Annotated in this window: 45 protein-coding genes and 1 tRNA gene (2 of these 46 running past the window's edge); 29 read left to right on the top strand and 17 right to left on the bottom strand. The window is 37.8% G+C overall.

The genetic code is table 11. The features are described 5' to 3' along the window. From asnS to pyrH, 4 genes are all read right to left on the bottom strand, one after another. Positions 1 to 570, bottom strand: the beginning of a protein-coding gene (gene asnS, locus ACKWCD_RS10385) for an asparagine--tRNA ligase (RefSeq protein ID WP_413983878.1). Its footprint begins 864 nt before the window's first position; only the first 570 of its 1,434 coding nucleotides appear in the window; its start codon is at positions 568 to 570; its stop codon lies beyond the left edge, outside the window. Positions 571 to 643: 73 nt separating this feature from the next. Beyond that, a complete protein-coding gene (locus ACKWCD_RS10390) occupies positions 644 to 3,046 on the bottom strand; it encodes an efflux RND transporter permease subunit (protein ID WP_413983879.1) in 2,403 nt (800 codons plus the stop codon). Positions 3,047 to 3,194: 148 nt separating this feature from the next. Further along, positions 3,195 to 3,752 (bottom strand): ribosome recycling factor, encoded by a 558-nt coding sequence (gene frr, locus ACKWCD_RS10395; protein WP_413983880.1) that lies wholly within the window; start codon positions 3,750 to 3,752, stop codon positions 3,195 to 3,197. A gap of 44 nt (positions 3,753 to 3,796) precedes the next feature. Beyond that, complete coding sequence (pyrH, locus tag ACKWCD_RS10400) at positions 3,797 to 4,504, bottom strand: UMP kinase (protein WP_413983881.1); 708 nt, start codon at positions 4,502 to 4,504, stop codon at positions 3,797 to 3,799. A 175-nt stretch (positions 4,505 to 4,679) separates the two neighbouring features. Here pyrH and ACKWCD_RS10405 point away from each other — a divergent pair, with 175 nt between their 5' ends. The 5 genes from ACKWCD_RS10405 (at position 4,680) to ACKWCD_RS10425 (ending at position 9,770) form a co-directional block, all read left to right on the top strand. Continuing rightward, positions 4,680 to 6,554 (top strand): M61 family metallopeptidase, encoded by a 1,875-nt coding sequence (locus ACKWCD_RS10405; protein ID WP_413983882.1) that lies wholly within the window; start codon positions 4,680 to 4,682, stop codon positions 6,552 to 6,554. A 148-nt stretch (positions 6,555 to 6,702) separates the two neighbouring features. Next, entirely contained in the window at positions 6,703 to 7,257 is a 555-nt protein-coding gene (locus tag ACKWCD_RS10410) for an RNA polymerase sigma factor (protein ID WP_413983883.1), read from the top strand. Positions 7,258 to 7,259: 2 nt separating this feature from the next. Next, positions 7,260 to 8,066: a HEAT repeat domain-containing protein gene (locus ACKWCD_RS10415; protein WP_413983884.1), complete on the top strand. Its 807-nt coding sequence runs from the start codon at positions 7,260 to 7,262 to the stop codon at positions 8,064 to 8,066. 21 nt (positions 8,067 to 8,087) lie between these two features. Next, positions 8,088 to 8,954 carry a DUF4097 family beta strand repeat-containing protein gene (locus ACKWCD_RS10420; protein ID WP_413983885.1) on the top strand — a complete coding sequence of 289 codons (867 nt, stop codon included), beginning with the start codon at positions 8,088 to 8,090 and terminating at the stop codon, positions 8,952 to 8,954. Positions 8,955 to 8,957: 3 nt separating this feature from the next. Further along, positions 8,958 to 9,770, top strand: coding sequence for a DUF4097 family beta strand repeat-containing protein (locus ACKWCD_RS10425; RefSeq protein ID WP_413983886.1), 813 nt, complete (start codon positions 8,958 to 8,960; stop codon positions 9,768 to 9,770). Positions 9,771 to 9,849: 79 nt separating this feature from the next. Here the strand turns inward: ACKWCD_RS10425 and tsf are convergent, their stop codons facing one another. The 4 genes from tsf to rplM all read right to left on the bottom strand — a co-directional run bounded on the left by tsf (position 9,850) and on the right by rplM (position 13,118). Continuing rightward, positions 9,850 to 10,815: a translation elongation factor Ts gene (tsf, locus tag ACKWCD_RS10430; RefSeq protein WP_413983887.1), complete on the bottom strand. Its 966-nt coding sequence runs from the start codon at positions 10,813 to 10,815 to the stop codon at positions 9,850 to 9,852. Positions 10,816 to 10,889: 74 nt separating this feature from the next. Then, entirely contained in the window at positions 10,890 to 12,059 is a 1,170-nt protein-coding gene (gene rpsB, locus ACKWCD_RS10435; protein ID WP_413983888.1) for a 30S ribosomal protein S2, read from the bottom strand. Between the two features lie 217 nt (positions 12,060 to 12,276). Then, complete coding sequence (gene rpsI, locus ACKWCD_RS10440; RefSeq protein WP_413983889.1) at positions 12,277 to 12,663, bottom strand: 30S ribosomal protein S9; 387 nt, start codon at positions 12,661 to 12,663, stop codon at positions 12,277 to 12,279. Then, the gene (gene rplM / locus ACKWCD_RS10445; RefSeq protein WP_413983890.1) at positions 12,663 to 13,118 is read right to left on the bottom strand and encodes a 50S ribosomal protein L13; all 456 of its coding nucleotides are present in this window, start codon (positions 13,116 to 13,118) and stop codon (positions 12,663 to 12,665) included. Before rplM ends, rpsI begins: the two co-directional genes overlap by 1 nt. A 257-nt stretch (positions 13,119 to 13,375) precedes the next feature. Between rplM and ACKWCD_RS10450 the strand changes: the two genes are divergently transcribed. After that, complete coding sequence (locus ACKWCD_RS10450; protein WP_413983891.1) at positions 13,376 to 16,009, top strand: DUF5916 domain-containing protein; 2,634 nt, start codon at positions 13,376 to 13,378, stop codon at positions 16,007 to 16,009. A gap of 76 nt (positions 16,010 to 16,085) precedes the next feature. Next, positions 16,086 to 16,577: a lipocalin family protein gene (locus ACKWCD_RS10455; RefSeq protein WP_413983892.1), complete on the top strand. Its 492-nt coding sequence runs from the start codon at positions 16,086 to 16,088 to the stop codon at positions 16,575 to 16,577. A 77-nt stretch (positions 16,578 to 16,654) separates the two neighbouring features. Here ACKWCD_RS10455 and ACKWCD_RS10460 read toward each other — a convergent pair whose 3' ends face one another. From ACKWCD_RS10460 to ACKWCD_RS10470, 3 genes are all read right to left on the bottom strand, one after another. Beyond that, entirely contained in the window at positions 16,655 to 17,002 is a 348-nt protein-coding gene (locus tag ACKWCD_RS10460; RefSeq protein ID WP_413983893.1) for a T9SS type A sorting domain-containing protein, read from the bottom strand. Positions 17,003 to 17,078: 76 nt separating this feature from the next. Next, entirely contained in the window at positions 17,079 to 19,916 is a 2,838-nt protein-coding gene (gene polA, locus ACKWCD_RS10465; protein ID WP_413983894.1) for a DNA polymerase I, read from the bottom strand. Between the two features lie 52 nt (positions 19,917 to 19,968). Then, complete coding sequence (locus ACKWCD_RS10470) at positions 19,969 to 20,964, bottom strand: isoaspartyl peptidase/L-asparaginase (protein ID WP_413983895.1); 996 nt, start codon at positions 20,962 to 20,964, stop codon at positions 19,969 to 19,971. 41 nt (positions 20,965 to 21,005) lie between these two features. Here ACKWCD_RS10470 and ACKWCD_RS10475 point away from each other — a divergent pair, with 41 nt between their 5' ends. The 3 genes from ACKWCD_RS10475 (at position 21,006) to ACKWCD_RS10485 (ending at position 23,403) form a co-directional block, all read left to right on the top strand. Beyond that, complete coding sequence (locus ACKWCD_RS10475; RefSeq protein WP_413983896.1) at positions 21,006 to 21,728, top strand: copper homeostasis protein CutC; 723 nt, start codon at positions 21,006 to 21,008, stop codon at positions 21,726 to 21,728. Positions 21,729 to 21,785: 57 nt separating this feature from the next. Continuing rightward, on the top strand, positions 21,786 to 23,015 hold the full coding sequence (locus tag ACKWCD_RS10480) for a metallophosphoesterase (protein ID WP_413983897.1): 1,230 nt from the start codon (positions 21,786 to 21,788) through the stop codon (positions 23,013 to 23,015). 91 nt (positions 23,016 to 23,106) lie between these two features. Next, a complete protein-coding gene (locus ACKWCD_RS10485) occupies positions 23,107 to 23,403 on the top strand; it encodes a thioredoxin family protein (RefSeq protein ID WP_413983898.1) in 297 nt (98 codons plus the stop codon). A gap of 41 nt (positions 23,404 to 23,444) precedes the next feature. Here ACKWCD_RS10485 and ACKWCD_RS10490 read toward each other — a convergent pair whose 3' ends face one another. Beyond that, entirely contained in the window at positions 23,445 to 26,813 is a 3,369-nt protein-coding gene (locus ACKWCD_RS10490) for a glycosyltransferase family 117 protein (RefSeq protein WP_413983899.1), read from the bottom strand. Between the two features lie 343 nt (positions 26,814 to 27,156). Between ACKWCD_RS10490 and ACKWCD_RS10495 the strand changes: the two genes are divergently transcribed. Next, a tRNA-Gln gene (locus tag ACKWCD_RS10495) sits at positions 27,157 to 27,228 on the top strand. Between the two features lie 56 nt (positions 27,229 to 27,284). On the opposite strand, the gene ACKWCD_RS10500 is transcribed toward ACKWCD_RS10495, so the two are convergent. Then, positions 27,285 to 28,658 carry a cation:proton antiporter domain-containing protein gene (locus ACKWCD_RS10500; protein ID WP_413983900.1) on the bottom strand — a complete coding sequence of 458 codons (1,374 nt, stop codon included), beginning with the start codon at positions 28,656 to 28,658 and terminating at the stop codon, positions 27,285 to 27,287. 238 nt (positions 28,659 to 28,896) lie between these two features. On the opposite strand from ACKWCD_RS10500, the gene rimP reads away from it, so the two are divergent. The 3 genes from rimP to infB are packed head-to-tail and all read left to right on the top strand — an operon-like array spanning position 28,897 to position 33,374. Then, positions 28,897 to 29,358 (top strand): ribosome assembly cofactor RimP, encoded by a 462-nt coding sequence (gene rimP / locus ACKWCD_RS10505; RefSeq protein ID WP_413983901.1) that lies wholly within the window; start codon positions 28,897 to 28,899, stop codon positions 29,356 to 29,358. 13 nt (positions 29,359 to 29,371) lie between these two features. Beyond that, on the top strand, positions 29,372 to 30,604 hold the full coding sequence (gene nusA / locus ACKWCD_RS10510) for a transcription termination factor NusA (RefSeq protein ID WP_413983902.1): 1,233 nt from the start codon (positions 29,372 to 29,374) through the stop codon (positions 30,602 to 30,604). Between the two features lie 52 nt (positions 30,605 to 30,656). After that, complete coding sequence (gene infB / locus ACKWCD_RS10515) at positions 30,657 to 33,374, top strand: translation initiation factor IF-2 (RefSeq protein WP_413983903.1); 2,718 nt, start codon at positions 30,657 to 30,659, stop codon at positions 33,372 to 33,374. Between the two features lie 59 nt (positions 33,375 to 33,433). On the opposite strand, the gene ACKWCD_RS10520 is transcribed toward infB, so the two are convergent. Further along, on the bottom strand, positions 33,434 to 33,799 hold the full coding sequence (locus ACKWCD_RS10520; RefSeq protein WP_413983904.1) for an SPOR domain-containing protein: 366 nt from the start codon (positions 33,797 to 33,799) through the stop codon (positions 33,434 to 33,436). 235 nt (positions 33,800 to 34,034) lie between these two features. Between ACKWCD_RS10520 and ACKWCD_RS10525 the strand changes: the two genes are divergently transcribed. The 9 genes from ACKWCD_RS10525 (at position 34,035) to ACKWCD_RS10565 (ending at position 46,757) form a co-directional block, all read left to right on the top strand. Continuing rightward, entirely contained in the window at positions 34,035 to 35,402 is a 1,368-nt protein-coding gene (locus tag ACKWCD_RS10525) for a cytochrome c3 family protein (protein ID WP_413983905.1), read from the top strand. 34 nt (positions 35,403 to 35,436) lie between these two features. Then, positions 35,437 to 38,592, top strand: a complete 3,156-nt coding sequence (locus ACKWCD_RS10530) for a TAT-variant-translocated molybdopterin oxidoreductase (RefSeq protein WP_413983906.1) — start codon at positions 35,437 to 35,439, stop codon at positions 38,590 to 38,592. A gap of 36 nt (positions 38,593 to 38,628) precedes the next feature. Next, positions 38,629 to 40,389: an NrfD/PsrC family molybdoenzyme membrane anchor subunit gene (nrfD, locus tag ACKWCD_RS10535; protein ID WP_413983907.1), complete on the top strand. Its 1,761-nt coding sequence runs from the start codon at positions 38,629 to 38,631 to the stop codon at positions 40,387 to 40,389. 2 nt (positions 40,390 to 40,391) lie between these two features. Next, on the top strand, positions 40,392 to 40,922 hold the full coding sequence (locus tag ACKWCD_RS10540; RefSeq protein WP_413983908.1) for a DUF3341 domain-containing protein: 531 nt from the start codon (positions 40,392 to 40,394) through the stop codon (positions 40,920 to 40,922). 1 nt (position 40,923) lies between these two features. Continuing rightward, positions 40,924 to 41,484 (top strand): c-type cytochrome, encoded by a 561-nt coding sequence (locus ACKWCD_RS10545; protein WP_413983909.1) that lies wholly within the window; start codon positions 40,924 to 40,926, stop codon positions 41,482 to 41,484. Positions 41,485 to 41,500: 16 nt separating this feature from the next. Further along, a complete protein-coding gene (locus tag ACKWCD_RS10550) occupies positions 41,501 to 42,832 on the top strand; it encodes a quinol:cytochrome C oxidoreductase (RefSeq protein WP_413983910.1) in 1,332 nt (443 codons plus the stop codon). A 33-nt stretch (positions 42,833 to 42,865) separates the two neighbouring features. Continuing rightward, entirely contained in the window at positions 42,866 to 43,930 is a 1,065-nt protein-coding gene (locus ACKWCD_RS10555) for a cytochrome c oxidase subunit II (protein WP_413983911.1), read from the top strand. A 43-nt stretch (positions 43,931 to 43,973) separates the two neighbouring features. Further along, positions 43,974 to 45,803 (top strand): cytochrome c oxidase subunit I, encoded by a 1,830-nt coding sequence (locus ACKWCD_RS10560; RefSeq protein WP_413983912.1) that lies wholly within the window; start codon positions 43,974 to 43,976, stop codon positions 45,801 to 45,803. A gap of 132 nt (positions 45,804 to 45,935) precedes the next feature. Then, positions 45,936 to 46,757 (top strand): GIN domain-containing protein, encoded by an 822-nt coding sequence (locus ACKWCD_RS10565; protein ID WP_413983913.1) that lies wholly within the window; start codon positions 45,936 to 45,938, stop codon positions 46,755 to 46,757. Positions 46,758 to 46,833: 76 nt separating this feature from the next. On the opposite strand, the gene ACKWCD_RS10570 is transcribed toward ACKWCD_RS10565, so the two are convergent. Beyond that, positions 46,834 to 49,098 carry an acyl-CoA dehydrogenase family protein gene (locus tag ACKWCD_RS10570; protein WP_413983914.1) on the bottom strand — a complete coding sequence of 755 codons (2,265 nt, stop codon included), beginning with the start codon at positions 49,096 to 49,098 and terminating at the stop codon, positions 46,834 to 46,836. 97 nt (positions 49,099 to 49,195) lie between these two features. On the opposite strand from ACKWCD_RS10570, the gene ruvB reads away from it, so the two are divergent. Together ruvB and ACKWCD_RS10580 are read left to right on the top strand one after the other, a co-directional pair. Beyond that, positions 49,196 to 50,218: a Holliday junction branch migration DNA helicase RuvB gene (ruvB, locus tag ACKWCD_RS10575; protein WP_413983915.1), complete on the top strand. Its 1,023-nt coding sequence runs from the start codon at positions 49,196 to 49,198 to the stop codon at positions 50,216 to 50,218. Further along, positions 50,218 to 51,543: a cytochrome P450 gene (locus ACKWCD_RS10580; RefSeq protein WP_413983916.1), complete on the top strand. Its 1,326-nt coding sequence runs from the start codon at positions 50,218 to 50,220 to the stop codon at positions 51,541 to 51,543. The genes ruvB and ACKWCD_RS10580 overlap by 1 nt, the downstream gene beginning before the upstream one ends. A 53-nt stretch (positions 51,544 to 51,596) precedes the next feature. Here the strand turns inward: ACKWCD_RS10580 and ACKWCD_RS10585 are convergent, their stop codons facing one another. Together ACKWCD_RS10585 and ACKWCD_RS10590 are read right to left on the bottom strand one after the other, a co-directional pair. Then, positions 51,597 to 52,775, bottom strand: coding sequence for an ABC transporter permease (locus tag ACKWCD_RS10585; protein WP_413983917.1), 1,179 nt, complete (start codon positions 52,773 to 52,775; stop codon positions 51,597 to 51,599). Position 52,776: 1 nt separating this feature from the next. Continuing rightward, positions 52,777 to 53,532, bottom strand: a complete 756-nt coding sequence (locus ACKWCD_RS10590) for an ABC transporter ATP-binding protein (protein WP_413983918.1) — start codon at positions 53,530 to 53,532, stop codon at positions 52,777 to 52,779. 175 nt (positions 53,533 to 53,707) lie between these two features. On the opposite strand from ACKWCD_RS10590, the gene queG reads away from it, so the two are divergent. From queG to ACKWCD_RS10610, 4 genes are all read left to right on the top strand, one after another. Next, entirely contained in the window at positions 53,708 to 54,628 is a 921-nt protein-coding gene (gene queG, locus ACKWCD_RS10595) for a tRNA epoxyqueuosine(34) reductase QueG (protein ID WP_413983919.1), read from the top strand. 87 nt (positions 54,629 to 54,715) lie between these two features. Continuing rightward, the gene (gene gtfA, locus ACKWCD_RS10600; protein ID WP_413983920.1) at positions 54,716 to 56,176 is read left to right on the top strand and encodes a sucrose phosphorylase; all 1,461 of its coding nucleotides are present in this window, start codon (positions 54,716 to 54,718) and stop codon (positions 56,174 to 56,176) included. 120 nt (positions 56,177 to 56,296) lie between these two features. Next, positions 56,297 to 57,604 (top strand): MFS transporter, encoded by a 1,308-nt coding sequence (locus ACKWCD_RS10605; RefSeq protein WP_413983921.1) that lies wholly within the window; start codon positions 56,297 to 56,299, stop codon positions 57,602 to 57,604. Positions 57,605 to 57,606: 2 nt separating this feature from the next. Further along, positions 57,607 to 57,671: the 5' portion of an MFS transporter gene (locus tag ACKWCD_RS10610; RefSeq protein ID WP_413983922.1), read on the top strand. It continues 1,171 nt past the right edge of the window; only the first 65 of its 1,236 coding nucleotides appear in the window; the start codon lies at positions 57,607 to 57,609; its stop codon lies off the right edge, out of view.

The raw sequence follows: 57,671 nt of genomic DNA on the forward strand, positions 1-57,671 counted from the left end.
ATAATTTACTTCACCGTCGTCATTTAAAGGTGGTTTTTTTGCATTCAAAGTTGTTACTCGAAACATTTCACCCGCTCCCTCAGCATCAGAACCAGTCACAATAGGCGCATGGAAATAGTAAAATCCATTTTGTTGAAAATACTGATGAATCGCAAAAGATAAGGCAGAACGAACCCGCATAATTGCGGAAAAAGTATTCGTGCGAACACGCAAATGCGCTTGCTCGCGAAGAAACTCCATCGAGTGTTTCTTCGGCTGAATCGGATACACTTCTGGGTCAGCATCTCCGTGAACGAAAATTTCTTTTACTTGAATTTCAACACTTTGACCTCTACCTTGGCTTTCAACTAGAGTGCCGGTAACTTTTAAGGCGGAACCTGTATTTACTTGTTTTAGAAGTTGTTCATCGAAATTTTCAAAATTAACAACACATTGAATGTTATGAATAGTCGAGCCATCATTGAGAGCAATAAAACGATTGCTTCTAAATGTTTTTACCCATCCGTCTATAACAACTTCTTGCGAAGTAGGATTGGTAGAAAGGAGTTCTTTTACACTTGGTGCTAACATGCTAAAAATTTAAAAATCAAAGATAGCCTTTTGAGAAAAAAGAATGGTTCTAGAAAAGGTATAAAAATTGGGGTTACTCTTCACTTTTCGACGAATTCAACTCCTCTTTTGGAAGAATATCAATTTGCGGTTTTTTAAGTGTCTCTTTGTTCGCGATACTTTTTTCTAAGGATAAAAGGAGAGATGGTAATAGCACCAAATTCGCTAACATCGCAAAAAGTAAAGTTGCAGAAACTAATGCTCCTAAAGCAACCGTACCTCCAAAATTTGAAATTACAAATACTGAAAATCCGAAGAATAGAACAATGGAGGTATAAAACATACTTACCCCGGTTTCCTTCAAAGCAGCATAGACAGATGCTTTTATTTTCCATTTACTAGCCATTAGTTCCTGCCGATATTTTGCTAGAAAGTGAATCGTGTCATCTACTGAAATTCCAAAAGCAATACTAAAAACTAAGATGGTAGAGGGTTTAATAGGAACTCCCGCAAAGCCCATAACCCCCGCGGTAACGACCAAAGGCAGTAAATTGGGAATCAATGAAATTATAATCATTCGGAATGATCGGAAAAGATAGGCCATAAAAAGTGCAATCAATCCGATAGCCAAAGCTAAAGACAAAATTAGATTTTTAACCAAGTATTTTGTCCCTTTTAGAAAGAGCAGGGCACTACCTGTCATATAAACGTTGTAGCGTTCTTGAGGGAAAAGCTTATTAATATTCTCTTGAAGTTTTCCTTCAATTTCTTCCATGCGTTCGGTGGTCACATCTTTCATAAAAGTTGTGATTCGCGCGTTTTGACCTGTGCTATCGACAAAGCTTTTTAAGAGATCTCCGTTATCAGAAGATTTTCGGGCAACATCCATAATGAATGTATTTTCTTGAGAAGTTGGGAGTTGATAGTATTTCGGAATTCCGTTATAGAAAGCCTGTTTTGAATATTTAATTAAATTGACCACCGAAACGGGTCTTGAGAGTTCAGGAATTTCTTCGATAACTTCTCCAAGTTGATCCATTCGTTTTAACGTGGTGGGTTTTAAAACTCCCTTGGGCCTTTTTGTGTCGACAACAATTTCGACCGGCATAATTCCATCGAACTCCTCTTCGAAAAATCGAATGTCTTTGAAAAACTGCTCATTTTTTGGCATGTCCTCAATCGGACTTCCAGAGATGTCAATTTGATAAATCCCTATTATACTTGCAATGAGTAAAAGTATTGAAGTGATATAGATGGCTATTCTTTTTTCTTTAACCATACGCACGGTCCAGTTTACAAAACCATCTACCCATTTTTTATTTAGATGCTTTAAGTGTTTCGTTTTTGGAGGATGTAAAAAGCTATAAACGATTGGAATAATAAGAAGGGATAAAATGAAAATCCCTATTATATTAATAGAGGCCACAATACCAAATTCTTTGAGCAGCTTGCTATCTGTAACTATAAAAGTGGCAAAGCCAGAAGCTGTGGTAACATTGGTCATTAAGGTGGCGTTTCCAATTTTAGAAATTACCCGTTGTAGTGAAAGTGCTTGATTGCCATGTTTTTTTATTTCTTGTTGGTATTTATTGATTAAGAAAATACAGTTCGGAATGCCAATAACAATGATTAGTGGCGGAATCAGTGCGGTTAGAACTGTGATTTCATATTGCAGTAATCCTAAAATACCAAAGGCCCACATCACACCAATGATCACAACACCCATAGAAATAAATGTCGCTCGTACACTTCTAAAGAAAAAGAAAAATAGTAGTGAGGTAACGCCCAATGCGGCTAAAATAAACTTCCCGATTTCATCAATGATGTTTTGGGAGTTCATTGTGCGTATATAGGGCATTCCAGATACACGAACATCCAAATTAGTTTCCTCCTCAAAATCTTCAATAAGACTGTTCAGATCTTTTAGAATAAAGTCTTTACGAACCGAGGTGTTGACAATGTCTTTATCCAGATTAACGACAGTTCGAATAGTCCGAGTTTCTTTATTGAATAGTAAATCTTCATAAAAGGGTAGATCATTAAAAAGATGTTCAGTAATGCTATCTACTTCAGTTTGGTTCTCAAATTTGCCTTGAATTAATGGGCGAAGTTCGAAAGTTTCCTCTTCCTTATTTTTTACTAATTCTTGAAGATTATCTGTAGAAAGTACAAAATCTACTTCAGGAAAAGCGGCTAATTGTTTACTTAGCTTATTCCATCGGTTGAAATTTTCTGAAGTAAATAAGGCGCTATCTTTAATGGCAAATACAATGGCATTGCCCTCTTCGCCAAACTGCTTCAAAAAAGTTTGATACTCTAAATTAACAGGATGATCGTCAGGTAGAAGGTTGGCTTGAGAGCTAGAGAAACGCATGTTTTTCCACTGCATTCCTAAGAAAACGGTAAAAGCCACAACCAGAAGTAGTATCAATATTCTATTTCTAAGAATAATTCTTGCAGTTGCCGCCCAAAAGCCTTGAGGTATTTTCTTTGCCATCGATAATTTTATCGCTGGCAAAGGTAGAAAATGAAGTGCTGTGTTCCTAGAATTGTGAAATCGAATATCGGTACTTGCTAAACCAAATAAAACAAAAAGAGCAACCCTAAATAGAATTGCCCTTTAAATTCTTTAAGAGGATTACAGTTTACACTTTCATGATCTCTACTTCCTTATTATCTAAGAAGGTGTCTATTTTTTTAGTGTAATTATCCGTTAACTCTTGAACATCCGTCTCCGCGTTTTTCTTCAAATCTTCCGAAGCGTCATCTAATGCTCTAATCTCTTTATTCGCATCTTGTCTGGCCGTTCGCACACTTACTTTAGCATCTTCGGCTTCAGCCTTTGCTTGTTTTACCAGATCACGTCTTCGCTCTTCAGTTAAAGGTGGTACGTTAATAATTACCATATCGCCGTTGTTCATAGGATTAAAACCCAAGTTGGCATTCATAATGGCTTTTTCAATTTCTTGAAGCATATTTTTTTCCCAAGGCTGTACAGAAATTGTACGTGCATCGGGTGTATTGACGTTTGCAACCTGAGACAAAGGAGTTTGAGAGCCGTAGTAGTCCACTTTTACGTTAGACAACATAGCTGGACTCGCCTTACCAGCACGAATTTTCATAAACTCTTTTTCGAGATGTACCATTGCGCCGTCCATGCTTTCCCTGGCAGCGTCAAGTATAAAAGTGATTTCTTCGTTCATTTTCTTAAAAGTTTAGTAGTAATCTAGCAGCAATTATGCCAAGCTTATACGTTTACAACAGTTCCAATATTTTGGCCATCAACTATTTTTAATAAATTTCCTTTGGTATTCATATCAAATACAACAATCGGAAGTTCGTTTTCTTGACTTAAAGTAAAGGCAGTTGTATCCATTACTTTCAGTCCTTTCAGCAGTACATCTGCGAAAGAAATCGAATCAAATTTGGTTGCATTTGAATCTTTTTCAGGGTCTGAAGTATAAATTCCATCAACCCGAGTGCCTTTAAGAATTACATCTGCTTCAACTTCAATAGCTCTTAAAACGGCTGCGGAGTCGGTTGTGAAATAGGGGTTTCCGGTTCCACCGCCAAAAATAACCACACGCCCTTTTTCTAAATGTCGCATGGCACGTCTTCTAATAAAAGGTTCTGCAACTTCATTGATTTTGATAGCAGATTGCACTCTAGTCTGAACCTCTATATTTTCTAAGGCACTTTGCAAAGCCAAAGCATTAATAACTGTGGCTAGCATACCCATATGATCACCTTGTACACGATCCATTCCAGTGGCAGCCCCTGCGAGTCCTCTAAATATATTTCCTCCGCCAATAACTATAGCAACTTGAATTCCCTTTTCTACAACTTCTTTAATCTCCTCTGCGTATTCGGCTATTCGAATTGGGTCAATACCATATTGCTTTTCACCCATTAGCGCTTCACCGCTTAATTTTAAAAGAATTCTTTTGTATTGCATTATTTGGATTTTGTTCGCACAAAAATAATCAAAAAAAGTTATGATAGGTGTTTGATTAAGTATGGATAAACCCCTTAATTATTTCCTAATAGTAGCAATAGAGACTGTTCTTTTTTATATTCTTGCAAAGCAATTTTAAAAAAGGATGTTTTGCATCCAAAGAAAAATCATAAAAATGAAGAAAATAGCAATTGTCTTTTTACTCGGAATTACCCTCTACGGATGTGGGTCAACCAAAGCTTTGATTACCGCAGATAAGGCTCCTATACTTGTAGACATTGATTTGGTAAATGTTACAGATGATAAGGTTATGGTAAAGGTTGATCCTGGTGCTTTTGCATCGGAGATGGTTTCTTTTTATATTCCTAAGACGGTGCCCGGAACTTACAGCACTGATAACTATGGTAAGTATATCGAAGGTTTTAAAGCCCTTGATTATGATGGGAAAGAGCTTACGGTTTCAAAGTCAGATGACAATACTTGGAATATCTCGAGCGGAACTAAATTGGATAAAATCAGCTATTGGGTAAACGATACCTACGATAGTGAAGGTGAGCAGGAAGAAGCTGTTTTCTCCCCCTCAGGAACCAACATTTTAGCGGGAGAAAACTTTGTTTTAAATCTTCATGGATTTGTTGGCTATTTTAAGGGATTAAAAGAGATTCCTTATACCGTTCAAATTGATAAGCCAGCAGGATTGTCGGCGACAACATCATTACCTAAAAAAATGATGGAAGATGCTGTAAGTACGAAGGATATCTTTTCTGCAGGACGCTATTTTGAGGTTATCGATAATCCCATTATGTATGCAAAACCGAATAGCGAGACTTTTCAAATCAATGATATTTCGGTTACGCTAAGTGTGTACTCTCCCAATGGAACATATACTGCTGCAAGTCTGAAAGACCGAATGGAAAAGATGATGGGTGCACAGAAAGCTTTCCTTGGCGATATCGATGGCACAAAACAATATTCTATCCTTTTGTATTTGTCTCAGATGGGTAAAACAGATGCTAATGGTTTTGGAGCACTAGAACATCATACATCAACGGTTGTAGTTCTTCCGGAGGTTATGCCTAAGGACAGATTGGAACAAGCTATGGTAGACGTGGTTTCACATGAATTTTTTCATATTGTGACTCCTTTAAATGTGCATTCCAAAGAAGTTCAATATTTCGATTTCAATGACCCAAAAATGTCGCAACACCTTTGGATGTATGAAGGTACTACAGAGTATTTCGCTAATCTTTTTCAGATACAACAAGGATTGATTGATGATGCAGAATTCTATAAGCGAATAATGGGTAAAATCGACAATGCAAAAGGATATAACGATGCCATGTCTTTTACAGAGATGAGTAAAAATGTCTTACAAGAACCTTATAAAACTGAGTATGCGAATGTATATGAGAAGGGTGCTTTAATTAATATGGCTCTTGATATAACGCTGCGTGAATTGAGCAATGGTGAAAAAGGTGTGCTCTGGTTGATGAAAGAGCTTTCTAATAAATATGGAGATCAGACACCTTTTGAAGATGAGAAACTAATTGATGAGATTGTAGCTATGACTTATCCAGAAGTTCGCAGTTTCTTTGACACTCATGTGCTTGGCGATACTCCAATTGACTATAATGCTTATTTCGCCAAAGTCGGACTTGTTTCGGGAACGGTTGAACAGTCGTGTGGACGATTTTTCTTAGATCAAGAAGTTCCATTTATTGATGCTGACCCTTCCAATGACAATGCCATATTTGTTCGAAAAGGGATTGCTTTGAGTAGCTTTTTAACCGATTTAGGAGCGCAAGGCGGTGATATTATCAAAAATATTAATGGTACCCCAATAACTATGGAAGGTATCGGACCGATTATTCAACAGAGTTTTGTATGGCCCGCGGAAGAGAAAATTACCATGGTGGTTCAAAGAGGGGATGAAGAAATTACCTTAAATGGAACTGCCGGTACACCTGTTGTAATGGTTGAAAAAGTGACTACTGTTGAAGGGCTAACCGATGCTCAAACAAAACTTCGAGAAGCTTGGATGAAGGGATAAGAATGACCCATATTTTCAAATAGAATTCAAAGCGCTGCTTATTGTAGCGCTTTTTTTATTTGAAAAACCTACCTTAAAAAGAAAATTAATATTTTTTGTAACCTTTTGGTGAAATTGCGGTTTACCCTATTGAAGATCAAAAAACGAAATGCAAGAACTGACCAACAACGCATTAATGCTAAAAGTGAAATCTGGTGATCTAGATAAGCTGGGTTTGCTCTATGAACGCCATAAAAAAAGGCTATTCGGCTTCTTTTACAATATGAATAGTAATGCTTCATTGAGTGAAGATTTAGTTCAGAATGTATTCGTGCGCATCTTAAAGTATAAGCACACTTTTACTGGGGAAGGTTCTTTTTCAGCATGGATGTTTCGAACAGCAAGAAATGTGAACTACGATTACTACAGAAAGAATAAAATTACATTTAATCAAAGTGAAGTCTCAACTGTGGAATATAAATTGGAAGATGGAGATAGTATCGAGAAAGGAATGGACAAGAAAGATGAGATTTCGGTTTTGAATCGAGCGATGCAAATCTTGCCTCCAGAAAAACGAGAAGTTTTGGTCTTGAGCAAATTCAAGGAAATGAAGTTTAGTGAAATAGGTGAAATTTTAGGATGTAGTGAAGGAGCAGCAAAAGTGAAAGCACATCGCGCATTAAAGGATTTAAGAACAATTTTTCTACAATTAGAAACAAGATAGCCATGGAACAAGAGAAATTTGAAATATGGATGATGGAGTATTTATCCGGCGAGTTAGATGAAGGTGGACAAAAGGAGTTTGAAAGGTATTTGCAAGAACATCCAGAGCATAAGAAGGAGTTCGATGCCTTATCGGGCACTTGGAGCGAAATTGATATTTTGCAAATCCCACAGCCATCCGAAGAAATGGATATTTCTTTTTTTGATATGCTGAATGAGGAGATACAGAAAGAAGAGCATAAGGGTTCAAATTGGTTTCAAAGTCTTCTATCTTTTTTTGGCCCCTTGCAAAAACCCCAATTGGCATTTGGCACACTTCTTTTAGCTATTGGTTTAGGTGTTGGTTATTTCTTGAATTCAGGCTCTTCCATCGAACCTCCCGCAGAAACTGTTGTTTCAAATAACAACGAAACCGAGGAAGTTCGCGGACAATTGGTACTCACTTTGCTCGACCAACCTTCTGCCAACAAAAGATTGCAGGGTGTTAGTGAGGCAGCCAAATTGAATGATGCTAATGAACGTATCATCGAGGCACTTTTCAAAACCCTGAACAATGACCCTAATATCAATGTAAGGCTAGTAGCTGTTGAGTCTTTGGCGAAGTATGTTGAGACACCTGAAGTGCGCATGGGTTTAGTGAAATCGATAGCCTTACAAGATTCTCCCTTGGTTCAAATTGCTCTTGCCGATTTAATGGTTGCCTTGCAGGAAAAAACATCGATAGAATCAATGAAGCAATTGTTAGAGCAGCCTGATATCGATAACACGGTAAAACAGAAATTAGAAGAATCAATCAATCATATTATATAAACAATCAAAAAACGAACAATCATGAAAACAGTTAGAATAAGTATGGTGCTAGTCGGACTTTTGTGTTGTCATTTACTGACTGCGCAAAAATTCAATGAAACCATTTCAAAAGAATTGAATTTCTCATCCAAGTCAGACAATAACATGTTGATAGTAAAGAACATTAATGGTCCCATTCGAGTTGAGGGCTATGATGGAAGCTCCATTCGACTCGAGGCAGAGCGGACTATTTCCGCAAAGCGCGAAAGTTATTTGGAAGAGGGCAAGCAAGAAATTAAGATGGAAATAAAGGAGCTTGATAATCGAATCTACGTGTATGTCGAGACTCCGAATAATGATTTTAATACCGTCACGGGGAGATACGAAAACACCAGAAATAACCGATGGGTTAGACTTAATTATCGTTTTGAGGTGAATTTTGTATTGAAGGTCCCCAAATCCACTAGTGTTGAATTGTCAACGATGAATGATGGAGATATTTATGCCAAAGATGTTCAGGGCAATGAGATTATCGTGAACAATCTAAATGGTTCTATTACTTTGGAGAATATAGCGGGGAGGACAGATGTAAATGCCCTAAATAAAGATATCAATATTACCTACTATAAGAACCCAAATGGAGATTCGAAATACCATTCCTTAAATGGCGATATCAATGTCACTTTTAAAGAAAATTTAAATGCTGATGTTTCTTTTAAGAGCCTAAATGGTGATATGTATACGAATTATGATACCACTGCACTAAAGCCCGATTTGATAAAAACGAAAAGTAAAAACGGAAAAGGCACAATGTATAATATGAGCTCGAATCAGTCGTATAGAATTGGTAAAGGAGGAATTCGACTTGATTTTAATCTTCTAAATGGCGATGCTACCTTAAAGAAATAAATTATGAAAAATAAAACCATACAAATTGTCGGACTTTTACTCCTTTTGCTTTCAGCAGGAAGTCTTTCTGCCCAAACTGAAAGTGAATCTGTTACCATTCCTTTGAGTAATCCTGGAGAAGATGGGAGATTGAAAATGAGCTTGCTTTATGGATCAATAATAGTAGAAGCACATCAAGGAAACGAAGTGATAATAGAGACTAGAAGTAGCCAAAACCCCAAAAATTCAAAAACGAAAAACGGTATGCGAAGAATTGGGGATACTTCTCTAGAGTTTAGTGCAGAGGAGTATAACAATAAAATAGTGGTAAGGTCTAAAAATCAAAGTAAGCGAGTAGACTTTATAATTAAAGTACCTGAAAATTTCTCGTTGGATCTCCGTGCTACTAATAACGGAAATATTACTGTAGAAGGTGTAAAAGGAGAAATGGAAATCAGTAACCTGAATGGTGCTATAACCTTAACTAATATTGGCGGTTCGGTAATCGCAGATGCCTTAAACAAAGATATCATAGTAACTTTTACCAAAGGGTATGAAAAATCACCTATGGCTTTTACTAGTTTAAATGGAGATTTAGATGTTACGTTTCCGAGTGACTTGGCGGCTAATATAAAAGCGAAGACTGATTATGGAGAAATTTACACAGATTATGAAATGAAGATGACGCGAAATGTAAATAAAGATGAGAAGAAATCTTCATCAGGAGTTTACAAGGTGACTGTAGATAAATGGGTGACAGGCACCATTAATGGAGGAGGAGCGGAATTGCTTTTCAAAACCATGAACGGTGATGTTATGATTCGAAGCACGAAGTAGAAGAACTAGTTTAGAAAAAAAGAAAACCGCACTAACATATTCGTTAGCGCGGTTTTTCTTGAGTTAGCTTGATATAAAATTATCCTACTGTCGCACGTTTGAAACCTGTAACAGAAACATCTCCGTGAGAAGCAACATATTTTGCAACATTGATTTTCTCATCTTTGATGAAATTTTGGTCCAATAAACATTGTTCTTGATCCAAGGTGGTATTGTCAGAAATAAATCTTTCCATTTTCCCTGGAAGGATTTTATCCCATATTTGCTCTGGCTTTCCTTCAGCTTTTAATTGAGCCTTTGCATCATCTTCAGCCTTAGCCATAACTTCGTCTGTCAATTGTGCCATCGAGATGTACTGAGGAACGTTTTTAAGGGTTTTTCCTAAACGACCTAACTCTTCGTTATCTTTTTCAATAACCGCAATTCTGGCTTCTGTTTCAGCGGCGACGAATGCAGGGTCAAAATCTTTATATGATAAAGTGGTTGCGCCCATTGAAGCAATTTGCATGGAAACATCTTTTCCTAATACTTCAGCAGTATCTACTTTTGAAGACAAGCCTACTAAAGCAGCAATTTTGTTGATGTGAACGTAGCTTCCAACATATGGAGCTTCCAATTTTTCAAAAGCTGTAATATCTAACTTCTCACCGATTACTCCAGTTTGCTCAATCAATTTGTCAGCAACTGTCATTCCTCCAAAATCAGCAGCTAAAAACGCTTCCTTAGAATCGTAGTTTAATGCTACTTCTGCAAGTTCATTGGCCAGTGCAACGAATTTTTCGTTTTTGCCAACGAAATCAGTTTCACAACCTAAAACGATTGCAACTCCAGCAGTTTGCTCTGCATTCACTTTTGCAATTGCAGCACCTTCTGAAGAATCTCTATCCGCTCTTTTAGCTGCTACTTTTTGCCCTTTTTTACGAAGCACTTCGATTGCTTTGTCAAAATCTCCATCAGCCTCAACTAAAGCATTTTTGCAGTCCATCATTCCTGCACCTGTAGCTTTTCTTAATTTATTTACCTCTGCGGCAGTAATTTTTGCCATAACGTAATCTTATTTTTAATTTCTTTCCCGCAAAAGCGGGAAACGTTTATTTAGTATTCCTTTATTAAAGTTGCTTATTCAACCCCTCCTTTTACACTGTCTTGCCAAGCTTTCAATTCATCCCACTTATCGTCGGCAGCCATTTTTGCCTGCTTTGGCCAAGATGTAGTATCTAAATGCGCTAATCTAGAACTAGCTTCAGTTAAGATTTCTTTCATCTTATCCGCTTTGGCTTTAGCAACTTTAGCGAAAGTTTCAAGTCCGGCATTGGTTAAAGCCTCTGCAGCTTTTGGACCTACACCTTCTATTTTAGTTAAATCATCACCCTTAGAAGCTTTAGCTTTAAGAGCTTTTTTAGGAGCAGCCTCTTTTTTTACCTCTTCCTTCTTTGGAGCTTCTTCCTTAACCTCTTCTTTTGCTACTGCAACCGTTTCTTCAGCTGCTGGTGCTTTTTCAACTACAGGCTCAGTTTTGGCTTCTTTTTTAGGAGCTTCTTCCTTTTTTGCTTCAGCTTTTGGAGCCTCTTCTTTACCTTCTTTCTCTCCTTGTTTTTCTGATTTACGCTCGGCTAGACCTTCAGCAATGGCATCAGTAACTTGAGTCATAATGATGTCAATTGATTTTGAGGCATCATCGTTAGAAGGAATTAAGTAATCAACATCTCTGGGATCAGAATTGGTGTCAACCATTGCGAAAATTGGAATATTCAATTTTTGAGCTTCCTTAACAGCAATGTGTTCGCGCATCGTGTCAACAACAAATAATGCACCAGGTAAACGGGTCATATCAGAAATAGAGCCTAAGTTCTTTTCTAATTTTTGACGTAAACGATCAACTTGCAACCTCTCTTTTTTAGAAAGCGTAAGGAAAGTACCGTCCTTCTTCATTCTATCAATCATAGCCATTTTCTTCACAGCTTTCCGGATAGTTACAAAGTTGGTCAACATTCCACCTGGCCATCTTTCAGTAATGTAAGGCATGTTAACTTTTGCTACTTTTTCAGCAACGATATCTTTCGCCTGTTTTTTTGTAGCTACAAAAAGAATTTTTCTTCCTGAAGCAGCAATCTTAGCCAAGGCTTCATTCGCCTCATCTAGCTTTGCTACTGTTTTGTATAGATTGATAACGTGAATTCCGTTACGCTCCATGTAGATGTAGGGCGCCATGTTAGGATTCCACTTTCTGGTTAGGTGTCCGAAATGCACACCTGCTTCTAATAATTGTTTTACTTCGACTTTCGCCATTTTAAATTTAGTTTACGTTCTTTTGAATTAGCAATGTTAGAGTGGTATTCGCCGAATGACGAAAGCCTCTACCATTTAGATGCTAAACTAATTTACCTTCACTCTTTAGAAGGAGTTAAGGATTTTTAATTGTTTCCTGTGAATCAGAAAACTTTCAATGAACTTGTTAATGAATATAAATAAAGGTGTCTCCGAAGAGACACCTGATAATTTTGTATTAACGTTTAGAGAACTGGAATTTCTTACGGGCTTTCTTCTGACCGAATTTCTTGCGTTCTACCATACGTGGGTCTCTTGTTAATAAACCTTCTGGTTTAAGAGTTAATCTATTTTCAGCATCAATCTCGCACATCGCTCTCGACAATGCCAAACGAATAGCTTCCGCTTGACCAGTGATTCCTCCCCCATATACATTAACTTTTACATCGTAGTTCCCTACGGTATCAGTTAAAGCAAATGGTTGATTTACTTTATATTGTAAAGTAGCTGTTGGAAAATAATCATTCAAATCTTTGTTGTTGATAGTGATTTTTCCTTTTCCGTCGGAAAGATATACACGAGCAACAGCTGTTTTTCTTCTTCCTATTTTATGAATCGTCTCCATTATTTGAAATCGTTAAGGTTGATTGCAGTTGGTTTTTGAGCTTCTTGATCATGATTAGGACCAACGTATACTTTTAGGTTTCTAAAAAGATCTGCACCTAATCTATTTTTTGGAAGCATTCCTTTTACCGCTTTTTCAACAATACGGCCTGGGTTTTTTTCCAATAATTCTTTAGCCGAAGTATGACGTTGTCCTCCTGGGTAACCTGTGTAACGAGAATAGGTTTTGTCATCCCATTTGTTACCAGAAAGTGTTACTTTCTCAGCATTAATTACAACTATATTATCTCCACAATCAACATGTGGTGTATAATTAGGCTTATGCTTTCCTCTTAATAGTTTTGCTACCTTAGAAGCAAGACGACCTAGTGTTTGACCTTCGGCATCTACTAATAACCATTGCTTGTCAACAGTCTTTCTATTAGCCGAAACGGTTTTGTAACTTAATGTATCCACTACTACTTTATTTAACGATTAAATACTTCAATCCCTCTAAGCGGGGCGCAAATGTACAACTATTAAGTTGAAATACAAATGCTAATTTCCTATTATTTTCTAGATTTTTTGACCCTGTTTTAAGTTTTTTAATTCATTCGGAATTTTTTTCTGTTAAATAAAGTTTAAATGCCCCTTTTAACTTTGACAGCAAAGGTATTTTTGTTTCCATTACGTTGACTAAACCAATCATCAATCTAAATCAATCATCCAACTTTATGAAATCTTTCCTTGCAGTTTTCTGCCTAATTTTTATAACACCGTTTTCTTTTCTAGCTCAAGATTCAACACAGACTGTATTTAAAAGAGTATATGTAACCGAAGCTCTAAGTAAGGACACCGATATTACTATTGATGGTGCATTGAATGATGACGGATGGAGTAGTAGTGAATGGGCAGAGGACTTTATCGAATGGCAACCCGATGAAAATACTTTGCCTGAGCAGCAGACGCAATATAAAATCACCTATGATCAGAAATTTTTATATGTGGCGTATCGATGTTTTGACGATGAGCCAGACAAAATAGAAAGAAGACTGTCAAGACGCGATAGCTTTGCTGGTGATCGCATAACCATTATTATAGATAGCTATCATGATAAGCGAACCGCTTTTTCTTTCACAATTACAGCGGCGGGTGTAAAAGGAGACGAATTTGTTTCACAGAATGGAGATAATTGGGATGATAGTTGGAACCCCATTTGGTATGCTGCCGCCCAAATTGATAGTGAAGGCTGGACAGCGGAAGCTAAAATACCTTTTAGCCAACTTAAATTTGGTAAGGCTGAAGAACAAATATGGGGACTTCAAGTTACTAGAATGAACTTTCGAGAAGATGAACGCTCCGCATGGCAAAGAATTCCACAAGATGCAGCCGGTATTATAAGTGAATTTGGTGAACTTCATGGTTTAATTAATATTCAACCCCAAAAACAACTTGAGATACAGCCTTTTGTGGTAAATCAATTTGATACTTATCCAACGGAAACTGGAAATCCTTTTCGCGATGGAAGTGATTATATTTTGAATGGAGGTTTAGATGCAAAGATTGGAATCACAAATGACCTAACTTTAGATTTGACCGTGAATCCCGATTTTGGACAAGTAGAAGCCGATCCTGGGGCAATTGCATTGGATGGATTTCAAATCTTCTTTCGAGAGCAGCGCCCGTTTTTCGTAGAAAACAAGAATATTTTTGATTTTGAGTTTGCTGATCGCAATGACAATGTCTTTTATAGTAGACGCATCGGTAGAAGTCCTCAAGGTTCTGTAAGTGCTGATAATGTGGCGTTTTCGGATACCCCTAGTAACTCGACTATTTTAGGGGCCGCTAAATTTTCAGGTAAAACTAAAAATGGTTGGTCTTTAGGTTTACTTGAAAGTGTTACTGGAAAAATGTTTGCGGAAGTTGAAGCTCCTGACGGAAGCAGAAGACAAGAACTTGTCGAGCCGCTTACGAATTATTTGGTGGGTCGTGCGCAAAAAGATTTTAATCAACGCAATACTTTCATTGGAGGAATTTTTACGGCCACAAACAGAAATTTACCCGAAAGTATAGACTTCTTGCGAAAGTCAGCCTATTCTGGTGGGGTAGATTTTAGACACAATTGGAAAGATCGTAACTACTATATAGAAGGGAATTTGGTGGCTAGTCATGTAGAAGGGAGTGAAGAATCTATTGCCCTTACACAACGTAGTTTGACTCATTTGTTTCAAAGAGTTGACGCTGGTCATGTGAAGGTGGATGAATCTAGAACGTCATTAACAGGTAGTGGTGGTAAGCTTGAAGCTGGAAAAACAGGTGGTGGTAATTGGCGATATAATGGTGGTGTTGTTTGGCGTTCTCCAGAATTAGAGTTGAATGATGTTGGATTTCTCCGTCAAGCTGATGAAATTAAGCAATTTGCTGAAGCTGAATATTTGTTTCTAAAGCCTACAAATTGGTATCGAAGAGCTCGAATAAGTCTTGAGCAATTTAGCACTTATGATTTCGACGGAAACTATAATCGAGTACAATATCAAACTGAGGGTTTTATTAACTATAAAAATAACTGGTTTACGGAGCTCGGTGGAGCCCATAAACCGCGTATTTTTTCGAATACCGTTTTAAGAGGTGGTCCGCGTTGGCGATGGTCTGATGAAAATTTCTTTTATATTTTTGCTGGTTCTGATTCGAGAAAAAAGTTTAATACGGTTGTTGGTTATATAAACAGTCAAGCAGCTCAAGATAATTTTTCACTCAAACGCTATGTACTAAGATTGCGATATCAACCCTTTGATGCGTTCAGTTTATCTGCTGGTATAGAGTATGAAGAGAATCCGAATAGAACACAATATGTAGATGAAGTTGATTTTAATGGAACACCACGATACATTACCGCAAATATTGACCAACGAACATTCAGTACTTCTTTACGTTTTAACTACAGTATAAATCCAAACTTATCGATTCAATTTTATGGACAACCTTTTATATCAAGAGGCACTTATATTGACTTTAATTTTGTCAACAACCCGACTGCGAAAAATATAGATGATCGTGTAACTCTTTATAATACAAATCAAATCTCACGTATTAATAATTCAGGGTCATATCTAATTGATGAAAATGTGGACGGAACGACTGATTATGAAATCAACGACCCAGATTTTGCTTTTGTACAATTTCGTTCTAACCTTGTTATGCGTTGGGAGTACATTCCCGGTTCTGAAATCTTCTTAGTTTGGTCTCAAGGTGTAAATGGATTAGGAAACCCTATGGATTCTCTTGGAAGCAATCTCGATGGCCAAATATTAGATCAAAAGATGGATAATACTTTTTTGATAAAAGCAACCTATCGTTTTGTGTTATAGTTAAAAAGTGTCTCTATAGTACTATAAGTTGAATTTTTGCGTTTTCTGCCTAAGTAAGCCTAATAAATTCAACAAAATGAAACGTAACCTATTATTACTTTGTTTAGCAACAACCCTCATCTTTTCGTGCTCTAAGGATGCAGATGCAAATGAAGAGAATGTCAACCCTATTGTAGGTACTTGGCGTGCAACAGAGTTCCGAGCTGCAGACCCGAATAACTCAACTTTAAATCTTGGAGCTGAAATATTAGCCAACCTAACTGCGGAAGAGTGTTATATATTGACATTTATGTTTAACGCAGACTTGACGGTGACTGTAGAAAATGCAGTAAACTATGTCGTTCCTAATGCCACTCCAACAGGATTAAGTGTTGATTGTCCCACGCAAAAAGATACAGAATCAAGTACTTATACCTACGATGGTAGTGTTTTAACTATTGTTGACCAAGAAGGAGTAAGTCAATCGATCAAAGTTACTATTGAAGATAATGTCATGACGGTCGATGCTACTGATCTTGACGTAAATAATTTAAATGCCGCAGGAAGTGTAATTTTTACGAAAGCGTAGAAGAATAAAATTTAAAAAAAGAGCCCATCTGAATTTGTTAGATGGGCTCTTTTTATTTTTTTAGAATACTTTAAAGACTAATTTTTATAAAACTTAACTTGTATTTTTTGTTCTTCAGAAACAATACGAACCACATAAATTCCGGCATTCAAATTAGGAATGGGAATACTTACTGAATTGTTTCGAACGGCCCATTGACGTTGCAGTACTGCATTTCCCGAAATATCTGAAATAGTAATATTGGCGTGTTTGCTATTTTTTAAACCAAGTATATTGACAACATTCGTAGCAGGGTTTGGAAAGACCTTTATTTTTTGTTTTATAACAGTCGCTTTTGGAGCTTCTGTGTTTTGCACTTCAGAACTTTGTGCTGTCGCGGATATGGACAAAAGTGCAAGTATGAGGAATACCAAGTTTTTCATCATATAGGGTTTGGTTCTTTCATAACGCGATATGAAAAAGCTTAGTACCCTGTAAATCACAAAAAAATGTTAGAATTTTTTAATGTGCTTCCAACCAATCCTGGCCAACTCCTAACTCAACATCCAAAGGCACCGAGAGTTCATACGCACTCTCCATCTCAGCCTTGACCATAGTTTTTAACTTATCCATTTCAGGATTGTACACATCAAAAACCAATTCATCATGCACCTGTAAAAGCATTTTAGATTGGTAATTTTCTTCGGCTAGTTTTTTATGAATATTGATCATCGCTAATTTGATGATATCGGCCGCGCTACCCTGAATAGGGGCGTTCACTGCATTTCGTTCTGCTGCACCACGAACGATGGCATTACTTCCATTGATGTTTTTTAAATAGCGGCGCCTTCCTAAAACAGTTTGAACATAACCATTGTCTCTTGCGAAATCAACCTGCTCGCCCATATAATTTCTGAGTTTGGGGTAGGTTTTGTAATAGGTCTCGATTAGTTCTTTGGCTTCAGAGCGTGAGAGATCGGTTTGATTACTAAGACCAAAGGCGGATACGCCATAAATAATTCCGAAGTTGACGGTTTTGGCATTGCTTCGTTGTTCACGGGTTACTTCTTCCAAAGGAACATTAAAAACTCGTGCCGCCGTTGAAGCATGAATATCTTCTCCGTTTTTGAAAGCTTCTATCATAGTAGTTTCATCACTTAAAGCGGCAATGATTCGCAATTCTATTTGGGAGTAATCCGCAGCTAGTAAAGTATAATTTTCGTCTCTAGGAACAAATGCTTTTCTAACTTGTCGCCCGCGCTCCGTTCGAATCGGAATGTTCTGTAAATTCGGATTGTTACTACTTAATCTTCCGGTGGCAGCAACGGTTTGCATATAGTCCGTATGCACTCTACCTGTGCTTTCTTCTACTTGTAATGGAAGTGCATCAACATAGGTGCTTTTCAATTTTGAAAGCCCTCTATAATCCAAAACATTTTGAATAATTTCATGGTCTTTTGCCAAATAGGAAAGCACATCTTCAGCTGTGGAATACTGTCCGGTTTTAGTCTTTTTTGGTTTGTCGACCAATTTCATTTTATCAAAAAGGATTTCACCCAACTGCTTGGGTGAGCCAATGTTGAATTCTTCGCCGGCTGCCTCGTATATTTTTGCCGTCAGGTTTGTGATATCGGTATTTAAATCCTCCGAAAGGGAATTTAAAAATTTCTCATCCAGATTAATTCCCTCTAACTCCATATCAGCTAAAACATGTAATAGTGGAATCTCAATATCATTGAATAAATCTGCGGTGTTAGCCTCTTTTAGTTCGGGTCTGAAGTGTTCGGCTAATTGCAAGGTAATATCGGCATCCTCAACGGCATATTCGGTTTGTTTTTCCAAAGGAACATCGCGCATCGAAAGCTGGTTCTTTCCTTTTTTACCAATCAATTCAGTTATTGAAACTGGAGTATAATTCAAATACGTTTCTGAAAGCACATCCATATTATGGCGCATATCAGGATTGATAAGATAGTGTGCTAACATGGTGTCAAAGAACTTTCCTTTTACTTTGACATTATATTTATGGAGTACCTTGATGTCATATTTTAAATTCTGACCAATCTTCTCAATAGCTTCCGATTCAAAGAAAGGTCGCAGTTGTTCAATGATTTCCTGAGCTTCATTTTTATCCTCAGGAAAAGGAATGTAAAATCCTTTTGTTGCTTCCCAAGAAAAAGCAATTCCGACCAATTCTGCCGTTAATGGATTGAGCCCTGTAGTTTCTGTATCAAAACAAACGGATGTCTGTTTCATTAGATTTTGGACGAATAATTTCATCGCCATTCCTGGAGCAATACTCTGATATACATGTGGAACGTCTGCAATGGTATTACGACTATTGAAGTCTTTAATGGTTCCTGCAGCTTCAGAAGGGTCTCCGCCAAACAAAGAGAATTGACCACCTCCGGCTTCTTTGGGTTTTGCCTTAGGAGTTGGTTCACCTTCAGTTCCCTTTTTCGGTTCTTCAACATCCCCAGAAAATATTTTGATGAACTGGTCTTTCAGTCTTCGAAATTCAAGTTCCTCAAAAATGGTTTGTACTTTCTCATTGTCTGGGTCGCACATCTCATAATCTTTGGCATCAAAAGTTACATCGACATCGAGGCTAATAGTAGCTAGTTTTTTAGAAAGTAGGCCAAGCTCTCCATTCGCTTCGACCTTCTCTTTCATTTTTCCCTTCAGTTTATCCGTATTGGCTAAAAGCCCTTCCAGAGAACCAAACTCTTCTAAGAATTTTTTTGCGGTTTTATCACCTACTCCAGGTAATCCGGGAATGTTATCACTCGCATCACCCATCATGCCTAAATAGTCAATAACCTGCTTGGGTCGTTCTACACCAAAACGTTTTTGTATTTCAGGGATTCCCCAAATCTCAATGCCGTTACCCATTCGTGCGGGGCGATACATAAATATGTTTTCAGAAACTAACTGTCCAAAATCTTTATCGGGAGTCACCATAAAAACCTTGTAATCTTCTTTTTCAGCTTGCTTTGCCAGCGTACCTATAATGTCATCTGCTTCCCAACCTTCTTTTACAACTACAGGAATATTCATCGCTTTCAAAATATCTTGAATATAGGGAACAGCAATTTTAATAGCATCGGGAGTCTCACTTCTATTCGCTTTGTATTCCGGAAAAAGCTCGGTACGTTCTGCACTTCCTCCTTTATCAAAACAAACCGCCAAATGGTCTGGTTTTTCTCGTTTGATGACATCGAAAAGGGAATTCATAAAACCCATTATGGCTGAGGTATCCATTCCCTTTGAATTAATTCTTGGGTTTTTGATTAGGGCATAGTATCCTCTAAAAATTAATGCGAATGCATCTAGTAAAAAAAGTCGTTTTTGTTCTGCCATTTTAGGTTGTATTGAAGGGTTCCAAAACTACAAATATTATCTGCTTCCTTCTTTATGATTTAAGAAATGATTCCGAAGGATTGTTAATATGACCTTCCTCTGAGTACGTTCGATACGTAAACCCTGGTTGAATGCAATACCCGCCGGTTTCTCCTTTTTTGTTAATGGCAATAAAACCGATTTGAAAATCTGTTCGGTCCTTGTTTTTCGCCATAATACGTTTTACACCTTCTTCACAGGCTTCTTGGGGAGATTTTCCTTGTCGCATCAATTCCACAATCAAAAAACTTCCGACCGTTCGAACCACTTCCTCGCCAACTCCCGTTGCCGTGGCGGCACCTATTTCGTTGTCAACAAAAAGTCCGGCCCCAATAATCGGTGAGTCACCAACACGCCCCGCATATTTATAGCCCATGCCACTCGTGGTACAGGCTCCTGAAATATCGCCATTTTTATCTATGGCCAAAATGCCAATGGTATCATGGTATTCAATATTGATAATAGGTTTGTATTCAGACGTCTTTTTCCATTCCAGCCATTCTTGTTTGGATTGCTCGGTAAGTAGGTTTGCTTTTTCAAAACCTTGCTCGTAGGCGAATTTTTCAGCACCTTTTCCTGCGAGCATCACATGAGGAGTTTCTTCCATGACTTTGCGTGCTACTGAAACCGGACTGGCAATATTTTGTAATGCTAAAACCGCACCGCAGTTTCCCTCTTTGTCCATAATACAGGCATCGAGCGTTACATTACCATCTCGGTCTGGTCTTCCACCCACGCCTACAGTTTGATTGTTAATATCCGCTTCTTCAATCATGGCACCTTGTTGAACAGCATCTAAAGAATTGCCTCCCTCTTTTAAAACTTCCCAGGCTTTTGCAGTGGCGTTTTCAAAATTCCAAGTGCAGATTGCTATCGGACGAATGGTTTTGGTTGTATTGCTGGTATCAATTTTTATATCAGTTTCATCTTTGCAAGAAGCAATTAAGGGCGCTGAGATTATGCCGGCTGCCGCCACAGTTGAATTTTTTAGGAAGTTTCTTCTTTGCATCGGTTTTGGTTCATTAAATTAGGACTTTAAATATAGGTAAAATGCTAGTAGAAGTTTGTGCTAATTCATTGGAATCTGCCTTGAATGCTGAAAAAGCAGGAGCGGATAGAATTGAACTTTGTTCGGAGCTTGCTGTTGGTGGAATTACACCATCATACGGACTTTTAAAAGCTGTTTCTGAGAAGATTTCGATTCCTGTTCGTGTACTTATTCGTCCACGCAGTGGAGATTTCACCTATTCTGATGACGAGTTCCATGTCATGAAAGAAAATATCAAAATTTGTGGTGAAATGGGGTTTGATGGAATCGTCATAGGAATGCTTCATCCTAATTTTGTTTTTGATGAAAACCGTTTTTGGGAGTTGGGTGAAATGAACCATGGTCTCAAAACTACATTTCATCGTGCATTTGATTGGGTGCCTGACCCATTTTGGGGACTCGAATGGATTCAAAGTATGGGCGTTGATACCATTTTAAGTTCTGGCCAACAAAAGACGGCGGTTTTGGGTATAGACTTATTATCTGATTTGCACGACATGGCATCGGGCACTATGATTATGCCCGGCTCTGGAATAAACGCTAGCAACGCTCATCTCTTCAAAGAAAAGGGGTTTAAAGCCATTCACTTGTCTGGTGTTCAAATGAAGCAGAAACTTTTCGAAGACCCCAAAGTACCTATGAATTCTCCTCATATGTTGTCTGATGATGCTATCCCCATATCAAACTTTGAAACTATTCAAGAGGTGATTAAGGCCGTTAAATAAAACCCAATTGCAATTCCCTTGAAATCGATTTAAAATATCTTTGTTAAAATTTTGAACATGCTTCGCTGGATAATTTTTGTTGCTTTCTATCTCCTTTTAGCCTTTTATGCCTTACAGGCTTTAAAAACAGCATCTCGTTACCCTTGGGTACATTGGACTTTTATTGCACTTACGCTTTTGGTTATCGGCAATTTCATTTTTCAATTTACGGTAGGAGAGGAACCAGGTCGCGTTTTGAGTCGCCCCAAGAGCTATGCTTTTGGCTTTTTAATTGCCATGCTTGCCTTTCAAATAATTACCGTACTATTTCTTTTTTCTGAGGATATATTTCGATTATTTTCGGCTGGCTATCAAAAATTAGCTGGAAGTGAAAAAGAGTTTAGTTTCGGTGAGAGAAGACGTTTTTTGAGTTTAATCGGACTAGGTATTGCCGCCTTGCCTTTTGGTGCTTTATTATATGGAATGTACAAGGGGAAGTATAATTTCAAGGTGTTAAAATATACCATGGAATATGAGGATCTTCCGGACGCTTTTGAAGGATATCAAATCACCCAAATATCTGATGTGCACAGCGGAAGTTTTGATAATCGGAAAAAGATTGAATACGCCATTGATTTAATAAATCAACAGAAAAGTGATGTGCTTTTGTTTACCGGGGATATGGTCAATAACAAGTCAGAAGAAATGCATCCATGGAAAGAGCTTTTTTCTACATTGAAAGCGAAGGATGGAAAATATTCTGTTTTAGGAAATCATGATTATGGAGATTATATCACATGGGATACTCCAGAAGCAAAAACCGCCAACTTGGAAGATTTGAAAAACCTTCAAAAAGAAATGGGCTTTGATCTTCTTTTAAATGAAAGCAGATATCTGCAAAAGGGGAGTGATCGTATCGCGCTAATTGGAGTAGAGAATTGGGGTAAAGGTGGATTCAAGAAAGCGGGAGATTTACAAAAAGCAAAGTCTACAATTCATAAAGACGATTTTAAAATACTGATGAGTCACGATCCTAGTCATTGGGAAGAAGAAGTTGTGCCAGATGACTACCATTACCACCTGACTTTAAGCGGACATACCCATGGAATGCAATTCGGTATTGAAATCCCTGGGTGGATTAAATGGAGTCCCGTAAAATGGCGGTATAAGCAATGGGCGGGTATCTATGAAGAAATGGGGCAATTCATAAACGTAAACCGAGGTTTTGGTTTTTTGGGCTATCCCGGAAGGTTTGGAATTTGGCCAGAAATCACCGTGATAACCCTAAAAAAGAAATCCTTAACATGAATTTAACTCGCTTAAAGCCCCAAAAACCTACAATACTTCTAGGAATTTAACAATTTTTACTACTTTTGGTGTGTAACCCAATGATATACATATGTCAAAATTTGGTGAACTTATAGATTTAAAGGTTCCAGTATTGTTAGATTTTTATGCAGATTGGAATGATCAATCAACAGCTATGCATGCTGTGCTTCGCGATGTAGCTGCCGCCCTTGGTGACAAAAGCAAAGTGATTAAAATTGATGTAGATAAAAATAAGGAGCTTTCTCAAGCGTTACGCGTAAAGGGATTGCCGACTTTAATGATTTATAAAAAAGGTGAAATGGTATGGCGCCAAAGCGGTGAGCAAGACGCCAATACCTTAATTGGTATTCTCAACGAATACGTTTAGATTTTCTTCTGAATTTCTTCTTTAGCATTCATGTTTCTTTACTAGAGCCCAACTGGTGCCAACGCAGTATCTCTTTTTTCATCATTTGGTACATTAGTGGAATCTGAAACTGGTACTGTATCTGACATGTCAGGATCTGTACCTTCTAAAGGCGGTCTGGCCTCATCAATTTCATCTTTGTAGAAATGATTGAATTTATCAATGTATTCATTGAAAATCAATGTCTCTTTCTCTACAAATTCACGATCTCCGTTATCAATTAATACATCAATATTTCTTCGATAGGCTTCCATATCACTTATGATATCATCGATATTATCATATTGCTGATCTAAACCAGTATTTGCTGCATAATCAAGCCGTTCTTGATACTTGACTTTTAAACGTTCAAAAAGCGAACGAGCTTTGGTGGTTTCTCCAACCTTATAATAAGCATCAACAAAAGGTTCAACAAGGGTGTAGTATCCAAATTGATCAATTGGCATGTTGGTCATTGAAATGTCAATGATATCTTTTGCCTTTTCAATTTTGTTTTCTTTGATCAAGGTCTCTGTCAAACGAGCAAGGTTTCCTCTAAAAGTTACTCCTTGAATACGGGTTTGCGTGTCATGGTAAATATCAGGGTCGCCTGAATTACCCCAATCCCATTTTTTGACAATGTCATACATCAAATCAGTATCGATTCTTCCCATTTCAAAACTGTTGGGTCTTTCTGTTTTTATGGGGACAAGTTTATAGGCTAATCCATCTAACTGCAAATAGTCTTTCATCCAAATAAATTCAGAATCATCAAAACTTCCGCCAGAGAAATAAATAGGACGTTTCCAGTCATTATTGGCTACAATATCCAACATCATCATGCTTTTCTTTGTGATCACATTGGGTAAAGTGATGTCAATATAGTCAACGATCAGTGCTGAGTCTTTTTCTTTGACCAATCCGCTTGCCAAAGCATTTTGCTTGTTGACAGGAATACGCAACTTCTTAGTAGGGTAGTAGACAAAGTTCAAAACATCCTCTGAATATTCTGAAGTATCTGCACCCATCTGCTCTAAATAATACTTAAACTTTGTTTGCGGTTGATCACCATCTACCCAATCGATAAAAGCTTGAATGCTCCATCGACTTGTAGAAACTTCTTTGCTGAAAATCTGATCTGCATTTTGATGATAGAGAACATCTCTATTACCTGTGCGATATTTTTCATGTGCTATTTGCGATGGAATTGGAGGGCTCTTGTAAGCCGCACGCTTCATTTGATCAACATACCAATCTGTTTCAAAAAGACTAGTACAAACAATTCGAACATCTGTTCGGTAACCTTCCACCTCTTGCACGTACCATGGTGGAAAAGTGTCATTATCACCAATAGTAAATAGAATTGAACCAGCATCTTCTTGACAAGAATCTAAGTAAGCTTTTGCTGTTGATTGTGCTGTGAATCTATTTGATCTATCATGATCATCCCAATTTTGAAAAGCCATTAATAATGGAACTGCTAAAAGGCATGCTATGGTAATGACAGGTGCAGCTATTTTTGCGGTCAGCAATTTTCTGAATTCATCAAAGAGGCCATATACCCCCAAACCTATCCACAAGGCAAAAATATAAAACGAACCTACCAACGAATAGTCACGCTCACGTGGTTGAAATATATATGGGTTTGTGTAAAATTGTATGGCAATTCCTGTAAACATAAAGAATACAAAAAGCACCCAAAATTGTTTCGGATTTTTGGAGATCTGAAATACCAAACCGATTATACCCAGCAAAAGCGGTAGAAAGAAATACGTGTTTCTTCCTTTGTTATTTTCAATATCACTAGGTAGATTTTCTTGACTTCCTAGGCGAATGCTATCTATGAAGTTGATTCCACTAATCCAGTTTCCATTTTCGTTATAACGGCCTTGAACATCATTTTGTTTTCCTGTAAAGTTCCACATGAAATAGCGCCAGTACATATAACCGAATTGAAATTCGAACATGTATTTTATGTTTTGCCATACCGTAGGTGGCTGAACCTCAATGTATTCATCAAAGCGTTTCAAGAAACTGATATATTGCTCAGCATCAATCTCACCATTGTCAAAACCATCTTTTACTTGTTTTACCGCTTTTCGAAGTTCATCATTAGAACGATTGATTTTAAAATCTAGTCGACCAAAATACTGCATGTAATTTTCAGCATGTTGTGTACTCCACATTCTTGGTAATAAGCCAATATGATCTGGGTTGGCACTTTGATCGGCATCTTTGTAATAGTTTACAATGACATATTTTCCTAATTTTTCATCACGTTCATATTTTGGGGCTAAATCTCTTTTTTCACCCGCTTCAGCGAATAAATCAGAATAGTATGCTCCATAAACAGGACTATCAACTCCAGGGTACTGCTCACGATTATAATAAGCCAAAAGCGAACGTGCATCTGAAGGATCATTTTCATTAATCACTACATTGGCATTTGCTCGGATAGGAAGCATAATCCATGAAGAAAATCCGAAGAATAAAAACATCAAACAGAGCACAATGGTATTTGCTGTTTTGTAGTTGTTTTTACGAGTATAATTGAGTCCGAAATAAAAGGCAGCAATAAATAGGAGTCCGATTATTATGGAGCCTGAGTTGAAGGGTAGTCCTAAGTTATTAATAAAGAATACTTCACCCCATCCAAATAATTTTAATACATAAGTCAATGAGAATTTATATACTAACATTAAAATAGCAACAACAGCTACGTTAGCTAACAAGAAGTTCTTGACTGTAGTTTTTTTGTAGGTTTTGAAGTAATACAAAAGGCCAATTGATGGAATCGCTAAGAAGCCCATAAACTGAATTCCAAAAGTCAAGCCAACTACAAACGAGATTAAGATTAACCATTTATTCCCTCTAGGATTATCTAAATTATCAACCCATTTAAGCCCCATGTATAGCAGTGCTGCCATAACAAGACTAGCCATTGCATATACTTCAGTTTCAACCGCATTGAACCAAAAGCTATCTGAAAATGTAAAGGCTAGACTACCAACAAGTCCACTACCTAAAACAGCAATAGCTTTGCTATTTGTAAGTGCTTCTTTTTCGCCTATTAATTTTCGAGTCAGGTTGGTAATTGTCCAGAACATGAATAATATGGTAAAAGCACTTGATGCACCTGAAACGAAGTTTACCATTCGAGCAACTAATAAGTCGTCGCCAAAAGCAAACATAGCGAAGAAAGCTCCAATCATTTGCATTAGCGGAGCCCCTGGTGGGTGACCAACTTGTAGTTTGGCAGAAGTGGAAATGTACTCTCCAGCATCCCAAAAACTACTGGTGGGTTCTACCGTGATAAAGTAAACGATAAAGGCAATAAAAAAGGCGGACCACCCTAAAATAGTGTCCCATTTTTCGAAGTTCTTTGAAAACATGTACTGTTTGATTAACCGATGGGGCGAATTTAGCAATAAATATAGATATGGGAATAGATTTTTGATAAACCTTTAACAAGGAAAAGTCCTCCCCCTAGCCCCCTCCGAGGGAGGGGGTATGTCTTTATTGAGTTTTACAATCAATATACCTCAAGGGTGAAATTCAAGTGGTGATTGCTCCCTCCCTACTGGGGAGGGCTAGGGTGGGGACTTCGAAGAGGTGTTTTTTTAAATAATTGTAATGTAAAATGTTTGTGCATATCAAACATTGTTTTAAATTTGCACGCTCGAAAGCTGAACTTGCTTGCGTTGAATTAATTTCAGTGAATCAGTTTCTAGAGATTGGCCCATGGTGTAATTGGCAACACTCCGGTTTTTGGTACCGTCATTCAAGGTTCGAGTCCTTGTGGGCCAACTTAAATTCAATAAATCCTAATATCTTTTTGATGTTAGGATTTTTGTTTTAAATGCCTAGTCTGCTGACAACTCCCCTTCAATATCATTATCTCCCATAGAAATTCCACCATCCGTCTCAGGATTCTCCAAAGCCTCTGGTTCATTACTTTCAATTATCTCAGATTCTTCAGAATGTTCGTTCAAAGCATCTTCCGCTTCATTACGCAATAAAATTTCCTCATCAATTTCATCAAGCATGGTTCCCATTTTACGTTTGTCTTTGATCATTGCCCAGGTCATTACCAAGCTAGTAGCGATAATTACAAAGAGTAGAATTCCAGACTCGAATCCTGCTACTTCTGCTTGGGCAGGTATAGCGTAAAAAAGTAGTACAGTTATCAATCCTCTGGGTGCAATAAATAGTTGTGGCAACATGTCTTTTCCAACAAAAACACGAAGAATCACCCATCGAATGGCGTAAATCGATGCTATAATCAGAATACTAACCAAAGCTACTTTTAAACTTAGAAGCGATGATAAGACAATAGTAATACCAAAGATTACAAAGAAAAAAGTACGCACGACAAATGCCGTTTCTAACGTTATGATGTGCAATTCATGATACATTTGATGCATTCGATCTTCTTCAAGAAATATTTTTGTTTTTCCAGGGAAAAAGAGATTGATATTTTTAATGATCAATCCGAAAATCAAAATAATAATAAGGGAAGAAAGATGCATTTTCTTTCCGATAGCATACAATAGAAGTAGTACAGCGATCAATAAAAAGAGCTTGGCTTGACTTTTAATGCGCTGAAAAACTAGAATGATGGCGTAGCTTGCAACAACCGCAATTACAATGGTTAATATGAGATTTATGGAGAATCCTGCAACTCCGCCATCTTCAGCAGGGTTAAGTCCCCCAGCTAAAAAGTAGAACATCATAATTCCGAAAATATCAGAGAAAGTACTTTCATAAATATGGAATTCCCGTTTAGCATCGACCAATCCGCCTACACTGGGAATAATAATTGCACTTGAAAGAATGGATAATGGTGTTGCATACAGCCATGCCGATTGCATGGTCATACCCTCTATAAATTGATATAAAATTAATGCTGCTACCCATGCGGAACCTACTAAGCCTATTAAGGCGATAGCCATAGATTTTAGAATGGGAATGAGCTTTTCTCTTTTCAACTCTAGCTCGAGAGCCGCTTCGAGAACAATCATAATTAAACCAACTGTACCAAGAATTTCAAGAGAGCCTCCAAAGTCGGGAATATCCGAAACAAAAAATCCAAGTCCAATATTGATTAGAACACCGAGAACGATCAACATCAAAACAGAAGGGATATTGGTCTTTTTCGAAATGCCATTGAACCAAAATGACAATACAACAATGACAGATGCCCCAATGATGAGGTTATAGGAGGATAGAATTTCCATTGGTTAGAAGGTTTTTGAAATTAGGACACTATTTTCTTAACACTTTAAAAATAACATTTAATACTTGATTATGTTGTGCGACACTAAATTATTGATGTTTTGAGGTCGTAATTATACTATAAAACAGTAGTGTTGTTAATTGGTGAAAAACAAAAATAAATGTATATTTGCACGACTGAAAGGATAGAATTTTTATTCATGAGGGGACATTTGGTCCTCTTTTTTATTTCTTGATATTATGTTTAAGGATCAAGTGGAGACACTTTTGAATGATGGACTAGAGGAAGATGGTAGTCTTTTTTTGATTGATTTCACCATTTCCGCTGATAATAAAATAAATGTAATTATCGACGGTGATAATGGAGTGACCGTTAAAGACTGTATTAAAATCAGTCGAGCGATTGAGCATAATTTAGACAGAGAAGAACAAGATTTTTCTTTAGAAGTAGCTTCAGCAGGAGCAGCTTCTCCGTTGGTTATGCCGCGGCAGTATAAAAAAAATATTGGTAGAAAGTTAGCTGTGAAAATTGGAGATGAAATCTTCGAAGGTAATTTAACAGAAGTAACAGACGACCATATTGTTTTAGAGTGGAAAGCACGGGAACCCAAACCCATAGGAAAAGGGAAGCATACAGTTCAGAAAAGGAAGGAAATTGATTTTTCTGAGATAAAAGAAGCAAAAGTTATTTTAAAATTTTAATAGGAATTGACCCATGGAAAATATTGCGTTAATTGAATCTTTCTCAGAGTTTAAAGATGATAAATTCATCGATAGGGTGACCTTAATGGCTATTTTGGAAGATGTATTTCGAAACGCCTTAAAGAAGAAATTCGGATCTGATGATAACTTTGATATTATCATCAACCCAGATAAAGGGGATTTAGAAATTTGGAGAAACCGAATCGTTGTTGAAGATGGTGAAGTTGAGGAGCCGAATGAAGAAATTTCGCTTACCGAGGCACGCAAGATTGAGCCTGATTTTGAAGTGGGTGAAGATGTGTCTGAAGAGGTAAAGCTTATGGATTTAGGAAGAAGAGCTATTTTGGCCTTGCGTCAGAACTTGATTTCTAAGATTCATGAGCATGATAATACTACAATTTACAAACAATTTAAGGATCTTGAAGGTGAAATATACACTGCTGAGGTTCATCACATTCGTCACAAAGCAATTATTTTGTTAGATGATGAGGGTAATGAAATTATTCTTCCGAAAGACCGTCAGATTCCGTCTGACTTTTTTAGAAAAGGAGATAATGTAAGAGGTATTATTGAGAGTGTTGAATTGAAAGGGAATAAACCTTCGATTATTATGTCGAGAAGTTCTCCTAAATTTTTGGAGCAGCTATTCTTTCAGGAAATTCCAGAGGTTTTCGATGGCTTGATTTCAATAAAGAAAGCAGTTCGTATCCCTGGGGAAAAGGCAAAAGTAGCTGTAGATTCATACGATGATCGTATTGATCCAGTAGGTGCTTGTGTTGGAATGAAAGGATCTCGTATCCACGGTATCGTTCGTGAATTAGGTAATGAAAATATTGATGTCATCAATTGGACGAACAATCCGCAGTTGTTAGTAACTAGAGCTTTGAGTCCGGCAAGAGTTTCAACGGTGAAGTTGAATGATGAAAAAATGACCGCTCAGGTTTATTTGAAACCAGAAGAAGTTTCTAAAGCTATTGGTAGAGGAGGTCATAATATTCGATTGGCGGGTCAGCTAACGGGTTATGAGATTGATGTGTTCCGTGAGGGTGTTGAGGAAGATGTGGAATTGACAGAGTTTTCAGATGAAATCGATGCATGGATCATTGAAGAGTTCAAGAAAATTGGAATGGACACAGCAAGAAGTGTTTTAGAGCAAGATGTTAATGATCTTGTTAAAAGAACTGATCTTGAAGAAGAAACAATTACTGAAGTTGTACGCATACTAAAAGCAGAATTAGAAGAATAGCTATATATTAGCGGTGTTTTATAAGGAATTACAAGAATAGGAATTAGTATTTATGGCAGATAATGCAACAATAAGGCTTAATAAAGTTCTAAGAGAACTTAATATTTCATTGGACAGAGCGGTAGATTATCTATCGTCAAAAGGCCATGAAATAGAAGCACGCCCAACCACCAAGATTTCCGAAGAGGTACATCAGGTGTTATTGGACGAGTTCCAGACTGATATGAGCAAGAAAGTTGCATCAAAAGAGGTTGGAGAAGAAAAACGGAAAGAGAAAGAAGCCATACGAATTCAATTAGAACAGGAGCAAGAAGAAAGAAGATTGGCTCGTGAGAAAAGAGCAGCCGCTTCCGAAGTGATTAAGGCTAAGGCTGAACTTAGTGGACCTAAAACGGTTGGAAAGATTGATCTTAATCCTAAGAAGAAAGCAGAAAAAGCAACTGTCAAGGAAGAAAAAGCTCCGGTTAAGGAGGAGAAAGTTGATGCCGTAGCTCCTGAAAAGAAAACAGAGGCAAAAGCAGAAACAACAGAAAAAGCAGAAGCGAAAGTAGAAGCTGCTGAGCCTGTTGCAGAAGAAGCTGCTCCGGTTGATGAAAAGATCGCTACGCAATACAAGAAGCTTTCTGGCCCAAAAATAATGGGAGATAAGATTGATCTTAGCAAATTTCAGAAGCCTAAGAAAAAGAAAGAAGAGCCTAAAGCTAAAACTGAAAACGCCAATGCGGATCGTAAGAAAAAGCGAAAGCGTATTGTCAGTAATAAACCCGGTGCAACGCAAGGAAGAGGAACAGGCCCAAGAGGAGCTGCTGGTGCCCGAAAAGGAGGAGGTCAACGTTTTGGTGCACCAAAAGTAGAGCCTTCTGAAGAAGATGTTCAAAAGCAAGTACGTGAAACCTTAGAGAAACTTCAAGGGAAGTCGAAGAAAGGTAAGGGTGCAAAATATAGAAGAGATAAAAGAGATCAACACCGTCAACAGACCGAGGCTGATCTTGAGATAGAAGCAATTGAAAGCAAAACGCTTAAGGTCACAGAGTTTGTAACTGCGAATGAAGTTGCGACGATGATGAACGTTTCGACTACAGAGATTATTTCTGCATGTATGTCCTTGGGTATGATGGTTACCATGAACCAACGCTTAGACGCAGAGACGCTTTCGATTGTTGCAGATGAGTTTGGCTACGAAGTTGAGTTTGTTACTGCTGATATTGATGAAAGTATTGTTGAAGAAGAAGATGCGGCAGAAGATTTGAAACCAAGAGCTCCAATTGTGACCGTTATGGGTCACGTTGACCACGGTAAAACTTCTTTGTTAGATTACATTCGACAAGAAAACGTAATTGCAGGTGAGAGTGGTGGAATAACACAGCATATTGGTGCATATGGGGTAACCTTAGAGGATGGTCAAAAAATCGCCTTCTTAGATACGCCAGGTCACGAAGCCTTTACAGCGATGCGTGCTCGTGGTGCTCAAGTTACAGATATTGCTATAATTGTTATTGCTGCGGATGATGATATCATGCCGCAAACAAAGGAAGCTATCAGTCATGCTCAGGCCGCTGGAGTTCCTATCGTTTTTGCAATCAACAAAATAGATAGAGATGCTGCCAATCCTGATAAGATAAAAGAAGGTCTAGCAAATATGAACTTATTGGTAGAAGACTGGGGTGGTAAAATACAATCTCATGACATCTCTGCCAAGACGGGTCTTGGAATCAAAGAATTGTTAGAAAAAGTATTGCTCGAAGCTGAATTATTAGAGCTTAAGGCTAATCCCGATAAACTTGCTGTTGGTACGGTTGTAGAAGCTTTCCTAGATAAAGGAAAAGGGTATATCTCAACTATTTTAGTGCAAGCAGGTACTTTGAAAATTGGAGATTATGTGTTGGCAGGAACTTGCAGCGGAAAGGTTAAAGCCATGCAAGATGAACGTGGTAATATTATAAAAGAAGCTGGTCCTTCTCAACCTATTTCTATTTTAGGGTTAGATGGTGCTCCGCAAGCAGGAGATAAGTTTAATGTCTTAGATGATGAGCGTGAGGCAAAACAAATTGCTACTAGACGTTCTCAATTGCAACGCGAGCAATCGGTAAGAACACAGCGTCATATTACTCTTGATGAGATCGGAAGACGTATTGCATTGGGTGATTTCAAAGAATTGAACATTATCTTGAAAGGTGATGTTGATGGTTCTGTGGAAGCGCTTACTGATTCTTTCCAGAAATTATCTACGGATGAAATACAAGTAAATATTATACATAAAGCAGTCGGACCTATTACGGAATCCGATGTGCTTTTAGCTTCTGCTTCTGATGCGGTTATTATCGGGTTTAATGTAAGGCCGATGGGTAATGCAAGGCAGGTAGCTGATAAGGAAGAAATCGATATCCGTATGTATTCTATTATTTATGATGCCATAAATGATTTAAAGGATGCGATGGAAGGAATGCTTTCTCCGGAAATGAAAGAAGAGATTACGGGTACTGCCGAAATACGTGAGACTTTCAAGATTTCTAAGATTGGTACTATCGCAGGATGTATGGTCACAATCGGAAAGATCTTTAGAAACTCAAACATAAGGTTGATTCGTGATGGAGTTGTTATATATACTGGTGAACTTACTTCATTAAAACGATTCAAAGATGATGTCAAGGAAGTAGCGAAAGGTTATGATTGTGGTTTGCAAATTAAAAACTACAATGATATCAAAGAAGGAGATATTGTAGAGGCCTTCCAAGAGGTAGCTGTGGCGAAGAAGTTGAAATCAAAATAGTATCCCAGTAGGGAGTTTCTAGTAAAAATAAAAAACCAAAAAAATAGAGCGAATTCGCTCTATTTTTTTGGTTTTAATAACATCGCATTGGGGTATTTTCTTCTAACTTCATTAAACTTCCGTTCCGCTTGAAGTTTATCCTTGAACCTTCCTACTTTCACTCTGTAGGTCGGAGAGTCAAAATCGACTCTTGAAGATAAACTAGGAAAGTCAATGTTTACGAGTGATTTTAAGTTGTTTGCTTTCTCATTTGAGCTTACAAAACCTACTTGTATAGTATAGTAGTTTGATTGCGAAATTACATCCTCATAAATCTCTAAGAGAGTGTTTATTTTTTCGTCTTGTTCAATGTTGATTTTTCCATTTTGAGCATTGGCAAAAGGGATGGAAAAAGTCAAAATTAGTAGTATAGCTAGTGTTTTCATGCTTTTAGCTGAATGTCTTATAATAGGTACGTACAAAAGTAATTTTTTATATTTCATAGCTAGCAAATCAATAGTTATTTAGAATAATTATAAATTATAAATTATCAATACGTTAAGATTTTCTAAATAAAGTATGTGTCGTATTTTTGCATCCAATTTAGGAAGCGATAATTTTAACCTACAATCTCTAACATATAAATTATCGTGCCAAGATTTAGATTGAAATATTCTGTATATGAAAAAGGTTATTTACCGCAATCAAATTTCTAAAGTTTTAGGTATCAGTCTAGTAGTTTTCCTACTCTCCTCTATTTCACTTTTTGCGCAAGATGAAGTTGCCGCTGTCGAGGCTGCTGCAACTACAGATGCTTCTGGTGGTGACGTTGAAAAAGGAAAGGCTTTGTTCAAGGTGAATTGTGCGGCATGTCACAATTTGAAGAAGAAAATGACAGGGCCAAATTTGTATAAGGTCGAAGAGCGTTTGGCGGAGAATGAAGGTTTGGATCGCGAATGGTTGTACGCTTGGATAAAAAATAGTGCTGGTGTCATCAAATCTGGAGACGCTTATGCAAATAAGATTTATGCGGAGTACAATCAGTCAGCAATGACTGCTTTCCCAACACTTTCTAATGTAGATATTGATAATATTTTGGCGTATACCGCAGCTGAACCTGTGGTTGTTCCTCCGCCTCCACCTCCACCTGGCGGGGATGTTACTTCTGCAACGTCTGGTATTTCCAACGAAATTATTCTAGGAGCTCTTGTTCTGGTTTTTGGTCTTTTGGTAATGATGCTGTTCTTAGTAAACAAAACCTTGAGAAGAATTGCTGAGGCTAGTGGAGTTGCTGTTGTTAAAGAAGAAGCTGAAGAAAGAACGCCACTGTGGAAAGCCTTTGCTAAGAATCAGTTTTTGATTTTGTGTACAGTTATTTTCCTTTTGCTTGGAAGTGCGTATTTCGCTTACGGCTGGATGATGCAAGTTGGTGTTGATCAGGGCTATGCTCCAATTCAACCGATTCACTATTCGCACAAAATACATGCAGGTACGAACAAAATAGAATGTAAGTACTGTCACTCGTCGGCCCGTAAATCAAAACATTCTGGTATTCCTTCTCTAAATGTTTGTATGAACTGTCACAAGTCTATTTACGAATACACGGGGGTTGCAGGTGAAGCGCCTAGTCAAGAGGACTTAGCGAATGGTTACACGAACGAGTTCTACACAGGTGAAATCAAAAAGCTTTACGCTGCAGTAGGTTGGGATGAAGAAAATCAGAAATATACTGGTGAAAGTAAGCCGGTGGAATGGGTTCGAATTCATAACCTTCCAGATTTTGCATATTTCAATCACTCGCAACACGTTGAGGTTGGTAAGATTGAATGTCAAACCTGTCACGGACCGGTTGAAGAAATGGAAATTATGTATCAATTTTCTCCATTAACAATGGGTTGGTGTATCAACTGTCATAGAGAAACTAATGTGCAAGTTGAAGGAAACGAATACTACGATAAAATACACGCTGAACTTTCTAAGAAGTACGGAGTTGAAACCCTTACCGCTGCACAAATGGGTGGTTTGGAATGCGGAAAGTGTCACTATTAATACAAACAAAAAGTAGCTAATTACAGATATACGTATGGCATCAAACAAAAAATATTGGAAAAGCGAAGCGGAGTTAAATCCCAACGATTCCATTGTTGAGACGCTAAGACAGAATGAATTTGTAGAAGACATTCCTGTTGATGAGTTTTTGGGTGATAAAGAAACTTTAGAATCCACCAATACCAATAGAAGAGACTTCTTGAAGTATGTTGGTTTTAGTACAGCGGCTGCTTCTTTGGCTGCTTGTGAAGGACCAGTTATTAAGTCTATTCCTTATGTTGTAGCTCCTGAAAACATTGTTCCTGGTGTTGCAAATTATTACGCTACTACAATTGCAAATGGTTTTGACTTTGCGAGTATCTTAATTAAGACGCGCGAAGGAAGACCAATAAAAGTGGAAAATAATAAAGAAGCGAAAGTAGCTGGCGGTGCTAATGCACGTGTTCAGGCTTCCGTTCTGTCATTATATGATAGCACAAGATTGCAAGGTCCTAAATCTGGAGCTGGTGAAGATGTTTCTTGGGATGTCATTGATGCTGCTGTAAAATCAAAATTAAGTTCAGGAAAGCAAGTTGCTTTCTTGACGCAAACATATGCTAGTCCATCTACTTCTAGATTAATCGAAGAATTCAAAGCGACGAATCCGAATGTAAATCATGTAACCTATGATTCCATTTCTGAAGAAGCTGCCTTATCGGCTTTTGAAGCGAAATATGGCGAACGCGCTCTTGCGGATTATAATTTTGAAAATGCCGATATTATCGTATCCTTTGGTGCGGATTTCTTAGGAGACTGGCAAGGAGGCGGATATGATAGCGGCTATTCCAAAGGGCGTGTTCCGAAGAACGGAAAAATGTCTAAGCATGTTCAGTTCGAGGCAAATATGTCTTTGACTGGTGCAAATGCTGATAAGCGTGTTGCATTAACGGCACAGTTTCAAAAAGTGGCCTTAGCGTATTTATATGCGAAGTTAAACGGAACTAGTGCTGGTGGTGAGCTGCCTGCTGAAGCTCAAAAAGTACTTGATAGCCTAATTGCTCAAATTAGAAAGAATAAAAGCGGAGCTGTTGTAGTTTCCGGAATTGATGATGTCAATGTTCAAACGGTTGTTTTGGCAATCAATGAAATGTTGGGTAGTAAGGCTTTTGATGCAAAAGCACCAAGATATACAAGACAAGGAAATGTCAAAGCTGTTCAGTCGCTTGTTGCTGATATGAATGCTGGTAAAGTGGGTATGTTGATTATTGATGGTGTCAACCCAATGTATTCTCTGCCAAATGCTTCTGATTTCAAAACAGGTATTGAGAATGTTGATCTTTCGGTAAATTTTTCAACCAATTGGAATGAAACTTCTGCTGTTTCAACTTATGCTGCTGCCTCAAATCACTACTTGGAGTCTTGGGGTGATGCGCAAATCAAAAAAGGGCATTATAGCATAATGCAGCCGACCATAAAAGAGTTGTTTGATACAAGACAATTTCAAGCATCTGTTTTAAAATGGATGGGTAATGACAAAAGCTATTACTACTATATTAAAGAAACATGGAACGCTTTTGTTTTAAATGGAAGTGATTTTAATAAAGCTGTTCATGACGGAGTTTTTGTAGCGGGTGGTGACACAATGACAACGGTTAGTGAGAATGCTGATCCAGTAGTCATGGCTGATGTTTCTGATAAAGAAGAAGCTGAAGCAATAATAGACGAGTCGCAAATGATGTCTCAGTCGGTATCTATTTCTTCCGCTGTACGCAGTTTAGCAAGCGCCACTGGTACAGAGGGAATGGAGCTAACTTTATACTCCAAAGTAGGCATGGGTGACGGTCAGCAGGCAAATAATCCATGGTTGCAAGAATTCCCTGATCCTATTACACGTGTTTCTTGGGATAACTATGTTACGGTTTCTAAAGCTGATGCTGAAACTCTGGGATTGATAAATGAGAATGTAGCTAATGGTGGTTTAGATGGAAGCTACGCCAACTTAACGGTTAATGGCGTTGCAGTAAACAATGTTCCTGTAATCATTCAACCAGGTCAGGCGAAAGGAACTGTAGGGCTGTCTTTTGGATATGGAAAGAAAGCAGGAATGAAATCTGAGATGCAAACTGGCGTAAATGCTTTTGCCTTGTATCAAGACTTCAACAATATACAATCTGTCAAAATTGAAAAAGCAGGTGGAATGCATGAATTTGCATGTGTTCAGTTGCATAAAACAATGATGGGTAGAGGTGATATCATCAAAGAAACAACTTTGGAGATATTCAACACAAAAGACCATGCGGAATGGAATCATGTTCCTCAGGTGTCTTTAAATCACCAAGAAGTTCCTGCAACTTCAGTGGACCTTTGGGATAGTTTTGATCGCTCTATAGGGCATCACTTCAACATGTCTATCGATTTAAATGCTTGTACCGGTTGTGGTGCATGTGTTATCGCTTGTCATGCGGAGAATAACGTTCCTGTGGTTGGTAAGCAAGAAGTTCGTAAGTCAAGAGATATGCACTGGTTGCGTATCGATAGATACTACTCTTCTGAAGATAGTTTTGAGGCAGATAATACGAAGAAAGATGATTTTGATGGACTTTCAGGAGACAATGGTTCGCTAGGAGGTTTCGGTGAATTGGAAGACCCTTCTGCTAATCCGCAGGTGGCTTTCCAACCTGTAATGTGTCAGCACTGTAACCATGCGCCTTGTGAAACGGTTTGTCCAGTTGCGGCAACATCACATAGCCGTCAAGGTCAAAATCACATGGCGTATAACAGATGTGTAGGTACAAGATACTGTGCAAACAACTGTCCGTATAAAGTACGTCGTTTCAACTGGTTCTTGTATAATAACAATGACGAGTTTGATTTTCATATGAATAATGACTTGGGCAAGATGGTCGTGAATCCTGATGTGAATGTTCGTTCTAGAGGGGTAATCGAAAAATGTTCGATGTGTATCCAGAAAACACAGAAAAGTATTTTGGATGCCAAGCGAGATGGTCGTCCAGTTGCTGATGAGGAATTCCAAACAGCATGTTCTTCTGCTTGTAGCAACGGAGCAATTGTTTTTGGAGATATCAATGATAAAAAGAGTGAAGTCGCTGAGTTGAAAGAAAGCGATCGTATGTATCACTTGTTAGAGCACGTAGGTACCAAACCAAATGTATTCTATCACGTTAAAGTGAGAAATACAACAGAAGCATAACCAATACAGTAAAGTAAGTAACTATAATACAAATCTATGGCGTCGCATTACGAAGCACCTATTAGAAAACCCTTAGTAATTGGAGACAAAGGTTACCATGATGTAACTGTCGATATTGCTGCTCCGATTGAGGGTCGAGCGAATAAGCACTGGTGGATTGTTTTTTCCATTGCTTTGGCAGCATTTCTTTGGGGAGTTGGGTGTATAATCTATACCATTTCTACGGGAATTGGTACTTGGGGTCTAAACAAAACCGTAAACTGGGCTTGGGATATTACCAACTTCGTTTGGTGGGTAGGTATTGGTCACGCAGGAACTTTGATTTCGGCGGTACTTTTATTATTCCGTCAGAAATGGAGAATGGCAATTAACCGTTCTGCAGAGGCGATGACTATCTTTTCGGTTATTCAAGCGGGATTGTTTCCCATCATTCACATGGGGCGCCCATGGTTGGCATATTGGGTATTACCTATTCCGAACCAATTTGGCTCCCTATGGGTAAACTTTAATTCACCACTACTTTGGGATGTATTTGCGATATCAACATACTTATCCGTTTCATTGGTATTCTGGTGGACAGGTTTGCTTCCTGATTTTGCAATGTTGAGAGATAGGGCAATTCTGCCGTTCCAAAAGAAAATATATAGTTTATTAAGCTTCGGATGGAGTGGTCGTGCAAAAGATTGGCAGCGTTTTGAAGAAGTATCATTGGTATTGGCAGGTTTGGCAACGCCACTTGTACTTTCTGTACACACGATTGTATCCTTTGACTTTGCTACTTCAGTAATTCCTGGATGGCATACCACGATATTCCCGCCATACTTTGTTGCAGGTGCAATTTTCTCGGGATTTGCCATGGTGAACACCCTTTTGATTATCATGCGTAAAGTATGTCATTTAGAAGATTATATCACGGTACAGCATATCGAATTGATGAACATTGTAATTATGATTACAGGTTCTATAGTAGGTTGTGCGTATATCACTGAGCTATTCATGGCTTGGTATTCAGGAGTTGAATACGAACAATATGCATTCTTGAACAGAGCTACCGGACCTTACTGGTGGGCGTACTGGGCAATGATGACTTGTAATGTATTTTCTCCACAATTCATGTGGTTCAAGAAATTGCGTACGAGTATCATGTTCTCGTTCTTTATCTCGATTGTAGTAAACATAGGAATGTGGTTCGAACGTTTTGTAATTATCGTTACTTCATTGCACAGAGATTACCTTCCATCTTCATGGACGATGTTCTCGCCTACATTTGTTGATATCGGAATCTTTATCGGAACGATTGGTTTCTTCTTTGTACTATTCTTATTGTATTCAAGAACCTTCCCTGTAATTGCACAGGCGGAAGTGAAGTCTATTTTAAAGTCATCCGGTTCGAAATACAAGAAATTGAGAGATGCAGGTCAGCCTTTATATCAAATAAGTAATGAGGCTCCAAAAGTATCTGAAGGAATTCCCGCGAAGACGGAAACTGTAGAAGAAATTGTTGAAGAGAAGACCGTTCCGAGTACAAATGTTGAAAAAGATGCATCTAGTCTTTTGGCATCAATAGGAACATTTGACCCAGCAACAGAAACGGCTGATGATTTGAAAAAAGTAAAAGGTATTGGTCCGAAGATGGAGCAGACCTTGAACCAAATCGGCATTTTCACTTTCGCACAAGTAAGTCGAATGACAGGAAAAGAATATGATTTGTTAGATTCTATTACGGAGGCCTTCCCCGGAAGAGCGCAACGTGATGACTGGGCAGGTCAAGCGAAAACTTTAAATAACAACAAATAGATATGGCATCTAAAGTTATACAGGCATTTTATAATGATGACGATGTGCTGATGCACGCTGTCAAAAAGGTGAAGGCTGCCAAACATCATATTGAGGAAGTGTATTGTCCTTTTCCGGTTCACGGGCTAGACAAAGCTATGGGCTTAGAGCCAACACGAATAGCAATTACTTCTTTCATGTATGGTTGTGTAGGTTTGACTGTGGCTATTGTAATGATGAACTTCATTATGATTGAAGATTGGCCTCAAGATATTGGTGGTAAGCCAAGCTTTAGTTATATCGAGAATATGCCAGCATTTGTTCCCATTATGTTTGAGTTGACTGTATTTTTTGCGGCTCACTTAATGGTAATCACCTTCTATTTGAGAAGTAGATTGTGGCCTTTTAAAGAAGCTGAAAATCCTGATGTAAGAACAACTGATGACCATTTTTTAATGGAAATAGAAATTCACGATAATGAGGCTGAATTGATGAGCTTATTATCAGATACAGGAGCAGTAGAGATTAACGTATCAGAAAAAGACCTTCATTAATATGAACAGTTTGAAGAAAATAGGAATCGTATTTGGATTGCTTGCTGTTTTGGTTTCTTGCCAAGACAATAGTAGACCGAACTATCAGTACATGCCAAACATGTATGAGCCGGTAGGTTATGAAACGTATGAGCAAGTTGATTTTTTACCATCTGGCCAGGAAGCAATGCTTCCGCCAGCAAACACTGTTCCAAGAGGTTGGATGCCCTACAGTATTGAAAATACAATAGAAGGTAAAGAACTGGCAAGATTGAACTCGAGTCCGTTGGATACCCTCCAAAGAGATGCAAACTTGGCTAAAGGGGCAGAGATGTACAATATTTACTGCGCTATCTGCCACGGACCTAAAGGAAAAGGCCAAGGCGCCTTGGTGAAGAACGAGAAGATATTAGGTGTTCCTAGTTATGATGACGTGGCACGGAATATTACCGTCGGAACTACTTTTCACACTGTTCAATACGGTTTGAATTCAATGGGTTCTTATGCATCGCAAATGAATACAGAAGAAATGTGGCAGGTTTCTGAGTATGTCATGCAATTGAAACAAGACTTAACTAAATAATACATAGATACTGAATATGTACACGGTTTCGAACAAATTAAAAATGGGCTCCATTATTCTAATGGTAGTTGGGCTATTAGGTATAGGTTATGGGTTTCTAACGATGCCATCGAACGTTGCTGAAGCAAAAGAAATGGTAGCAAGCCATGGTGATGGTCACGGTGAATCGCATGGTGAAGAAGTTCAAGTAATTGATGAAGGACACGGTTCTTATAAAGAAGAGGGTCACGCAATGTCTGAAGCTGAGCACGATGAACATGTATTTCATCAATTAAGTAATAAACCATGGGCAGCACTTTATGTAGCAGCTTTCTTTTTCTTTATGATTGCTTTGGGTGTACTAGCCTTCTATGCGATACAGCGCGCTGCACAGGCGGGTTGGTCTCCTTTGTTATTTCGTGTAATGGAGGGAATCACTTCATACCTAGTTCCTGGTGGAATAGTTGTTTTTGTGATCTTGGTTTTGTCCGTATTGCATATGAATCATTTGTTTGTTTGGATGGACCCTGAGGTAGTTGCACATGATGCCTTACTGCAAGGGAAAGCTGGGTACTTAAATCCAACCTTCTTTTTGATTCGTGCTGCAATTTTCTTAGTCGGGTGGATTGGTTACAGAGAATATTCAAGAAGATTGTCATTGGCACAAGATGAGTCAAATGACAACTCAAACTTCAAATTGAACTTTAGAATATCAGCTGCTTTCTTAGTGTTTTATTTAATCTCAGAATCTATTATGTCTTGGGATTGGATTATGAGTGTTGATCCACACTGGTTCAGTACTTTATTTGGCTGGTACATATTCGCTAGTATGTTTGTTTCTGGTATTACGGTAATTGCAATGGTAACTATCTACTTGAAATCAAAAGGACATTTAGAAGAAGTGAATGATAGTCATATTCATGATTTAGCAAAATTCATGTTCGGTATCAGTATTTTCTGGACTTACCTATGGTTCTCGCAGTTCATGTTGATATGGTATGCGAACATTCCAGAAGAAGTAACCTATTACATCACTAGAATAGAAGATTATAATCTGCCTTTCTTTGGAATGGTTGCTATGAACTTTTTATTCCCAGTATTGTTATTGATGAATAGCGATTACAAACGATTGAACTGGTTTGTTGTCATGGCGGGTATAGTTATTCTGGCTGGACACTACATGGATATTTTTAATGCTATCATGCCGGCAACGGTTGGTGATCAATGGTATATTGGTATACCTGAAATAGGAGCAGTATTATTCTTTGCAGGTTTATTCATTTTCTGGATTTTCAGAGCATTGGCCTCGGCTCCATTGCAGCCTAAGCGTAACCCGTTTATTGAGGAGAGTAGACATTTTCATTATTAGTAGTACGATTAAAGTATAACAGAAATAGATACGATGACTGTAGTTTTAACTTTAGCTGTTTTAGCACTAGTGGCAATTGCGATTTGGCAAATGACCAAAATCTTTGAATTGTCTCAACTAAAGGCAGATCAATCAAGAGCGCAAATAGCCAACGATGACGATAATAAGAATAATGGTTATCTATTATTTGCCTTTATGGTTTTCACTTATCTGATTACCATATGGTCTTTTTGGAAGTATTCTAAATTCTTTTTACCAGAAGCATCCTCCGCACACGGCGCTGAGTATGATTACTTAATGTTGGTGTCTTTTGTAATCATCTTTATTGTTCAGTTCATTACGCAGTTTTTACTCCACTACTTCGGTTATAAGTACAGAGGTAAGAAAGGGAATAAAGCACTTTTTTACGCTGATAATGATCGTTTGGAGTTTATCTGGACCATCATTCCTGTAATTGTTTTGGCTGGATTGATTCTATGGGGATTATATACATGGACCAACATTATGGATGTCAATGATGAAGATGATCCATTGATTGTGGAGCTTTACGCCCAACAGTTTAATTGGACTGCTAGATATGGCGGAGCCGATAACGTTTTGGGTGGGGCTAATGTTAGAATGATAGATATTGACAGGGCAAATGTTTTAGGCCTAGATGAATCAGATAGTTATGCAGCGGATGATGTTATCGTTAAAGAATTGCACCTACCCGTTGGAAGAAAAGTAAACTTCAAGATGCGTTCGCAAGATGTCTTGCACTCAGCATATATGCCGCACTTTAGAGCACAAATGAATTGTGTTCCTGGTATGACTACTGAATTTTCTTTTACACCCATTACTACCACTGCTGAGATTAGGCAAAACCCTGATGTTGTGGATAAGGTAAAGAGAACAAATAAAATTAGAGCGGAGAGAGCCGCCAATGGGGAAGATAATTCCGACCCGTGGGAGTATGATTACATTTTACTTTGTAATAAGATATGTGGTAAGTCTCATTACAATATGCAGATGAAGATTATTGTGGAGACTCAAGAAGAGTATGATGCCTGGATGAAGACGCAACAAACGTTTAGTCAGACCATGGCAACAGTACAGTAAATTAGGCTATAAAAGAAAATTAATAAATTAAAAGAATTCGGTTATGTCAGCAACAGTAGATGCACATGTAGAAGATCACGCTCACGATGATCACGGACATCATCACAAAGAAACCTTTGTAACCAAATATATTTTCAGTCAAGATCATAAGATGATTGCTAAGCAATATCTCATTACCGGTGTTTTGGTAATGGGTTTTATTGGAATTGCAATGTCTTTATTTTTTAGAATGCAAATCGCTTGGCCAGGAGAGTCTTTTCCAATTTTTGAAGCGATCCTTGGTAAGTGGGCTCCTGACGGAGTTATGGATGCAGATATGTATTTGGCATTGGTAACAATGCATGGAACCATTATGGTATTCTTTGTATTAACCGCTGGACTTTCGGGTACCTTTAGTAACCTTTTGATTCCACTGCAAATTGGAGCAAGAGATATGGCATCGGGTTTTTTAAATATGCTTTCATTTTGGATGTTTTTTGTGTCCTCCGTAATTATGGTGATTTCACTGTTTGTTGAAGCAGGGCCAGCAGCGGCAGGTTGGACCATTTATCCTCCACTTAGTGCCTTACCAATGGCTCAACCTGGTTCGGGTATGGGCATGACTCTGTGGCTAGTATCTATGGCAATATTCATTGCATCATCCTTATTGGGATCCTTGAACTATATTGTTACTGTACTTAATTTGAGAACAAAAGGAATGTCAATGACTAGATTGCCTTTAACTATTTGGGCTTTCTTTATTACTGCTATTATCGGTGTGATTTCATTCCCGGTTCTTCTTTCTGCGGCTTTGTTATTGATCATGGATAGAAGCTTTGGAACATCATTCTTCTTATCTGACATATTTATTCAAGGTGAAGTATTACATTATCAAGGTGGTTCGCCAGTTTTGTATGAACACCTATTCTGGTTCTTAGGACATCCTGAAGTTTATATTGTATTATTACCTGCATTGGGTATTACCTCTGAGGTAATGTCTACAAACGCTCGTAAACCTATTTTTGGGTATCGAGCAATGGTTGCCTCGATTATGGCAATTGCATTCCTTTCAACTATCGTATGGGGTCACCATATGTTTATCTCAGGAATGAATCCGTTTTTAGGTTCTGTATTTACATTTACAACCTTATTGATTGCAATCCCATCAGCGGTAAAAGCATTTAATTATATAACCACTTTATGGAAGGGTAATTTGCAGCTCAACCCTGCGATGTTATTTTCCATAGGATTGGTATCTACCTTCATCACGGGTGGTTTAACGGGAATTATCCTTGGAGATAGTACTTTAGATATTAACGTTCACGACACGTATTTTGTAGTTGCTCACTTCCACTTGGTAATGGGTATATCGGCTCTTTACGGATTGTTTGCCGGTGTTTATCACTGGTTTCCGAAAATGTTTGAGGGTAGAATGATGAATAAGAATCTTGGTTATGTGCATTTCTGGGTAACAGCAGTCTGTGCATATGGGGTTTTCTTCCCAATGCACTTTGTAGGTATGGCTGGTGTGCCAAGACGTTATTATGAAAACACCGCTTTCCCGATGTTTGACGAATTTACTGACGTACAGGTTTTAATGACCACTTTTGCCCTTATTGCTGGAGCTGCGCAGTTAGTATTTGTATATAATTTTGTAAGGAGTATTTTTTATGGAAAGAAAGGTCCGAAGAACCCTTGGAATTCGAATACCTTAGAATGGACAGCCGAAGTAAAACATATTCATGGAAACTGGGATGGACCCATTCCTCACGTTCATAGATGGGCTTACGATTACAGTAAGGTTGATGAAAACGGAGAGTACATAATTCCAGGTCAAGATTTCGTACCTCAGACTGTGCCTTTACAAGAAGATGAAGAGGAACTTCAACATTAAAGAATTCTAAATATTTTAAAAAAAATGCTCAACTATATAAGTTGGGCATTTTTTTTGCTATTATCAATAAAAGAACGTTTCGCTTTTATGTATTATATTTAGAACACCATCAATAAACCAAGAACACTAAAGATGAAAAATATTGTTGTACTACTTTCCTTATTATTAGGCGCTCAAGTTTTTGCGCAACGTAAACCTAAAATCAAAGGAAATAAAAGTGTTGTAGAAGTTGAAGAAAGTCTACCTGCTTTTAATGCTATCCAATTAAATGATGATTTAGATATCACACTACAAAAGGCGAATCGAGAAGGGTATTCCCTTACTGCTGACGATAACTTAATTGACGTATTGAAGTTTAAGGTAGAAGATAGCACTCTGGTTATTACTTCCTTTTATAAAATAACAAGTAAGAAAAAACTTGATATTACAATTAAGTACTACGAACTTTCTAGTGTCACGATTCGAGATGGTAGAATACGAATGACAGATGCTATAGAGACTGACGAACTTACTATTAATACCTATGGTTCTTCTAAGTTGCAACTCAATGCTAATACTACCCTTACGACGCTGACTATGGAAGGGAATAGCTCTGGCGATTTAAGTCTAAACAGTGATTCCTTAAATATTGCCCTAAAAGACAGGGCTGATGTGGATATTCTTTCCACGAGTCAGAGGAATAATATACAGATGATTGCTAATTCCGGAGCTAAAATGGAAGGCACAACTTACGCATTAAGCGCGATTCTTTCTGATAATGCAAACCTCAAGGCCAGAAAACTAGAAGCTGAAGGAGTTGAAGTAATTGCTGAAGGCTCTCCTAACGCACGAATATATGCGAGCGATATTTTTGAACTTACAGCAAAAGGCTCTTCTAAAATCTATTTAAGTGGAAACCCTAAAATTGATATTCTCGAGTTTCTAGATACGGCTGAACTGCACAAAGAGAAGTAGTTTTTGCTAGATACGCATACTATCACTTTGAGTGCTCTGTCACTTCGAGCGCAGTCGAGAACCTAGGAACATTCATCTAACGGGATATCGGTGCACTCATACAAGATTCTGGTATGCCCCATCCGTCTACCAATACTCCAATATGAGGTCTGAGTTCCGTACATAAACGTTCAACTCGTTGGCGAATAGCTTTTGACTTCGTGCCGCTAATGTAGCCTTGTTCTAGATACCATTCCGAATCCTTTCGAATTTCAGATAGGGCATGAAGGGTTCCCAATTTTTGAAAAATGTCTTTATTTTTTCCTTCTGACATTCCATTGACAAAATCTGAGAAAGTATTATATGCCAGTTCTGCTGCATAAGCTTTACCTAATGCTATCAAATGTGTTTGTACTTTCATAAATGCTTGATAAGAAGGCATTCCTTTCTTAATGTAACTACGTATTCGTTTTGCTAGCGTATAAGTTAATCTGCGGGTGCGATAATCAAAAGCATGTTTATGAAATTGAGAGTTGTATAAATGAGCCTTATCCACTTTGTTAGAATACAGGGGATTAATTGTGGATAGCTTATCACTTAGCTGGCTGCTCAATAGTTTTAAAACTGCCGAAAATCCTGCACTATTAAATTCTGCTTTAAAATCAGAAAGAACGCCTTTGGCAGCAAGTAATAAAAGAACCGTATTATCTCCCTCAAAGGTGGTAAAAATGTCTACATCGCCTTTTAAATCCGCAATACGGTTTTCAATTAGATAACCTTTTCCTCCGCAAGCTTCTCGACATTCTTGAATGGTGTCATTTGCATACCAGGTTATTATAGATTTTAATCCTGCGACCTGAGTTTCGACTATTCGTTTATCGGGTTTACTCTCATCACAGTAATCTTTCATCATCTTGTCAAGTGTTACATGATATACATAGGCACTTGCCACCAAAGGAGTCAACCTCAGTTGATGTGTAGGATAATCCATCAAGAGATCTTCTTGTACTTTTATGCTGTCATTGAACTGTCGTCTTTTGAGCGCATGTTTGATAGCAACGGCTAAAGCCATTTTTGCGCCTCCCAATCCAGCTCGAGCGACGCAGATACGTCCTCCAACCAAAGTGCCCAACATGGTGAAAAATCTTTTGTTTGGATTTTTAATATCGGAGTGATATGAACCATCTTCTTTGATATCACCATATTTATTCAATAGATTTTCCCGGGGTACAGCCACCTGGTTAAACCAAATTTTTCCATTGTCAACTCCATTCAATCCCAACTTATACCCATTGTCTTCAATAGTAACTCCTGGTAACAATTCATGTTTTTCGTTTCGTACGGGAACCAGAATTGCGTGTACACCCTCATTCTTTCCGTCAACGATTAACTGTGCAAATACTGATGCCATTTTAGAATGCAGGGCATTGCCTATATATTCCTTATTGTCATTTTTCCCGGGAGTATGAATGATAATTTGGTCAGAAGCTTTGTCAAAGGTGGCTGTGGTCTTAATTCCTCTTACATTTGATCCATGACCAGTTTCTGTCATTGCGAAACAACCTAGTAACTTTGCTTCTCCCGTATCTTGGAGGTATTTGTCATGGTGTTTTTGAGTTCCGAGTTTTTGAATACTTCCACCGAAGAGACCGAATTGTACTCCGAATTTTATGGTAAGACTTCCATCCACATACATCATATTTTCGAACATGTAGGCATAACCTTCCATATCTTCGATTCCGCCATAAGCTTCCGGGTATGCAAGTGCTCCATAACCTTTATCTGCAAGGTATTTTACTTGATTCAAAACGACTTCCCGAAATTCTTCTTTGTTTCGATGGATGTCCCACTTAAAAATTGGATTGTCTAAAGCAGCGCGAAATCCATCTATAACTTCCGCATGTCCTCCTTTTAAAATCAAATCAATTTCAGATGCGTTGTAATAGTTGGAAGTGATTTCATGCTCCACTTCCACGTCGAACAAATGATTGTAATGGTTGGGTTGAATTCCTAAATTCACCTCAATATGTTTGAGGGAATCGTTAAAAGGACATTTCTCAAAATAATTGCAAACTACGTTTTGACTAAAAGTGCTTAAGGGATACGTATCACTCTCCACAAGCTTTACATCTGAATTGGCTACAATATGTTTCCAGTTTTTTAATTCTTCATCCGCTGGAGGGTTTTTGGTGTTTAGCCAGGAGTTCAGGGTCTTAGTCTCATCTTTGTTTAAACTAGCGTCTTGCTGAATTGCTTTTTCTACAACACTGATTTCTGAAGCTGATACCAAATCATCTGACCAAATCACATAGAAAAAAGGGATGTACTGCAAAATTCCTGGGGAATATGTTTTCTTTTCCATGCTTTGAAATTACGAATTTATTTACTTTAAAATAGTCTGAATCTAGGTTCTTTAACTCAAGCAATCTTCTGTCTTTTTCCCCTATCTTTGTGTAACAATGAATGAGTATTTAGACCCTTCTACCGACGGATTTTCCAATGAAGAACTCGATATCGAGAGAGCTTTGCGGCCGGTTAGTTTTGATGACTTTACGGGCCAAGAACAAGTATTGGAGAACTTAAAGGTATTTGTCGAAGCGGCTAATCAAAGAGGAGAGGCTTTAGATCATACATTGTTTCATGGTCCTCCGGGATTAGGGAAAACAACCCTCGCTCATATACTGGCCAATGAATTAGGTGTAGGTATCAAAATTACTTCGGGACCGGTATTGGATAAGCCAGGGGATTTAGCAGGACTACTTACAAATCTAGATGAACGTGATGTACTTTTTATTGATGAGATTCATCGGCTGAGTCCTATCGTTGAGGAATATTTATATTCCGCAATGGAGGACTATCGGATTGATATTATGATTGAGACGGGTCCGAATGCGCGATCAGTGCAGATTAATTTGAGTCCATTTACCCTAATTGGTGCAACAACCCGTTCAGGATTATTGACGGCTCCCATGAGAGCAAGATTTGGAATACAAAGTAGACTTCAGTATTACGATACAGAATTGCTTTCTACGATTGTGCAGCGTAGTGCAGAAATATTAAAAGTAGATATTACTAATGACGCTTCTATTGAAATAGCTGGTAGAAGCCGAGGTACACCAAGAATTTGTAATGCCCTTTTGCGACGTGTTCGTGATTTTGCTCAAATCAAAGGGAATGGAAGCATTGATATGGAAATTTCCAAATTCAGTTTGAAAGCTTTGAATGTGGATGCCCATGGCTTGGATGAAATGGATAATAGGATTCTTACTACCATTATTGATAAATTCAAAGGCGGCCCCGTTGGCATCACAACGATAGCGACAGCTGTAAGCGAAAGCGCCGAAACTATTGAAGAAGTTTACGAGCCATTTTTAATACAACAAGGCTTTTTAATGCGCACTCCAAGGGGTAGAGAAGTAACTGAGCAGGCCTATAAACATTTAGGAAAAATTAAAGGAGGAACACAACCCGGATTGTTCTAATGAAAGACATCCCCACTGTTTCGGCATATAGAGTTTTTAAGAACCGAAAAAGTATTCTGAAAAACCCCCTTCCTTTTCATCATGAAAATTTTGAGAAGCTGGGTGATATTTTTAATGTTAATATAGGTCCAAGTGGACGCATCCTTTTTACTAGGAGTCCGGAGTTCATCAAACAAATCCTTCAGAAAAATCATAAAAAGTATCACAAGTCCACTTTGCAAACAGAAGATTTGGCCAAGTATATCGGTAAAGGACTACTTACTTCGAATGGAGAACACTGGCGTACCCATCGCCGAATGGTGCAACCAGCATTTCATAAGAAAAAACTAGAAGGTTTAATCAGTATTATGGATACTGCTATTTGTAAAGAATTGGAGCGAATCCATGACGGAGAAGTACAAGATATTTATCCCTTAATGGGCGATTTGGCCTTTCAGGTAGTGGCGCAATCACTTTTCAGCAGAAACGATATTCAGAATGAAATGGCTGAATTGAAAAGCATTACAGAAACCAATCAGGTGATGCTCATTAAAGAAATGAGACAGCCCTACATGAATTGGTGGTTTAAATTAAGTGGAGCTATCAATCGCCATTTGGAATACTCTAAAGAAGCCCGAGATATTTTGAATACCATTATTCAAGAGCGTATTGATAATAAGGTTGAAAAGGATGATTTACTAGACATGCTTTTAAAGGCACGCTACGAAGATGGTGAACCCATGTCGAGAAATCAGTTGATTGATGAAGTTCTTATTTTGTTTACTGCTGGCCATGAAACTACTGCAAACGCTTTGAGTTTTACACTTTTCCTGTTAGCACAGAATAAGGAGGTTCAGGCTAAATCTTTTGAAACTGTTTCTAAAGTAGATTTGGACAATGAAAATCATCTCGAAAATATCGTATCACTTCAATACATCAAACAGTGTGTTGAAGAAGGCATGCGCTTATACCCACCAGCTTATTATATTGACCGTATGTCAATTGAAGAAGATGAATTAGGGGAACATACTATTCCGAAGAATGTAATGATTCTTCTTGCGGTTTACGAACTACATCGAGACCCAGACTTTTGGGAGAAACCTGAGGAATTTCAACCCGAACGTTTTAATCCAGAAAACAAGAAGGATTTTTCAAAATATTACTATCCCTTTGGAGCCGGACCAAGAATGTGTGTAGGGAATAATTTTGCGATGTACGAGATGATTTTGGTAGTGGCAAGAATCCTAAAAAGGTATCAGATAGAATTGCACACAAAAGAAGTGGAGCTAGACCCATTGATTTCTCTCCGCCCCAAAGAGGTCTTTTTGAAGTTTATTCCAAGGTAAAAAGACGAAGCAATAAATAATCACTCCGCCTTTCACATAATTAACCACTAAATCTATTTTAAAATCGCGTTCTCATCTGAGAATTTCTTGTAACTGAAATATATCGCTGCAATGGCAAAGGCAATCAATGAAATAAGCATTGCGGCGTACATGCCCATATTGATGGTGCCCGCCATAATCTCTTTTACGCCTAAACCAATGTTCAATACGGGTATGAAAACTGTTTTCCAAGTAAAATCAATTCCGGGCATCAAGGCCATAACTAAAGGAATAAGAATTACAATCATTATCGGCGAAGCTTTACTTTGTGCTTCTTTAAATGATGTAGCACCTGCAACAAGTGCAATTATTAATCCTGATAAGAATAAAGAGAAAGGAATCAATAATAATAACATCATAGTTATCGATTGAAAGCTTAACATTTCACCAAGCGCCAATTTAAATTCGTCTGGAATATTATCAATAAACTTCAAACCAAGAACGAGCCCCACCAAATTTAAAAGTGCAGGAATAAAACCAAGCAGCGAAGCTACAACCGCTTTTCCAAAGAGAACTTTAAACTTTGAAACTGGAAGCGAAAGCGTAGTTTCAATCGTTTTACGTTCCTTTTCACCAGTCACCAAATCAATTGCGGCTAGCAAACATCCTCCCCACATGGTTAAGATGAAAATATAAGGAACAAACCCACCTATGCTTTTTCCAATGAGTTCTTTCTGTTCACCAACTTCAACATAATTCTTATGGAAAGGAATAAGTTCTTCCTTTGAAATTTGCAGTTGCCCCAAGCGTCTTTCTTCAAGAGAACCGCTATAGGCATCTAGTATTTTTGTAAACCGGCGATTTACACTTTCTTTTGAACCATTGCGGTAAACTTCTATCGAACTACTTTCTAGACTATCTACTTGGCTAATAAATGTTTTTGGGAAAACTACTGCTGTTTGAATCGTTTCATCATCAATTAGGGTCTTAAAATCGATTGATTCATCGTAGGTAGTAATTTTATTTAACGTATCACCTTTAAGGAGCTGTACAAATTCTTGAGGCGCGTTTACCAAGCCAATTTTCAGGTCTTTTTCACGATTACTTTGTTCAATCATATCCATCACTTTAATACCTCCAAACATTAAAATGGGAAGCAATAAAGTGGGTAGAACAATCGAATTGATAATGGTTTTTTTATCTCTTAGAAGCTCAGTAAGTTCTTTCTTTATGATTATTAATAATTCGTTCATCTTAGGCTTCTTTTACACGGTTAATGAATTCTTGAGTAAGGTTGTCGGCTTTCATATCTCTTTTAAAATTGTCAAAAGAATCATTGTAAATAATTGAGCCTTTACTGATAATAGCAAGATCATCGCATAGAAGATCAACTTCACTCATAATATGAGAAGAGAAAATCACGGTTTTGTTATCAGCTTTTGACTCTCTAATTAAATCAATAATACTGTCTGCTGTAATGACATCAAGTCCTGAAGTAGGTTCGTCAAATATCAAAACTTCTGGGTCATGAATTAAGGTTCGTGCTATGGAAACCTTCTGTTTCATACCCGTACTCATTTGTCCCATTCGTTTTTTTCGAAATTCATCAATACCCAGTTTTTCAAAAAGGTATTCCTTACGTTCTTTAAGTTCAGCTTCAGGGAGTTTGTATAATTTTCCAAAGAAATCAATCGTTTCATCTGGATTGAGCCTTTCATAGAGTCCTGTTGAGCCTGTTAGAAAGCCAATTCGTTTTTTGACTTCATCATTACCTTGAGAGATGTCTACTCCGTCTACTATCGCCGACCCGGAGGTTGGGTTGATAATTCCTGCAATCATCCTTAAGGTAGTAGTTTTTCCAGCTCCATTTGGTCCAAGTAAGGAAAAAATTCTGCCAGGTTTGCATTCGAAGGAAACTTTATTAACCGCATTTACGGTTACGGTTTCTTTTTTAAACCCTTTTCCAGTTTTGGAGGTGAAGGATTTTGTTAGGTTGTCTATTTGTATCATTTAGGTTGTTTATTTGAATACTCTTTGTTAGTTACAAAATTTTGAAAATGTTACAGTTAATGGTTGAAAATAATTTTATCAAGTTGTGATATTTAATCTGATTTACGCTATTTGAATGACTTAGCAGAAGTTTTCTTCGATAGTTGTAATTTAGCAGAAACAGTACAAGAAATCGTTGAATTCAAAAGAGCAATATACTCAACAAATCAAAGCCGAAGCCAAGCGCCTCGGTTTTTTATCATGTGGAATTTCAAAAGCTGATTTCTTAGAAGAGGAAGCACCTCGTTTGGAAAAATGGTTGACGAATAATATGCATGGCGAAATGAGCTATATGGAAAATCATTTTGACAAACGTTTAGATCCGCGATTGTTGGTTGATGGAGCTAAATCAGTTATTTCTCTATTATTAAATTATTATCCTGAAGAGATACAACAAGAAGATTCGTATAAGATTTCCAAATACGCTTACGGCAATGATTACCATCATGTTATTAAATCCAAATTAAGACAACTTCAAGAATTTATTTCACAAGAAATTGGAGAAGTAAGTGGTAGAGCATTTGTAGATTCTGCGCCCGTTTTAGATAAAGCTTGGGCTGCCAAAAGTGGTTTGGGTTGGATTGGTAAGCACAGTAACTTATTGACTCAACAAGTGGGTTCATTTTACTTTATAGCTGAGCTCATTGTTGATTTAGACTTGGAATATGATACTCCGGTAACCGACCATTGCGGTACTTGTACGGCCTGTATTGATGCTTGCCCAACAGAAGCAATTACAGAACCTTATGTGGTTGACGGAAGCAAATGTATTTCCTATTTCACTATTGAGTTGAAGAACGAAATTCCGAATGAATTTGAAGGCAAATTTGACGATTGGGCCTTCGGTTGTGATATATGTCAAGATGTTTGTCCATGGAATAAATTCTCTAAACCACATCGGGAGCCTTTGTTTAATCCGCATCCCGAATTACTTTCTATGAGTAAAAAAGACTGGGAGGAGATTACGGAAGATGTTTTCAGGAAAGTATTTCAAAAATCAGCGGTGAAAAGAACGAAGTTTTCAGGTTTACAGCGAAATATTAAGTTTCTTAAATAGTACTACAAGGTTATAGTTGGCATTCTTTAAAAAAACAAGAAAATAAATCGTTATTTTTTTTTAATATAGCCTGCGGTAAAAGAAGCTATGAGGAATAAAATACAATTGATTACCTACGTTGATCGTGTGGGTTGTAATAATTTGAAGGACTTGAAATCTTTGATGATTGATGAGTTTAAAGGCCTTTTTGGAGGTATTCATATTCTTCCTTTTTTTTACCCAATAGATGGTGCTGATGCAGGATTTGACCCTATTGATCATACTAAAATTGATGAACGTTTAGGCGATTGGAATGATCTAAAATCCCTTAGTGCCGAAGTACCAGTAATGGCTGATTTGATTGTGAATCATGTATCGGCGAAATCCAATGCTTTTCAAGATTATTTGGAAAAGGGAGATGATTCGGAATACTCCAATTTGTTTCTTACCAAAGACAAAGTTTTTCCTAATGGATTGAGTGACGCTGAAATCAAAATGATTTATCGCCCAAGACCTGGGTCACCATTTACGGAGTTTGATATGTCAAATGGCCTAACGAAAGCGATTTGGACGACTTTTACCCAAAATCAAATTGATATTGATGTGGAAGGTCAAATGGGCATCGCTTATTTGGAAGGAATATTAGATACCTTTCAAAAGGCTGGTATTACTATGATCCGCTTAGACGCAGCCGGTTATGCTATAAAAAGAAAGGGCACATCTTGTTTTATGATCGACGAAACTTTTGACTTTATTGCAGAGCTCACAAAAAAAGCAAAGAACAAAGGAATTAAAGTGCTGGTCGAAATACACTCGTTTTATAAAACACAGATTGAGATTGCCAAGCGCGTCGATTATGTTTATGATTTTGCTTTACCCGTTCTGGTTTTAGATTGTTTGTACAATCGAGATGCATCGAATTTGAAAAAATGGTTGAAAATTGCCCCAAGAAATGTAATTACGGTACTTGATACTCATGATGGTATAGGTATCGTCGACGTAGCTTCCGAAAACAATGAGCCAGGGTTAATTCCAGATCAGAGGTTAAATAATATAGTTGAAAAAATACATCAAAAGAGTAGAGGGACAAGTAAAATGGCAACAGGTGCTGCGGCTTCTAATTTAGATTTGTATCAAGTTAATTGTACTTATTTTGAAGCTTTAGGAAAGAATGAAAATGATTATCTAATTTCTAGAGCAATTCAGTTCTTCGTTCCTGGGGTTCCACAAGTATATTATGTAGGTTTATTGGCTGGCGAAAATGATATGGAACTATTGGGTAGAACAAATGTTGGTAGGGATATTAATAGGCACAACTACTCTCGAAAAGAAATTGAAGAAACTATACATACGCCATTTTTTTCAAGATTAAAAAACTTGATGCTTTTCAGAAATACCCACCCTTCTTTTGATGGTAGTTTTAACCTCATTGATGATGAAGACCATAGATTAAACATCAGATGGGTTCATAATGAGCATTGGACACAGCTTAGTGTCAATTTAGAAACAAGTGATTTGAAAATTAGTTATTCTGGAGATAATAATATCTCGCGGATGCTTGAATTATAGAAGGAAGTCAACTACATCGTTTTCGTATTTCCTTCCTTGTTTTTTAGGGCTAACTTTTCATAAATCCAACAATTTTAGTGCTATATTGTTAGGCGGAATCATCACCAAACTTCTTTTGAAATGAGCATCATAAAAAAACCTTCTTTAAGTTTTTGGCAAATTTTTAATATGAATGTCGGTTTCTTGGGCATTCAATATAGTTTCGGTTTGCAACAAACGGCAATCAATCCAATTTTTTTATACCTAGGTGCTCCTGAAGAAATGCTGCCAATTTTAAATATTGCTGGTCCAGTTACGGGTTTGGTAGTACAGCCAATTATTGGTGCTATGTCTGATAAAACTTGGTCGGCACGTTGGGGCAGGAGAAAGCCATATTTTTTGATTGGTGCCATTATTGGTAGTTTATGCTTATTCGCCTTTCCCACGAGTCCAGTACTTTGGTTTGCTGTGGGCCTATTGTGGATTCTTGATGTAGGTAACAATATGGCAATGGAGCCGTATCGCGCTTTTGTTGGAGACAAGTTGCCAGAAAAACAATTGAGTCTGGGCTATCAAATGCAGAGCCTCTTTGTTGGAGCTGGAATACTATTGGCAAATGGCTCAATAGTTCTTTTTCAATATTTATTTGGGGGTGATTCTATCGAAGTTGCAGGAGAGATTCCGCAGTGGTTATATTACTCTTTTTATATTGGAGGAATTTTGTCATTAACTACCATATTATGGTCTGTTTTTAAAACCCCAGAAATTCCACCTTCCGATATTGAATTAACCGAAATCAACCGTACCAAAAGCTTGCCGTTAAATAGGCGTGTTTTAGAGCCCTTTACCGAGATAGGCAAAGCGATCAAAGAAATGCCTTCTTTTATGTGGAGAGTTGGAGCGGTCTATCTTTTTCAATGGTATGCTCTTTTCATCTATTGGCAATATAGCACACCATTATTTAAGTTAACAATGGGTTATACTACTTCAGAAGCTGCTTCGCAGTCTGCTCAAATGAGTTTAACCTACAATATAGCTACAATGGTTGTTGCTTTAGCTCTTGTACCACTTACGCTCAAATATGGTGGAAAAAAGATCTATGCTTTAAGTCTTGTTGGTACCGCTTTAGCGCTTTTTGCAATCCCTTTTATAAGTGATCCGTTTTTAGTTTTGGCTCCAATGGTGCTTTTTGGAATTGGTTGGGCGGCAATGATGGGCATACCTTATACAATGGTTTCAAAGGTAGTTCCGCAAGATCGACGTGGCGTTTATATGGGCATTTTGAATATGATGATTGTAATACCTATGGGTATTGAGACACTTACCTTCGGCCCCATTTACAAATATTTATTAGGAGGGAATGCTATAAATGCTATTCTTTTTGCCGGGGTATTCTTTTTAATATCTGCGGTTCTTGCCATGCGTTTGAATGTTTCCAAAGCAAACTAAGCATGAAAAATACAGGAATTAAAATTTCCCTCTTTCTCAACTACTTTGTTTTTGCAATTCTGTTGAA

This window comes from Maribacter taeanensis (assembly GCF_047345145.1).
Classification (GTDB): domain Bacteria; phylum Bacteroidota; class Bacteroidia; order Flavobacteriales; family Flavobacteriaceae; genus Maribacter_C.

What these genes read in the sequence shown, in the direction of transcription:
- ACKWCD_RS10390 (WP_413983879.1), bottom strand. Translation starts at nt 3,046, where the DNA reads ATGGCAAAGAAAATACCTCAAGGCTTTTGGGCGGCAACTGCAAGAATT.
- frr (WP_413983880.1), bottom strand. Translation starts at nt 3,752, where the DNA reads ATGAACGAAGAAATCACTTTTATACTTGACGCTGCCAGGGAAAGCATG.
- pyrH (WP_413983881.1), bottom strand. Translation starts at nt 4,504, where the DNA reads ATGCAATACAAAAGAATTCTTTTAAAATTAAGCGGTGAAGCGCTAATG.
- ACKWCD_RS10405 (WP_413983882.1), top strand. Translation starts at nt 4,680, where the DNA reads ATGAAGAAAATAGCAATTGTCTTTTTACTCGGAATTACCCTCTACGGA.
- ACKWCD_RS10410 (WP_413983883.1), top strand. Translation starts at nt 6,703, where the DNA reads ATGCAAGAACTGACCAACAACGCATTAATGCTAAAAGTGAAATCTGGT.
- ACKWCD_RS10415 (WP_413983884.1), top strand. Translation starts at nt 7,260, where the DNA reads ATGGAACAAGAGAAATTTGAAATATGGATGATGGAGTATTTATCCGGC.
- ACKWCD_RS10420 (WP_413983885.1), top strand. Translation starts at nt 8,088, where the DNA reads ATGAAAACAGTTAGAATAAGTATGGTGCTAGTCGGACTTTTGTGTTGT.
- ACKWCD_RS10425 (WP_413983886.1), top strand. Translation starts at nt 8,958, where the DNA reads ATGAAAAATAAAACCATACAAATTGTCGGACTTTTACTCCTTTTGCTT.
- tsf (WP_413983887.1), bottom strand. Translation starts at nt 10,815, where the DNA reads ATGGCAAAAATTACTGCCGCAGAGGTAAATAAATTAAGAAAAGCTACA.
- rpsB (WP_413983888.1), bottom strand. Translation starts at nt 12,059, where the DNA reads ATGGCGAAAGTCGAAGTAAAACAATTATTAGAAGCAGGTGTGCATTTC.
- rpsI (WP_413983889.1), bottom strand. Translation starts at nt 12,663, where the DNA reads ATGGAGACGATTCATAAAATAGGAAGAAGAAAAACAGCTGTTGCTCGT.
- ACKWCD_RS10450 (WP_413983891.1), top strand. Translation starts at nt 13,376, where the DNA reads ATGAAATCTTTCCTTGCAGTTTTCTGCCTAATTTTTATAACACCGTTT.
- ACKWCD_RS10455 (WP_413983892.1), top strand. Translation starts at nt 16,086, where the DNA reads ATGAAACGTAACCTATTATTACTTTGTTTAGCAACAACCCTCATCTTT.
- ACKWCD_RS10460 (WP_413983893.1), bottom strand. Translation starts at nt 17,002, where the DNA reads ATGATGAAAAACTTGGTATTCCTCATACTTGCACTTTTGTCCATATCC.
- polA (WP_413983894.1), bottom strand. Translation starts at nt 19,916, where the DNA reads ATGGCAGAACAAAAACGACTTTTTTTACTAGATGCATTCGCATTAATT.
- ACKWCD_RS10470 (WP_413983895.1), bottom strand. Translation starts at nt 20,964, where the DNA reads ATGCAAAGAAGAAACTTCCTAAAAAATTCAACTGTGGCGGCAGCCGGC.
- ACKWCD_RS10475 (WP_413983896.1), top strand. Translation starts at nt 21,006, where the DNA reads ATGCTAGTAGAAGTTTGTGCTAATTCATTGGAATCTGCCTTGAATGCT.
- ACKWCD_RS10480 (WP_413983897.1), top strand. Translation starts at nt 21,786, where the DNA reads ATGCTTCGCTGGATAATTTTTGTTGCTTTCTATCTCCTTTTAGCCTTT.
- ACKWCD_RS10485 (WP_413983898.1), top strand. Translation starts at nt 23,107, where the DNA reads ATGTCAAAATTTGGTGAACTTATAGATTTAAAGGTTCCAGTATTGTTA.
- ACKWCD_RS10490 (WP_413983899.1), bottom strand. Translation starts at nt 26,813, where the DNA reads ATGTTTTCAAAGAACTTCGAAAAATGGGACACTATTTTAGGGTGGTCC.
- ACKWCD_RS10500 (WP_413983900.1), bottom strand. Translation starts at nt 28,658, where the DNA reads ATGGAAATTCTATCCTCCTATAACCTCATCATTGGGGCATCTGTCATT.
- rimP (WP_413983901.1), top strand. Translation starts at nt 28,897, where the DNA reads ATGTTTAAGGATCAAGTGGAGACACTTTTGAATGATGGACTAGAGGAA.
- nusA (WP_413983902.1), top strand. Translation starts at nt 29,372, where the DNA reads ATGGAAAATATTGCGTTAATTGAATCTTTCTCAGAGTTTAAAGATGAT.
- infB (WP_413983903.1), top strand. Translation starts at nt 30,657, where the DNA reads ATGGCAGATAATGCAACAATAAGGCTTAATAAAGTTCTAAGAGAACTT.
- ACKWCD_RS10520 (WP_413983904.1), bottom strand. Translation starts at nt 33,799, where the DNA reads ATGAAAACACTAGCTATACTACTAATTTTGACTTTTTCCATCCCTTTT.
- ACKWCD_RS10525 (WP_413983905.1), top strand. Translation starts at nt 34,035, where the DNA reads ATGAAAAAGGTTATTTACCGCAATCAAATTTCTAAAGTTTTAGGTATC.
- ACKWCD_RS10530 (WP_413983906.1), top strand. Translation starts at nt 35,437, where the DNA reads ATGGCATCAAACAAAAAATATTGGAAAAGCGAAGCGGAGTTAAATCCC.
- nrfD (WP_413983907.1), top strand. Translation starts at nt 38,629, where the DNA reads ATGGCGTCGCATTACGAAGCACCTATTAGAAAACCCTTAGTAATTGGA.
- ACKWCD_RS10540 (WP_413983908.1), top strand. Translation starts at nt 40,392, where the DNA reads ATGGCATCTAAAGTTATACAGGCATTTTATAATGATGACGATGTGCTG.
- ACKWCD_RS10545 (WP_413983909.1), top strand. Translation starts at nt 40,924, where the DNA reads ATGAACAGTTTGAAGAAAATAGGAATCGTATTTGGATTGCTTGCTGTT.
- ACKWCD_RS10550 (WP_413983910.1), top strand. Translation starts at nt 41,501, where the DNA reads ATGTACACGGTTTCGAACAAATTAAAAATGGGCTCCATTATTCTAATG.
- ACKWCD_RS10555 (WP_413983911.1), top strand. Translation starts at nt 42,866, where the DNA reads ATGACTGTAGTTTTAACTTTAGCTGTTTTAGCACTAGTGGCAATTGCG.
- ACKWCD_RS10560 (WP_413983912.1), top strand. Translation starts at nt 43,974, where the DNA reads ATGTCAGCAACAGTAGATGCACATGTAGAAGATCACGCTCACGATGAT.
- ACKWCD_RS10565 (WP_413983913.1), top strand. Translation starts at nt 45,936, where the DNA reads ATGAAAAATATTGTTGTACTACTTTCCTTATTATTAGGCGCTCAAGTT.
- ACKWCD_RS10570 (WP_413983914.1), bottom strand. Translation starts at nt 49,098, where the DNA reads ATGGAAAAGAAAACATATTCCCCAGGAATTTTGCAGTACATCCCTTTT.
- ruvB (WP_413983915.1), top strand. Translation starts at nt 49,196, where the DNA reads ATGAATGAGTATTTAGACCCTTCTACCGACGGATTTTCCAATGAAGAA.
- ACKWCD_RS10580 (WP_413983916.1), top strand. Translation starts at nt 50,218, where the DNA reads ATGAAAGACATCCCCACTGTTTCGGCATATAGAGTTTTTAAGAACCGA.
- ACKWCD_RS10585 (WP_413983917.1), bottom strand. Translation starts at nt 52,775, where the DNA reads ATGAACGAATTATTAATAATCATAAAGAAAGAACTTACTGAGCTTCTA.
- ACKWCD_RS10590 (WP_413983918.1), bottom strand. Translation starts at nt 53,532, where the DNA reads ATGATACAAATAGACAACCTAACAAAATCCTTCACCTCCAAAACTGGA.
- gtfA (WP_413983920.1), top strand. Translation starts at nt 54,716, where the DNA reads ATGAGGAATAAAATACAATTGATTACCTACGTTGATCGTGTGGGTTGT.
- ACKWCD_RS10605 (WP_413983921.1), top strand. Translation starts at nt 56,297, where the DNA reads ATGAGCATCATAAAAAAACCTTCTTTAAGTTTTTGGCAAATTTTTAAT.